This is a genomic window from Tenacibaculum sp. AWR4_210 (genome assembly GCF_056160945.1).
This window is the reverse complement of the sequence record NZ_JBSWYF010000008.1, coordinates 173,015-227,445: the sequence shown is the minus strand read 5'-3', so window position 1 is coordinate 227,445 and position 54,431 is coordinate 173,015. Positions and strand designations below refer to the sequence as shown.

The window sequence follows — 54,431 nt, the reverse complement described above, 5'->3', positions numbered from 1 at the left end:
AAAAAAAATATATAGATAGATTGGTTTAATGATTGGTTAGTTAGTTGAAAAGCATCCGCGGGGGGATGCTTTTTTGTTACCTCAATTTTCCGTTGTATTTTTTACACTAGCAATCCTCGATCTTGTTTGACTTCCTCTGCAGACTTCTGACTTCCAAAACCTTAAACAATCCCCTCCTTTTGCTCCACAACTGAACTACGACACCAATCAACGATAGTTATTGGCGAACTGACGATTACTAACCATCAACTCTAGGAGTCTCCTCTATCTTTGAAGTATCAATTCGATACATCAAAAAAAATATATAGATAGATTGGTTTAATGATTGGTTAGTTAGTTGAAAAGCATCCGCGGGGGGATGCTTTTTTGTTACCTCAATTTTCCTCTGTACTTTTTACACTAGCAATCCTCAACATTTTTTGATTTCCTCAGCAGTCTTCTGACTTTCAAAACCTTAAACACCCCTCCTTTTGCTCCACAACTGAACTACAACACCAATCAACGATAGTTATTGGCGAACTGACGATTCCTACCTATCAACACCAAGAGTCTCCTATATCTTTGAAGTATCAATTCGATACATCAAAAAAATATATAGATAGATTGGTTTAATGATTGGTTAATTAGTTAAAAAGCATCCGCGGGGGGATGCTTTTTTGTTACCTCAATTTTCCGCCGTACTTTTTACACTAGCAATCCTCAACATTTTTTGACCTCCTCAGCAGGCTTCTGACTTCCAAAACCTTAAACAATCCCCTCCTTTTGCCCCACAACTGAACTACGACACCAATCAACGATAGTTATTAGCGACTTGACGATTCCTACCCATCAACTCTAGGAGTCTCCCCTATCTTTGAAGTATCAATTCGATACAACAAAAAAATATATAGATAGATTGGTTTAATGATTGGTTAATTAGTTGAAAAGCATCCGCGGGGGGATGCTTTTTTGTTACCTCAATTTTCCGCTGTACTTTTTACACTAGCAATCCTCAACATTTTTTGATTTCCTCAGCAGGTTTCTGACTTCCAAAACCTTAAACAATCCCCTCCTTTTGCCCCACAACTGTACTACGACACCAATCAACGATAGTTACTGGCGAACTGACGATTCCTACCCATCAACACTGAGAGTATCCTCTATCTTTGAAGTATCAATTCGATACAACAAAAAAAATATATAGATAGATTGGTTTAATGATTGGTTAATTAGTTGAAAAGCATCCGCGGGGGGATGCTTTTTTATTGTCTCAATTTTTTCACGATGCTTAACTGCTTTTGTAGAATTGACGGACTCCAATCATGCCCAGCCCCTTTCACAATATACAACTCCTTATCCGGAGCCTCTATCCTTTCAAACCAAGGTTTTAGTACGTCAATTGATGTTAAAATATCAAACTCGCCTGACACAAAATACAAAGGGACCTTAAACGAGGTATTCATTTTTGAAAAGTCGATATGCATGGCCAAAGGCCGTATTCCTAGTTTCTCATGTCCAGAAAAATATAAAAAAGAATAATCATCTCCCATAAATCGGTGTTTTTGATCCTTGGGAGTATCATAATCGGGATTCATACTCCAAAAATGTGCTGTTACAGGTTGAACACTTCGACGCTCCCAATACCTTAGCAAACGTAAAAACTGTCCTAATTGCTTAGGGCTGCTATACGGTGGTGGACCTAACTCTTTCAATTTTTCTGCTACCTCCTTAGCTTGGGTTTGTTCCGTTTCTTTCAATAAGTACGTGTATGCATAATCGTAATTCTTAGGAAAAGATACCACTTGTGCACAAGCGACATAAGCACTAAATAAGCTGGGGGACTCCTGAACCATCCTCAAACCTAATAAGGAGCCCCATGAGCCTCCTAGTACAATTAGCTGTTTTTTATCTAAGTAACGCGTTATATACTTTGTCAGTTCAAGTCCATCTTTCAGCATTTGTTTAAAAACCAATGGCTCTTTCAAAAAATAATCTTCTGCTAGAGTGTCAGGAGCGTTCTTTCCGAAGGTTTTACCAGCTCCTCTTTGATCCCAATTCACTATCACAAAATCCTGATACCATTTCTTAAACAAACTATCGGAATACGGACTTAACACCGAACCGGGGCCTCCATGAAGCACCAGAATAACGGGATTAGCCCTATTTTCACCACGAATACTTATCCAATGGTCTTTTCCAGCTATGCGAACAAAACGACTCTCATCTATTGATTGATTGTTACCATAAACAGTATAAATACAGCTAATGCTAATAAAAAAGATGATAAGGCTCACTATTTTCATGTCTCTAATTTTTCTAAAGACTTCCACTAATAGCTATTGTGACACCCCACTTCACACATGAAACAAAAACCTTTTGAACTCCATAAAAAAACAACTCAACTACAGCAAAACGACAGTAATCGTATTCAAAGACTACAGCGAACAAATCCGTGCTACCTTTGACCCTATACACACGATACACAACATAAAAAATATAATTTCATAAGTAGTTTGTTTGTTTTTCCTTATGTCAGAAGTAGCTCTACAGAGCTACTTCTTTTTTTTTTGCATTTCACCAATAGGAGTTATAGCACCTTATTAACTTCATGATGCCCATGACATAAAATCACCTACAAAAAAACCGCAATAAATTGAAAATGTATCAGTTAACCCTACTTTTTTTATCATTTATTCTTCACTTTAATCAAACATAACCTCTATTTTTAATCAACTATAAAAATTTAATCATGTTAAAGAATCTATCAAACTTAGGAAGTGTCCTAGACAAAAAAGAACAACAATCAATTAACGGAGGCGGTAGATGCCAAACCTTATGCTATTCTCAACACGGGGGAGCTTGGTCAGCTAACAATCCTCACTGTTGGGACTGTCCTATTCCACACATGCTTTAAAAGCAAAAAACACTTCCAGTAAAGCTTACTTTACTGGATTTTTTATTTCTCGTAGAAGGCTAAAAGCTCATGATGATTTTTTGAAAAGATGAATAACGGTGAAATGACAAAAACTATAGATGAAATGTTATTTTATCATTTTCTTTAACATTTTAATTAAATTCCTGTTACACAACCATTTATTTCTTGTACATTGTTCCTGAAAGCACATAGCTTTTGTTTAAATAAGGGGATAAAATTCCTATTCTTTTGATCCTAAGGATAGGAATTTTAATTTCACTATTTAAAAATCAACTAATCCTCCACATCGTTATTTTTTCCCAAAGCACTAATTTTTTAATTAGGGTTATTACAATTTGAATTGTTTTATTAAAAACTAAATTTGCTGATTATGATTTTGGGAATACTTGGACTTATCGTTGCTTTTTTAATTTATGTTGATTTTACGAATCCAAAATGGATTCGAAGATTGTAGTGTCAAAAATATAAGTCCCCCGACTTTAAAAGACCTATTTAAAACGCGTAGTTCAATACGAAATTACCCGAACAAAAAGCCCTAATTTTAGTCACAACCAAAGTGAGTAATTAAGGCTTAGACACTTACGAAGCCCCCCTACTTTTTTAGCACAATTACCACCGAGAGTTCTGATAGTATTTTAACATTTCTCATCAATACCAAATCTGCTTGAGCCCTTGTAAAGTCTAGACTCATTAACACTTTATTCTTCTTTTTTTGGTTTTTTTTAAGTTTTCTTTAATACTATTTTCACCAAAGTACCGTACATTTGTCGCGCAAATATATGATTAGAATAAATGAAGGGGTTCTAAAAATATAAATGCGTAATTGTTTGATAATAACCTCTGGCTTGCCAGAGGTTTTTTTATGGATCTTACCAAGCCTTCAACCTTCATCATCCTTCATACTGTCTGTTTACTTCATTCTGGTCAATGAGCAGGAGCAGGCACTTCTGTACGGCAGTTAGTGACACCCCACTCCATAAAACTAAACAACTAACTTACAGCACAGTAAATTTCACTTTTTAGTGTTTATGAACTCTTTTCAATAGGCACTCTAATCTTACACCTGCAAAGGCATTCTTTTATCCGGAACTAACTACGGATTTCTTTTTCCTCATTCCAATAATAACTATCCGGATAAGCACGTTCTCCAAAAATCGACGTTCCCACACGGACTATCGTTGCTCCTTCTTCTATAGCTATTTCTAAATCACCACTCATGCCCATCGATAATTCGTCCATAGTCACATTCGGAATTTGCAGATGCCGAACTTCCTGTTGCACGTTTTTAAGTACTTTAAAGCATTTTCTTACCTTCTGCTCGTCGGCACTAAAGAGTCCTATGGTCATCAGTCCTTTGATTTTTATATTCTTTAACACTGCTACCTCCTTTATTAACTCAATGGCCTTTTCCGGAGCCACACCAAATTTGCTTATTTCATAAGATGTATTTACCTGAATGAGTACCTCTATACTACGATTTTCATATTCTAATCGTCGTTGTAATTTTTGTGCCAACGACAATCGATCTATAGATTGGATGCAGGAAACCCATTTGAGTACATCTTTAATTTTATTAGACTGCAAATGCCCTATAAAATGAGCTTCTTTTACTGTATTTGCCAAACTTGGCCCTTTTTCCTTGAGTTCTTGAACCTTATTTTCACCTATCAGGGTCTCTCCCAACTCCAAAACCGCTTTTATACTGGGTATATCCACTGTTTTGGTGGCTAATAGTAATCGAACTTCTGAAGGATTTCTATTCGCTCGAGCACAGGCTCGTGCTATGCGACTTCTTACTTCCGTTAAACGCAGCGCTATTTCTTGTGTGTTCTTCATAACTTTCTATTAATTATAAAATCACTACAAAGTTAGTAGTCCTAACTAAAATAATCAACAAAATTATCCCCTTTAACAGTTATTACAATCAAAGTGTAACACCCAGAAATACTACCTTAACAATAATGCGTTAATCAACTGAGACTAAAACTTATTCACAGAATAATCTCCCTTAGTAAACCCGCAAACTATTCTGTAAGAATCGCTATTTTTTCTGTGAGTACTTTTCACCTATTCCACCATAAGAAAAAACTATATCAAAGCGTTTTATATGACGGTAATTAAGTGTTTTTTTGCCATATCAATTATAGCTATAGTTGATTTTTAAGGGGATAATAAAAGTTGCTGTTCGATACACCGAACAGCACTTTATTTTTAACGATTAATAGCTGCCTTCGATCTTTAAAATCGGACTTGAACTTGGGCCGAGCTTCAAAAAACTCCCAAAGCGATCTACCTGAGTGACACACAAAAGGAAATCATAGCTTTCTCAGCCATTAGTCATCTGTATCGAAGGCTATAAGACGCTGCCATAATCCCTTCTTATACTCAGGGTCATCTTCTGCTCTAAAGAAGTCGTACAACATATAGGCGTATCCTTTATTCCCCCAATTGTTACCCCATGAATTCACAAACTTAAACGCTTTTTTCTCATCATCATACCCAACGACCAATACGGCATGGCCACAAGCGGCTGGATCGACCTTTTCATAGTCGTAAATAAAAACGTCATTTGTTTGTAGTATGTTCCCAAATTTCACATTAAACCAATCAATCGAGATCATGACCGGAGTTTTTTTATGCAGTAAGGACTTCATGAGCTTAATCATATTATACTTAGAATCAGTCAACGTATCTGGAATTTCTAAGTAGTAATAGTCTTTTATTTTAATTTTCGCTGCTTTGCGCACTTCGTCCATGGTAGGCTTTCGCTCACAGTCAACAAAAACATACGGAAAATCTTTCCAAGTGAGTACTCCTTGGGTTTTCATTAATTCCAAGCAGGCTTCAAAAGATGAAGGTTCTTTACATGAGCCTCTGACCTTCGTTTGATTGTATATATAAGAGGGACTCATCACGTGCGAAAAAGATGAATACTCGTACTTGTGTTGGATTTTTTCTTGGTAACTTTTCAAATAGTATACCGACGACCAGGCAACACAACTCCCCTGAGGTCCTTGACTTCTTACTGGCGGCATGTCCGACGATAAATCAACCAATGGCGGTAAGCTATCCGGTAAATTTTGAATCGGGTACATTTTAGTAGGCGGTATATCTTTCATTTGCGTGACACAAGTCCCCCCTACCAAATGATGATCTCCCAAATAGGGTTCTGGTCCAAAATCATCATCATTCACCTCGTCATCTGGAGGTGTAGGAGCTGTTTCAGAAAGCGGGTTCACTGCATAAAATGGGTCAGCACAACTGCTAAAAAGAACTAGACAAACAATGCTAACAAGGAATACACTTTTAGTTTTCATGGCTTCAATTTTTAATTTTAAGTTTTCACTTAAAAATATAAAAAACTGACCAAACAACTCATTAACAGTTGATTAAATTTAAAAAATAAAGTTTAGTCACCTGCGCTGTTTAAAAATGCTAAGCTCAGTTTTACAAAATGTTCTTTATAGGCTCCATCGTGCGCATAATGCCCTGCTCCAGGAACAATCCACAACTGGCTATCGGGCAAATTTTTATGCAATTCAACTACTGAGGAAATAGGAATTTGTTCTGCTCTATCACCCAAAACGAGCAAAACGCTCGCGGTAATTGCATTAACCTCTTTAGTCGTCAAACAGATTTCATAGTTGGCTAGATTTTCAATAACTGCTTTAACTTGCTCCTCTCCTCCCGCATGAAACGTCCTTATCCATTCGAAAGAGGCAATATTTTTATATTGAAACGTTGCCAATACCTCTGGATAGTCTTTTGCTCTCCAATTGGCATTCGCTCCAATTACTACCATAGATTTCAGCAAATCAGGTCGGGTACTTCCCAAACTCAGTAGAACATCACCACCAAAACTCAATCCTATTCCAGCCACACGCTGTAAATCGAGTTCATCGAGTAACAGTCCGACCTCCTCAGCAACTTCTCGTACGTTCAGTGGCTTTGTAAAACTCGCTGATCTACCATGCCCGTGAAGATCGATCAAAATTACGCTAAACTGAGATGCGTACTCACGCACAAACTCTTGCCATCCTATTGATGATTGCGTATATCCGTGGAGCATTATTAAAGGAGGACCTTCTCCGTAAATTTCATAATATATTTCCGTATCGCGAATAGGAATTCGCTTTGCAATTTTTGGGTTTAAAATTTTCATATCTTTTTTTATCAAAGAATAATTCTTACTCGTAAAACTAGGTATTTAACCCAGGTAGTAGTAGCATTTTTTCATAAAAAAAGAGAAGTATTTTAAACAAATACTTCTCTTAATACTTTTATAGATCTTGTGACATTAAACGCTCACGATATTGTGCCTTCATCATTGTTTCACGTTTAATCACTGAGGCTTTTTTAAACTCTTGACGCCCTCTGATTTCACGAATCAATTTGGTGTCTCTGTGTTTTTTACGATATCTTTTTATCGCTCTATCAATGTTCTCCCCTTCTTTAATCTTAATTATCAACATACTTATTATTTTTGGTGAAATCCGCAGACCTCGGTTTATTTTAATTCCTAATACCTCTTCTCAAAGGCCGAACATGCGCTCTTCCTCAACGAGTTACGAGTACTCTTAAATACACAAATTGAATATAGAAATTGACGTAGGAAAGTTACTACAGGCAACGCATTTTTGCTTATATGCGTTTACGAACTTGCTATCGAAAAAGTAATAGTCGGAAAATCTGTATACATAAAAATTAACGAAAATCGGTATCATTCTAGCAATGACTTGCTGTAATTCCGTTCTCGATTCCGGCCAAAGGTAGGTGAATCCTCAGTAATAATCAAAGAATATCCCTAAAAACTTGGAATTACCCTATAAATCAACCAACTACTAATATACAAAAAATGTCAATTACCGAAGCAATTGACATTTAGAAAAGTGAAACAAACAACCTATCAACTGTAGGTATAAAAACAATTGATACGATTTTTTTACGCAAAGTTATCAGGGGTACTCAATAGCTATTTTAGTGGTACTAATGCAAAAGTATCCACGTTTAAATTCCCACTTAACAACTCATTTAAATGTGATTCAATAACAAAAAGCCCTTGATTTTCTACCGAGGTTACAGTAGTTGGAAAGCTTCCGGTAGCGGTGCTGTACTCCTGTACTACCTTTACATTTTGCACGGTTCCATTCAAAACAGAAAGCGTTGATACAAATACTTCTGCATTGCTATTACTCACAGCTGCAAGCAATCCGGTATCAGTCAATTCCAAACCGTCTATAAACGAACCCGGTGCTATAATGCTCTTGTATTGGTTTCCATTATTTTTTGTGGGAATGACGTACAAATAATCAGAATTCGTATGGCTTACAATCAGCTCGTCGGTCTGTTCGTAGTATACAATTCCGTTCAATCCGAAGGTATTTGGTGGCGTAGTTGCTTTTGGTATCGAAACAAGTAAACTCGCGGAATAATCAGGGGCAACTTTATAGACATTGGCAGGACCTAATGAGCTCGTAACATAAATATTTCCTTGAACATCCACTGCTATATCATTGGCAAAACTCCCTGCATTCGGAACAATTTTACTGAGTGATATTACGCGTTCTTTCTTACCGGTTGTCAAGTTATATATGGCAATACTCGCCAGTTTACCAGCCGTATCTGGAAATGATTTTTTTGAAACACCTGCATCGGCAATTCCAACAATAAGTCTATTTCTAGCTTCGTCTGTATACACCCCAGTAGCCGCAACTAACTCAAAGCTATCAATAAATACAGAAAATTCACCAGTAATCGGGTTCAACTTTCCTATTTGTCCCTTGTAAAAAGAGCTGATCAGAAATACATTGTTTTTATGATCGTAGTCAAGTCCCTCAGGAAAATAACTGGCGTCTTTAATTTGCAAATCTGATTTGAATGTCAGCTGTTGTGGTGTTACTGGAGTTTCCATTTCTTCACTTGTACAAGCGAAACACACTAAGGCAAATGCAGCTATTGCCGCTAATTTTATACTTTTCATTTTTATTTGTTTTGATTATTTAAAAATTTTACTGTCCCGAGTATCCATTCTTTTTCTCTGCACGGAGCAAAAACATCGATATCTTCGGTGTCTTCCAACACAAAGAACTCGTGATGTACGTTGGGCGGGATGACCAAAAACTCTCCTGAACTGAGGAGTTTCTCTTTACCTCCTACCACTATCTTTACCAAACCTTTACGGATATAGCTTATTTGCTCTTGTGGATGGCTATGCTTCGGGATATGTGCCCCTTTTTTCAAATGATATATTGCCAATGTTCCGGCATTCGAAGGCACTACCTTACGCGATATTTTCTCGCCAAACACTTCGGTTTTTAAGGCACTCCACGCATATTTTTGAATCAAATTTTGGCTGGGATACACTGCCTTAAAAGCTTTGATTTCATATTTATGGTCCTTAAGGTTATCTCCTTCTAATTCTCGAGTGGGAACGTTTAAAAAATAGATCGTTCCAGCAACTTCCGTGACAGCGGTAACAAAATTTATTCCCTGCTGTTCAGAAGCTTTTATATAAGCCGATGCAAAATCGTCCGTACTTATCAACTCATGTACCCCCCTACCACTGGTGTTTTGGCCTAGGTAAAGCCTACCGGACCCACTCAAAAGAAGTCCATCAGCACCTAGGAGAGTTGACGACAGTTTTACTTCCTTAATTTTTCTGGATTCAAGGGATATTTTAATCAATGTCCCTGCAGTACTGTTAGCGGCTAACAAGTATCCATTCGGATGGATTACAATGCCTTTCAAGCCCTTCCCAAAACTTAAGCGCTTCGGAATACGTACAAATACAAAGGGACTCCCCCCTACCGGAATTTTATAAATGACTGGAGACTTAGTATCAGTCACATAGATATTACCACTGGAATCAATGGCCATATCATGCAAGCGATGTGGGCCGTGGTAATAACTTTCCAAATCGTAGTGACGCAGTAATTCTTTCGTCGCGATATTAAAAACCATCAATCTGGCTAAGCGCTGGACGCCCTTTTTTGGGGTCTTTGCAACCGGTTCCGTATCTCCTACAGAAACATAGAGTTTTCCGTTTTGTACCTTAAGAGCTGTTATCGCATTAAATGAGGGATGCTTTAAAAAAGTACGATAGGTTCCTTTCCAATCCACCAAGCCAATTTCACCTCTGGTTAGTGAGCTTACTAAAAAAGCGGCCTCCTTGTCACAATACGCCAACCCTTTAGGATGTAGCGGATCACTTGTTAAAAATTTGAGATTTCGCTGGGCAAAACTAGCAGTGGTAATAAGGCAATAGCAAACCAGTACACACCAATTTCTCATACGTCTCATACGCTATTTATGAATGTGATTTGCCGAAATCTTCAACAAAAAATACGGAGGTTTTCCCAGATCCTTACTCCCAGTAAAAGCTGGTGTTTTGTACAACTGATTCACTGCTACAAACAGTGATCCGTCAGGACCAATAGCAACATTGTCTGGCCAATCGAAACGCTTGTCTCTTACCAGAGGTTTAAGCCTTCCATTCTGCTGTAAAACATCAATTCCCCCAGCTTCGAGATTTGTTATATAATGGTTTCCTTGAGCATCGGTGGCTATACCGTCTGACAGAGGCTTTTTTCCTACCACATGAAAATAGGCTGATTTCAACTGTTGCTTAGCTTGCAAATGTTTGGTTGCGACACTGTAGAGTTTAGTTCCGTTCATGGCTCCAAAAAACAAAGTTTTCTTATCGTCACTCAACGTAATAGGATTGATGGCCACTCTTGCTGGCTTCCCTCCAAATTGAATTTGCTTACCGTCAATGATTAAATCTACATCCTCTGCGTTAAACAGTGGGTGTTGCAATCTTTTCAATTCTTTGGTCTTGGTATTTAATACCAGAATCCCCGGATTGGCGATATCAGCAAGATATACCCAACCTCCTGAAGCATCCACCGCTAAGTCCTGAATAAAACTTCCTTTAGGCGCTAATTCTTTCGGGAAATCAAACTTAAAAACCACTTTTTCTGTGGCAATATCGATGGCCCATAATCTCGTTTTTCCTAGGTGCAGCCCCATATCAATTACCCATAAAACCCCATTCTTATCAACGCGAAGTCCTAAAGGGGTATCAAAAGACTCAGGCATCGCTTTTTCCTGCTTATTTTGCATGGCTGCTGTTGGAAAGGGACGATAACGATTTTTTCCGAGTATCTCAACGAGTTGCACCTTTTCTCCTCCTAGAGGATGAACGGTCATAAAAATGCGATTCGATTTACTTACAGCAACATTTCCCGGCCGGATTGCCAGTTCTGCAACGACCTCTACTTGCTTTGTAACCTGTGCCTGTGCGCTTAGCACAACAAACACGAGAGCGTAAAAAAATTTATGTTTAATTTTCATAATAAGATATTTATAGCTGCAAAATTATAGGCCACATCTGTGACTTCTACTGAATAAAAAAGGGATATCATTGAACAAATTGGGGAGAAAAAGCAGCCTGCTATTATCATAAAAAAAGCTCCGATAAATCGGAGCTCTTACCACAGATGAAAACGGTATTTCATCGTAACATAAACAAGGGGAAATGACTATATAAATTTTAATTCCATCTTCACATCTGACGTTAGGTACCTTCCTTGTGTAAAAGAAATTTTCTGGAAACCCAAACTTTCGTAGAGTTCAATCGCCGTTTGTAATTTTGAATTGCTGTGCAGTATTACACATTTGGCTCCTTGCGATTTTGCACTAGCCAGCGCATGGGCGATGAGTAGTTTCCCAAATCCTCTTCCGCGATATTTTTCTAAAACTCCCAATTTCAATATTTCGAAACAACCGGGTTCTACTTGTTCAACGCTCACAGTTCCGACGCAAGATTCCTGGAAACACAACATGTAAATACGGCCTCCTCTCTTAATAAAAGAACTGGGATTTTGTAACAATACTTCATCTTCTTTCTCCAAAAGATTGTTTGCTAACAGCCATTCATAAGATATTTTTTTAAACGCTTCAAAATACTCCTCACAGTACTCTACTATTTTCATAAAAAGAAATTTTACTGCAAAAATACCGTAGCCTTGCAGTGGTGACTTGAACAATTCTTTGAACTTCTTGTACAAAACGAGGTTTTGGAATGACACTGTATTTAATTGTAGTATTTTAGCGTCAATGCCGAGCTATGCAAGGCTTTTTATTTACCTTTTACCATTAATTTATCCCTCCCCATGAACAGTCTAAAAAACATTTTTTTTGAACAGTTGACCCTTGACGAATGGACTCAAAGGCCCAATTCAAACTATTTCGAGCTGGTCTACGTCGTAGACGGTGCCGGCAAGCAATGCATTAACTACAACAATTTTGAATTTGAAAAAGGCAATTTATTTTTATTGCCCCCATTGAAGTGTCATACCTTTAAACTAGCTCGAAAAACGAGTTTTGTGTTCTTAAAATATCCGCAGGCGTTTTTTCTACCGCAAAACTCACAATCCGGAAACTTTGAAGCATGGTACAAAGAGCTTTCCTATATACTACTCAACTACCGACAAAAACCGGGAGATATAATTGCTGAGCCACGCGACAAAAATGCTATTCTTCAGCTCATTTCCTTAATTTCCAACGAGCAGCAACACCACGCAGAACAGCAACTGAACTTAATTCGTTCATATATGGTAAGCATTTTGCATATCGTAATGAGAAATCTGCCCTTAATCAACAAAGAAATTAGTTTTAACGACACCAAAATTCAAGATATCTTACACTATATTCAAGAGCATATTGCTCGACCGACGGCCTTAAAAACGGAAGTCATTGCAAATCACTTCCACTTATCCCCCAATTACGTCAGCGAATATTTTAAAAAAGCGGTGGGATGCAGCCTCAAAGAGCACGTAACCAAATCACGACTTAAACTCGTTGAGATTCGCTTGTTAAATTCTCAATTAACAATGAATGAAATTGCAGATGAGCTCGGGTTTTCAGATGCGAGTCATTTGGCGCGAACTTTTAAAAAAAATACGGGGATGACTCTTTTAGAATTCAAAAACCGAGGCGATTACTGCCTGTTAAAGGTTGTATAATAAACTCACGCACTTACTTGGCAGCGAGTAACCTTCTCATGAGTCGTACCCATACACTCCACGTAGATCGTTTCTGAGTGCCTGTCAAGTAATTTTCTGCTTTATCAAAAGCATCCTCGAGCAATGCATCGTGTAAAGGTCGAATAACCAGAAACCACAAAACACCTCCTTTAAAATTAACTTTCATACGTATACGATGCCTAAACAATACCCTATTGTCATCCAGTTCGCGAACTACAAAACTATGCGTTCCGATAAATCCTTTCGGCTTTCTAAACTCAAACACGATTTCTCCTTCCGGATTATACGACACTATCGTATAACGAATGGGACCATGCCCTCCCTTGGCAGCAACTTTTTTAACCGGTTTAAAACTCATACGAGGCCAACGTTCGTTCGGCCATAATAAATCGTTCAACGTCGCCAAGGAGTTGAAAACGCCCAAGGCTTTCTCTAGGGAAGTAGGCATACACCTTTCGTGCGTATTTTCTATATTCACAAGTACTTTTTAACTCAAAACTACGTCAAAATACTGCTATTTACAATCTCGAAGTTTAAAAATAAACATTTCTAAACTATTTGTTTATTTTTTAAAAACAAAGAAACTTACTCATTAAAAATCATACCTTTATACACTATTATTACAGAAAGAATACTTCAACTAACTTTCTATAATAGTAAAATAAGGGGAAGGATCAATTAAACTTTTAACAGCTTTAATCGATTCACAGAAAGAAAGAGGTTATTGGGGAATAGACTTCTTTCTTTCTTTTCTTGACAGGTCAGAAAACAAGGTAAAAACACCTAGAAAATGAACTTCCAATTTGGCCTTAAACTATCACTTTCTTTTTAATGCAAACGAAGACTTACCCAGTTTTGCCACCTTCCTTTAAACTCTTAAAAAAATGTAAAAATCGAGGTCCCAAATCATAAAATTCACCTATTTACGGTTTCCCGTAAAATCAACTCCAGGCATTGTAGTACTATTGCAGCACAAATCAAATTAAAACTATCAAATTATTCTAAAATAACTAAATTCTCAACCCTTTTAGTTTTATCTCTTATCCCCTAAACAGACACCTCCTTTTAATGACCCCCGAGTCTATTTCAAAGGAGGTGTACTTCTTCTAAGCACTGAGTTTTTTTACTTTGATTCTCTTTTTGCAACAGCTCCATCGAGTAGTTCCATTAAAGCCTGTTGTAAACCAGTATCCTCTATTTGAGTGTTCAAAGGAATTTGATTGGTAAACCTACCGAGTACCTTACCTTTAGGAGCTCCCAAAATAGCTCCGTTTACACCCACAATTCCCAATAAACACTGTGCAAACTTCTCTCCTCCACGTTGTGGTGACTGCGCAACCCCAAGGTACTTCATGATAGTAAACAGCAATCGGAATACACTTCTTTTTAAAGGTGGTAATTGCGCAATACTCACTGAGCCTGCTGTCATTCCGGGGGAAAACCAAATAAAGCTGCGCTCTTTGTTTTCATTTTTTGACATGTATCGAATCCATAATGCTCCAACAAACTTAGACACCCCAAGTGCGTTCATCGGATCGTAGTTCGGTAAAGCATTACTTTCCAAACACAGATAATTCTGAAAATTTCGGACCGTATCAAATTGAGGTTTGCGAATCATTCCGAAAATCCCTCTCGCACCTTCTCCACCGGCAAAAACGATTCGTGCCCCTTTAGAAACTAAACCTAAAGTATCCAACGTACGATACACAAAATGACCTCCTATAATATTTTGGAACACAGTTTTCTCAAAACGTTTAGACCGATAGTTCACTCCTTGATAATCTGAATCAAACACAGCAAAACCTGCTGCCAGAAAAATCATATCAAAAGGACGTTCGTTTCGCAATCTGTTTAGGGCTGTTTCCATTTTACTCGGATTCAACATATCCACCCCACTGAGGAGCGTTAATGCTCCTTCATCCTGTAACTGGGTGGCTGCTAAAATTTCTCTACGAGCCTTTTCTCCCTTGAGTTCACTGCGAACGGCCATCACCACCTCTGTTACTCCTTTCTGTAATAATTGAATTATTGTTTGCTTAGCCAAGGCGCCATTCGCTCCTGTGACAAAAGCTCTTTTACCCTTCTGTCTCATCTCTTACTGTCTAAAATAATTCAAAAATTTCTGATTTCTAAAAGCCATCCACAAGGATATCAAGGCCACTACAATTCCGATATAGGCCTTAGCCGGCAGCGCAATTATTATATTTAACAAAAACAGAAAGCGACTGTGCTGCAGTTTTTTGTTTAAAAAAGCAGTCACTAAAAAAATAAAAGAAACACTATAAGCCAGCCCTGTATAAAGCATCCAAACAGGTGGTATTCCCGGTAGCGTAATTTCTTTAGTTTTTACAACTCCATAAAAAATGAAAGGGAGCACGGCCATTAAGGCATTTACTATAAATACCATTCTCAAAACGAATGGTTTTTCTGACTTTAATTGCATAAGATTTAGATTAAAATTCTCAAACAAAATTAGTCTGTATCCATCCAGTAGAACCGTCAAATAAGTCCGTAATTACGTCAATTTAGCCCATGGCTTTTATAAGCGGTTGGAGTCATGCCATACTCCTTTTTAAAAGATCTAGAAAACACATCAACACTTGAAAAACCACAATCGAAAGCGATATCTGCTATTCTTTTTTCGTCCACTCTTAAAAGTCGGGCTGCCTTTTCCAAGCGCCTACTTTTAATATAAGCAGCAGGTGAATTAGAAAACACTTCTTTGAACTTTCGTTTAAAACTCGATAAAGACAAATTACATATGTGCGCCAGCTCTTCTATACTCAAATCCTCGTAGATGTGTGCTTTTACAATCTTCTTAAAATCATATGCCAACGGATTAAACATATCATGCAATAAACTTCTGATATTATTACTATCCATTTTGTACAACATGGACAGCAACTCTCTTACTTTAAGCACCATAAATTCTTCATCTATTAAGCTAGGCGAATCAAAATATGGCAATAAACTGTCAATATACGCTTTTACGAAGCTGTTTTTAAACAAAGGAGCGACGGCAATTGCTTGCTCATTGGAGTCCGAATTCATAAAATCAGGGAGCTCCCCTCCGTAAACGTGCCGAATTAAATCGGGGTACAAATGAACGGCTACCGCTTCATTTTTACTTACATCTGCATTTTTATGCCAATGATTGAAATAATGACCGCATTTGATCATCAATCCGTCATCGGTTTCTAAGGAATACTTTTTATCAGAACGGTACAGGGTCGCTTTCCCTTTTACCGTATATAACAAACAAGCCTCACTATTCAGCGCTTCAACAATTCTGATTGGAGGAGTAAACTCCACGCGTTCAAAAACAACTTTTCCCAATAAGTCAAAATGCTGGTGTTTGTGAATCATAATAAATAGTTTCGCTCTTTTTAATAGTCTATTTCCGTATACTTACAAATATAGTAAAAGAGAATCTCGTTAGTATTTCAACTGCTCCTTACTTCAATTTTAGCAAGTTTTAACAGATGATGTCAAGTTCCTGACTGCATTTAACAAAGCCTTTAAAAACATTAACAGTTACCCCCTCTTTTTGGTACAACTCTTGGGCATTTCTATACCTAATCTAAATTACATTAGCAATGAGAAAAATTACATTATTTTTACTTGTAAGCTCAGTTCTCGGACTGCAAGCACAGCAACTAGATGTCACAAAACTGACCTATGAAGACTATCAATCCGATTTGACTTTTTTAAATAAACTCATCTCACAAGAACATCCAGCACCGTATAAAGTAGTATCGAAATCCGCACAAGAAAAAAAGCAAAAAGACGCCTTGAAGCAGCTCAAAAAAACAACAGATTACGTGCATTTTATTCGTTGCTTGACACGCATTGGAGATGGACACTTGTCATATGAACTTCCGGAGGAATTCACCTTTAATGCCATTGAACATTCTCAATTTTTCCCGTATCCAGTATTTGTTAAAGACGGAAGAATGTTTATCAATATCAAGGGGGCTACACTACCCTACGGAACCGAAATTACAGCGATAAACAACCGTAAAATCAAAGACTTACTCACCAATATTAACGAACATGTGCACGGCGATTTTTACAATACAACGCTTACCGAAGAAAAACTGACTCAAGCCTTTCCATTGTACTTCGCCAACATATTTGACAATCGCGTAAAGTCTTTTAGCATTGATTATATTACTCGCGATACTAAAAAGCAAAAACGCTTTAAAACTCCTGCAGTTGATTACTATACGTATTACAGAAACTCTAAACTAAGCATACTCCCTATCAACAAATTAGAACTTGAACAACCCATACACCCTCATTATTATCCTGAAAAAAAATTAGCGGTACTTACTGTTAATACTTTTGATTTATCAGAAAGTCAGGCCTATGAAAAATTCAGCGACTTTTTCAAACGCGTAAACAAAGAAGCCTATAAAGAAATCGCCATTGATTTGAGAAACAACGGAGGTGGAAATCCAAGTATTGCTGCACTTTTGTATTCTTTTATCAGCAATAAAAAATTCCAAAATATTTTCAATTACCGCACGGCAGCGATAACACTTACCAAAGAAAATATGGTAAATGACTATGGAAATCCATTGAGTTACGACGACATTAAGGGCTTTGAAAACTTCCTGTATCAGCGCTTTAACAAAGACAAAGACGGAACGTATGTAGGAAACGAGCGTTTAAAAGAAGGAGTACTTGAAACCTTTCCTCCAGACAAAGACACGTTTTCAGGATCTGTCATCCTATTGGTATCGGGTAAAACTTTTTCTGCCGCAGTATACTTTGCGAAACTCTTTAAAGAACACCAACGAGGAAAAATCATCGGACAAGAGACCGGAGGGAATGAATACAATACATTTGCTGGCTACTTTGTCCATTACAAACTACCCAAAACTAAAATCATCGTACGCATTCCTAAAACCGAGTTATTTTTTGGCAAAGCTGAGACTCCCAAATCGACGCACGGAATAGCTCCTGACCTCAAACTCAGTATTCAGGACTACCTAAAATACGCTCTTAAGGAGCAAGACCCTGAAACACAATACTTACTAGAACGATAATTCAACCAGAGGAGCTTAAATGCTCCTCTTTTTTTTACCAATTTTAGCGATTATCAAGCCATTTATACAGCCCAGCTTATCAATGTTACAATTCAGCTCTTTCTTAACATGTTTGAGAAATTGAATCAGAGATTTTTCCTTAAATTGCAGGTGTCTGTGACTCAGGGGTACTACTTAGAGACTTCAGGGAAACCACTTAGTAAAAGTTAAGGAGTATCCCGTATTGAATTTTCTAAAACAAAACATAAATTTGTATACCCTACTGATTTGCAGAACACTATTGGTGCAATCATTAGTAAACAATCGAGATTAACGCTATTACCCCTACTATGCGAAAACTTTATGTACTACTACTTCTGGCAATGAGCTTAGCTTGTTCTAATTCTACAGAAACCAAGGATCCATTGGACTTATCCATGCTTGATTTTTCGGACGTAGATTTTGGATTTACGAATGAAAAAACCATCAGCATCAAATTGGATATGAGCAATCCGAAAGCCGTCCAAAAAGTATGCCGACAAATACTCGTGGAAAGTAAAGAACTCCTAGATAACACTCCCCAAAGTTATTTGTCTTTTACCTTGAGTAAACACCCGAATAAAGGTTTATTACGAATCAGAAATATTGCCAAAAGTGAATTTATATCCACTGCAAAATCCAGTCGTGATGATATTTCTTTTACCTGTCCAGAAAAGAATCCAACCTGTATTCAAGCAGATGAAAAACTGGTAGACGCACTGCACCGTATGATCGATAACGCTACGGATACCAAATGTCTTCATCTGAAGGTTTTCAAAGCCACGTTAAAAGTGCACTATTGCACCGTTCGCTGTTAAAAATTTTACGAAAAAACACGAAACTAGCAATAAACTAAATGACAAGAACTTACCTTTAATTGATGGTAATATTTTACTACTTTATGTTTAAATTTAACATCAACAGAACGTTAAGTATTTGTTAGGAATCAAAATATTTTTATACCTTTACGAAAACCAAAAACTGACTACCGTGTTCAAAAAAATAGTAATTGATGAATTTCAATTTGGTACTTTTAAATCACTACAAGGTGATTTTAACCTCCCTATTTTTACTCAAATCATTCAACTTACCACTAATAAATACGCCATAAGTTTTGGACATAGCTCCAAAAATGAAGAGCAGAACCATTCTGAAGAGTTTATCAACCACCTCATTGCTAATAATTTCGAGTTTACGGAAGCTGAACTTTAAGTTCTAAATACGTAAAGAGGCCCTAAAAAAAAACACAAACAACTCATAATCTTAGGATTAGAACTTTTGTTTTTGTATTTTCGAAGGCACCCTTCATCATATAGTTGCAAGTGTTCACTTGTGATAACTACTTTAATACAAAGTTTTACTATGATGAAAACCTCTTTAAAAATTGGGCTTAGTATGGGTATTTTCCTTATATGCATACCAAGTTTCAGCCAACAATCTTATTTTGTACATCAGAACAACGGAAGTGATACTAACAGCGGAACAACTCCATCCATGCCCTACCAATCAGTAGCCAAAGCTCTTCAACAGCTTTCTCCTGGTGATACGCTTTTTATTATGGGTTCCTATAAAAATAAGAGTTACGCTACAAATTATCAGTACCAAAGTTCTACTGACTCCCAACTCTGGCATGCTGAAAATACCATAAAGATCAACAATCTCCACGGTACTCCCACGCAGAAAATACACATCCGATCTTTTGATAAGAATGCGATACTACACGGTGATGGGGCCAATATCCTACGCATATCCAACGCCTCCTATCTACATATTGAAGGGTTGACTATTCGTGGTGAAGTCACTTCCATTCCTTTAGCGACAGCCAATAAACTTCAATTTGTTTACCTAGAGGCTGATAAAGTAGGAGATGTTAAACACCCAAAACTAAACGAATTGAAGTTTCGAAACGAAGAGTGTATTCAAAACTGTACCCCTAATCAAGTGGTCGATGGAGAAATCTACTCGGATATCAGCTCTCTTACCATCGTTCGTCCATCCTATATTGATACTCGCGGCTTATACCTGAGCCAAGCACATCACATTACCCTCATCGGAAATACTATTTCACACATGCCAGGCGGTGGCCTTCGGGTGGCAGAATGTGAAGACATCCACATTGAAAACAACGAAATTTCACATTGCTCAAAACGATCGTATTCAGGCACTCATGGATTGGTAGTTACCAAAACCGTAAGCAGCAGAACTGACAGTGATTATCGCATTAAAATACTTCGTAATACCGTTCATCACAACTATAACGAACAGTACTCATGGGCTCCCAGCAAACGCATAATTACCCCACATATCGATGAAGGAAAAGGAATATCATTACAGCGAAATGAAACTACCTACCAAGCCAATGGAGACATCAAAATTAACTGGGAACACGGGCGAATACTAGTCGCAAATAATATTGCTTACTTTAATGGATTCAGTGGTATTCACAGTAATGACGGGAATCGCATAGATATCGTGAACAACACCGCATATTTCAACTCGTATACCAAGTCTATTACCGAAAACCTAAGCTCCAGCCCTAACGGTGGCAATATTGGCATAAGTGCAGTTGGTGGGCGCGACATTAAGCTGATTAACAATATTGTTATTATTGATAAAAATTTGAGTAAATCTGCCCTTGCATCCAATCTTACTAGTAACCATAAATTGGTTGTGAAGAACAATTTAATTTTTGGTTCAGATTTACAAGGAAATACAGGCACCATTGATGAAGACGCCTCTATTGTTGCGTTGCAAGAAGAAAGTATCATGACTGATCCACTTTTTACCAATCCTAGCATGGGAAATTTTGAATTACAAAAAAATTCACCAGCAATAAATGCGGCAAGTACCGTGGAAGCTCCGAAAGTAGATTATTACAACAAATTGCGAAGTGATAACGCTCCAGATATCGGTGCGGTTGAATACTTTTCGACCTTAGCTGCCGTTGATGTTCAGAACACGACTCCTTTTTTCCCTAACCCTGTAGAAAAAAGCCTTTTTTTCGACGCTCGAATTAAAATTCCTCGCGGAACCTTGTTATTCAACATGCAAGGTCAAGACCTCACGCATCGGATTCAAATACAGGAGCACAGTATCGATTTCTCATACCTACCAACCGGATGTTATATACTCGTCATAAACAACAAAGCCTATAAAATCTTTAAACGTTCATCTAACTGATATTACTCCAAATTCCAGACTTCTTCTGAAACTGAGTAAAGGTTTTTAGCAAACTTTCGTTGAGCGGGTTTTGTAAACCAGGGTCCTCATTCAATACTGAAATCGCTGCTTGACGTGCCAAATGCAAAATAGGAGAATCTTTAACTACATCTGCAATTTTCAAATTGAGTACACCACTTTGCTGCGTTCCCATAATATTTCCAGGCCCTCTTAATTTTAAATCTACTTCCGCAATTTTAAAACCATCGGTAGTATCCACCATTGTTTGTAGCCTTGTTTTTCCATCACTCGACAGCTTGTAACTCGACAATAAAATACAATAACTCTGCTCGGCTCCACGTCCTACTCGTCCTCTTAGCTGATGCAGCTGGCTCAATCCAAATCGCTCTGCACTTTCAATTACCATTACAGAAGCATTCGGTACATTCACCCCTACCTCTATCACGGTGGTTGCCACCATTATCTGAGTATCTCCTTTCGCAAAACGTTCCATTTCATAGTCTTTATCCGCTGGTTTCATCTGACCGTGAACGATGCTAATCTGATACTTAGGTGATGGAAACTCTCGAGAGATACTTTCGTAACCGTCCATCAAATCTTTATAATCCATCGCTTCGGACTCTTGAATTAGCGGATACACGACATATACTTGCCTTCCTTTGGCTATTTCGTCTTTTAAAAATTTAAATACCCCCAATCGATGACTGTCATAACGATGCACGGTTTTGATATCCTTTCTCCCCGGAGGAAGTTCATCAATTACAGAAACATCTAAATCTCCGTATACAGACATGGCCAAAGTTCTCGGAATCGGTGTTGCCGTCATTACCAAGATATGGGGAGGTACTGGATTCCCATCGATAACTTCAGCTCCCTTTTTCCACAGTTTTGAACGTTGCGCCACTCCAAAACGATGCTGCTCATCGATAATAGCGATTCCTAGATTTTTAAAAACCACCTTGTCCTCTAAAATAGCATGGGTACCGATAAGTATTTTCAAACTGCCATCTTCTAGAGCACTGTGTATTTCACGGCGTCTTTTTGTTTTCGTTGACCCCGTTAACAAAGCGACCTCTATATCTGTATGTTCTAACAAGGCTACCATACCGTTATAGTGCTGGGTTGCCAAGATTTCTGTCGGTGCCATAATGGTCGCTTGATAACCATTGTCAATGGCCAACAGCATTGTCAGTAAAGCGACAATAGTTTTTCCGGATCCCACATCCCCTTGTAATAAGCGATTCATATGAGCTCCAGTCCCAACATCTTTTCGAATCTCTTTTAACACCCTCTTTTGAGCGTTGGTCAAATTAAACGGCAAATAATTTTCATAAAAATCTGAAAACACCGTCCCGACCTGACCGAACACGTATCCTTTTATCTTTGCTTTGCGAATCAATTTCTTTTGCAGAAGCTGCAATTGAATATAGAAGAGCTCTTCAAACTTCAAACGGTGTTGCGCCTGAGCGAGCAGCTCTTGGTTCTTCGGGAAATGTATGTTCAGCAATGCTTCTCTTTTCCCTATCAGTTGTTGTTCCGCTAGCAGGTAGGTCGGCAACGATTCTTCAATCCCGTTAAAAAACTGCTGAAAGAGGTGTTGCATCATTCCGCGCATGACCTTATGGCTGATTCCTTTGTTTGCCAATTTCTCCGTAGAGGGATATACTGGCTGCATTGCGGTTTGCAACTTACTTTTATAGGCCTGAACGGTTTCCATTTCAGGATGTGGCATACTTGCGGAATTGTTATACCAATTTAACTTTCCATACACCACATAAGGAGTATTGGGCTTCAACGAATCTTTTATCCACTTAGCTCCTTTAAACCACACCAGTTCTATACTTCCCGTAGCATCGGTAAAAGTAGCTACTAAGCGACTTCCTCGCTTCTGTTTTACGGTTTTGATCCCTGATATTTTCCCTACTATTTGTACTTCAGACGAGTTGGGTTGAAGCTGATTAATAGTATAAAACTGAGTTTTATCTATGTAGCGAAAGGGAAATAAGTGCAGCAAATCACGGCACGTACGAATACCTAATTCAGCATACAACAACTCGGCGCGAGCGACACTCACTCCTTTTATATAAGTAACGGGACTATTCAAATTCATACCGACAAAAACGATCTACTTTTGGCTGCTACTACTCAAATACTCGGTAGTTGGGAAAGCGTATTATTTACTTTAAATTAAACCTTACAAGCTGGTCAAACATCAAAAATCTACCTATTCGGTTAGACTTTTTTAAAATCCCAAAAAAGCTCAGGACTCAGAACCAACTCAAAACAAGTTAATTACCTAAAAAAACTATTCTGAGAAACTCGTATTTTTACTTGAAACGAAAATACAAAAAACCACCAAAATCAACTATCTTTGCAATCTTAAATTCGTCAGATGAGATTACATAGAAATTTAGTTTTCGCGGTTATAGATAGCTTACGCGATATTTTTAATGAAGAAGTATATGCAGATAAAGCAGTTGAGAAAGCTTTAAAGAGAGATAAACGTTGGGGGGCTCGAGACCGTAAATTTGTAGCCGAAACCATCTATGAAATAGTTCGTTGGAAGCGCTTATATTCAGAAATCGCCAATGTAAAAGCACCTTTTTCACGTCCAGATTTATGGCGAATGTTTGCCGTTTGGTGTGTATTAAAGGGGATTCAACTACCAGATTGGAACCAGATTGAACCTACACCATCGAGAAGAATCAAAGGTCGTTTTGACGAGTTATCAAAAATCAGAAAGTTTAGAGAAGCCATTCCGGATTGGATTGACGAGATTGGTTTGGAAGAATTAGGAGAAGAAGTTTGGACCAAAGAAATCGCTGCATTGAACAAGCAAGCAGAGGTTATTTTGCGTACCAACACCCTAAGAACAAGTAAGGAGGCTTTGCGTAAATCACTTGCCAAAGAAGAAATTGATACTGAATTTATAAAAGGATACAACGTAGCCTTAAAATTAGTGGAACGCGCTAATGTATTCAAAACTCAAGCGTTTAAAAATGGGCTTTTTGAAGTACAAGATGCCTCTTCGCAATTGGTTGCTGAGTACCTTCAGGTAGCTCCAGGTATGAAAGTAATCGACACTTGTGCTGGTGCTGGGGGTAAAACCTTACACTTAGCATCATTGATGGAAAACAAAGGGCAGATTATTGCCATGGATATCTATGAAAGTAAATTAAAAAAGCTGAAAGTTAGAGCGAGAAGAAATGGTGTTCACAATATCGACACCCGCGTCATTGACTCGACTAAAGTGATCAAAAAACTACACGATAAAGCAGACAGAGTATTGATTGATGCTCCTTGTTCAGGTTTGGGTGTAATTCGCAGAAATCCTGATAGCAAATGGAAGCTTCAGCCCGAATTTTTGACTAAAATTAAAGAAGTACAACAAGAGGTACTCCAAAAATATTCAAAGATGGTAAAACCTGGAGGAAAGTTAGTGTACGCTACTTGCTCTGTGTTACCTTCTGAAAATCAAGAACAAGTTAACACTTTTTTGGCCTCTGAAGCCGGAAAAGATTTTACCTTTGTCTCGGATAACAAAGTGCTAGCTCATCAATCTGGATTTGACGGGTTTTACATGGCTTTGTTAGCTAAGAAATAACCCTTAAAAGCAATTAGATGATAAAAAAATTACTTTTTTTAAGTGTAACCGCTTTGTGCTGGTCACTCAATGCACAGCAGAGTTACTACAATGACGTAGACCTGACAAAATCAGGAATTGCACTGAAAGATGCGCTTGCAACCAAAATTGCAAGTACACATACGAGAAACCTCAGTTATACACCCGGTGTATGGGAAGCGTGTAAAGCCACCGATTTAAATCCGAGTAATTCATCACAAGTACTGTTGGTTTACGGATACAGTAGTTCTGGAACGACTGCCAGAACGCGTGGTGTCAATGACAACGGAGGAAATTCGGGTGATTGGAATAGAGAGCACGTGTATCCTAAAAGTTTAGGGACCCCTAACTTAGGATCGTCAGGACCTGGTGCAGATGCGCATCATTTACGCCCTTCTGATGTGAGTTATAACAGCCAGCGCGGTAATAAAAAATTCGCAACAGGTAGTGGTAATTCAGGAAATGTTACCGGAGGTTGGTACCCTGGTGATGAATGGAAAGGCGATGTAGCCCGAATGATGATGTATATGTATTTGCGTTACGGAAATCAGTGTTTACCCAAAAACGTAGCTATTGGTACAGCCAATACCGTTGACAGTAATATGATCGATTTATTACTTAAGTGGAATGCCGAAGATCCAGTTTCTAATATCGAAGATGCCAGAAATACGTACCACGGAAATTCATCAAACACCTATGCACAAGGAAATCGCAACCCTTTTATTGACAACCCAAACCTAGCCACTCAAATTTGGGGAGGTCCGGTTGCAGAAAACAGATGGGCTACTGCCAGTACTAAAGATCACAAATTAAGTAGTGTTGAAGTGTATCCTAATCCTTCAGCAATTAAAAAAATCTTTGTAAAAATTCCTGCATCAGTTACCGTTTCCAATATTACTTTGTATTCGGTACTCGGTAAGAAAGTGCTTTCCGTTACTCCTGCTTTTGGTCAAGAAACCCTAACTCTTGATAATTTAGCAAAAGGAATATACCTTTTAACGCTTTCAAATCAACAAGCAAGTACGACAAAAAAAATAGTTATTCTATAAAACTGAAAAAGGCTCAAGATACATCTTGAGCCTTTCTTCAATCAACTATTAAAAACTAACTAATCACCAATTGTTGTGCTTAGTAATCAATTAAAAGACGACTGGGTTCTTCTTTAGTTACAGCGCTGATGGCCCTTTAACAGTTTTTTAAGAGCATTCCTTACTTTCTTCACTTACTTTAACTAAAAATCCCACACGTTATAAAAACGTGCAGGATTACTACAATGAAAACTCCTAATTGCTAGTTTTCCAATTTAATGAACTTTTTCGTTTGCACGTCAGTCGACGTTTTTACGACAACGGTGTACACACCTCCATTTAAATGCGCTATCGATATTTGTTTCGGAGTCACTTCGCTGTATGCTAACTCCATCACCTTTCTTCCATTTATGTCCGCAATAAGGATACGCAATGCTCCACTTCCCTGTATACCTTTTATTTGTAGCACATCACTTACCGGATTCGGATACAGTTCAAGATTCACAGTAGCTTTATGATCGTTAGCTGTGCTTTTGCTCGACTGTTGCAGTCCGTCTAAATACGCGCGATGACTCGTTGAAAAACCACTACCTGCGGCGACGTCCCAGTTAATTGACCAAGTCATCAAGCCTCTGAAGTTAGGATACGCAGCTTTTGTTGTATAGGTACGCCCTGCATAGGTCTTTCCTTTTATCAAATAATCCAATGCTTGCTGCACTACTGCCTCTGAAGTATAACCACTACCAGCAGCCTTGCTACTCGACGGCAAACCTATGGCCACCTGATCGGCTCGCAATCCAGGAAAGGTCAATCCTGTTTGAGCAACCTTGAACCCAGTAATCAACATTTCTGCCATAGCCACATGAAAATCTGCTGTTGCAGGTTGATAAATTTTTCCATCAGCACCAAACATAGAACCGGTATTATAATGTTGCACGTGAATGTAGTCCATATCATTACGCAACGCGTGAATTACGGGTAAGTACGCACCGTACACTCCAGCATAAGTACCATAGGCACCTTGTACATAGGCAGTTTCTGGAGCCATACTCAATACGAAATTAGAGGCGCCTACCGCTGCTTTTAATTCCTGTGTAGCCTGAATAAGGTTCTTTATTTTCGGGGTAGTCGGATTTCTAAAATCACTATCTCCTCCTGCAAGTGACAGTGAACTTCCTTCTAAATCGATGTCCATACCGTCAAAACCATAGGTCTGAATAATCGTTTTCATAGAGTTCACAAAAGCTTCCTTCTCTTCAGTTGTCCTAAGTTCTACTTTAGCATTTGCCCCTCCTATTGAAATCAGTACCTTTTTTCCCTTTGATTTTAAAAGAGCCACATCATTGATAAATTCCTGTGTATTTCCCTGGTAAATTTCAAAGGGGTTAAATTGCATGTCTGCTGTACTTCCTGCTTTAGGCTCCGCAAAAGCCACACAAATAACATCCCAAGCGTCTGAGACCTCTCGCAGTTTTGGAATGGTTGAGTTATTATTGAAATTATGCCAATAGCCTACCAGAATTTTCCCTGGTATCTGTGGAATTCCCCCCGTTGATTTCTTTCTGACAAAAACTTCTGCCGACGTCGTTTCGCTTCCTTTATTATCCGTCGCTACCGCTTTAAAAACATAACTAGCTTCTTCAGCATTTGCTAAACTATAGGTATAAGGAGCACTTGTCAATACAGCTAATTCTTTAGTACCTTGATACAGAACTACCTTTGCTACAGATTCATCATCTGCGGCACTGATAGTGATATCTATCGTACTTCCTCCATCATAAGTAGCGCCATTTTTAGGGGCTGTAATCGTCACAGTAGGAGGTTCATTACCTCCGCTACAAGCACCCAATTTCTCCCATGCATCTTGCCAATGTGCCCCTTTACCAGGTGCATAAGCCCAAGCTGCATTCGAAGAACACCAACCCGCAATCTTACATTTATAGCTATTGCCTTCATTTGCTACTTCTTGATCTTTACTATACGCTGTTCCTGCGCTGTAATTCGGGAGTCCGTTACAGCTGCTTGAACCACCTCCGGGAACCGTGAACGAGACCTCCGAAGATCTCTTTTTCGCTCCTTTATTATCTTCAGCCTCTGCTGTTAGGGAGTACGATCCGGCTGCAATATTTTTAATTTCAAAGGTATAAGGTGCCTTCGTCTTCTCTCCCAGTTTTGTCGCACCATTAAAAAGCACCACCTTTACCACTTGTCCATCGCTATCACTGGCGTCACAGTTCACTGTCACCGTTGTCCCCTGTTGTATGGTCGCATTGTTAGCCGGACTCGTAATTGCTATCTGAGGTGCCTGATTATCTGGATTAGATCCGCCACAACTCCCAAGTTTTTCCCAAACTTGAAATGTACCACTATTGGTTGTTGGGTTTTCATTTTGTGTCCACCATTTTGCTTTGTACAATTGGTTATCTTTTTTTACTGTATTCCCTTTTTGGTAAGCTGTTGATGCATCCCAATTAGCTACCCCGCTACAAGGCCCTGAAGTTTCGACAACTGTCACCTTTAGCAATCCAGAGGTTCCCGTTGAACCCTTATCATCCGTAGCGATGGCTTTTAGCGTTGTTTCCCCAACAGCAACTGGTGTCCAGCTCCATTGAAAAGGACTTTGCGTCACCTCTCCCAACTGTGTATCATTGGCCCAGAAACTTACTTTTTGTATAGTACCATCACTATCCGTAGCCTCCGCAGTCAATAGCACAGCCACGTTTTTAGTTAACGATGCATTCGATTTAGGATTGGTAATTGTGACCACCGGCGGAGCATTTGCTCCGGTGTCCTTAACGATTACAATAACACCCTCCGAGGAAGCTACTGCATTTTTATCGTCTGTGGCCTTTGCCGTTAGCGTATAGGTCCCAACAGCCAGGTTACTGATATCGAAACTATATGGACTACTCGTTTTCATCCCTATTGAAGTACCATTATTAAACAGCTCTACAGCAGTAACAGTCCCATCGACGTCCGACGCTGCTACCGTCACTGCAATATTTTGTCCGACTGGATGCGTACTGGTAGTCGCAGGACTCGTGATTTGCACTTTAGGGGCTTGATTTACCGTACCTCCACCTTGTGCAAATACCTCATTCATCTTATTTACTAAAGGTGACTTTACCTGTGACCATCGTTTTAATTTTGTACCGAAAGAGGTTACTGACCCTCCTAATTCCAAGTCACCATACACTGTCCAAACGATAGTTCCTCCTAGCTTTTCTTCATTAATAAACTGTGCTTTAATCGCAATAGACTCTTCGTCATCATAACTCAAAAAGTAATTTCCCTTAACCAAGTAAGGTACTTTTGCCTGTGCATCCCACTTTCGAGTCCAACCGCTATTGGCTTGTAGGGCTTTTTGTTTAATAAAAAAGTAATTTGGAGTTCCGTCATATACATTCTTCGGCCAATTGGTATAATCGGCACAGGTAGTTATAGGACCATCAGGTTGCACGGTCTCTGCTCTTTTTACCGTTGGTGCATTCAAATCGGCATTTCCTTTGGTAATTACTCCTCTACCGTAAAAAGGGGCACCGAAACAAATTTTAGCGGTAGGCACTCCTTTTTCTTTTAACTTATCTAAGGTTGATTTCCAATTAAAAAACGAAACTTCGGCGTTGTCATAGGCATACACTGGTGCATTATGACCAGCCTTATTTGACCATCCTCCGTTCATATCGTAAGTCATCATATTGAAATAATCCATGTCTTTTGCAAGTGCTCCCCAATTAAAGTCATTTAACTTTCTCGGGTCAGCCGACATAGCTGCTGTGATCAATTTAGTAGGGCCAATGGCCTGACGCAGTTCTTTGACTAGGAGTTCAAAATTAGCAAAATCGGCCTGTGTTCCCGTAAAATTCATCCCCGCATACGGGCCTGGGTACTCCCAGTCCAAATCGATTCCATCAAAACCGGTAGCGATTAATTTTTTACAATCGTCAATAAACTTGGCGCGCTTTACTGGATCCGCTGCCATTTCAGGAAAGTGCTTACACATACTCCATCCTCCTATTGAGGCCATTACTTTGACACCTTTTTGTTTGGCCAGCGCCAACAATCCAGGAGCTCCATTTTCCTTGTGCAATGGAACGGGTAAGTTACCGCTTAACCCCCAGGTTGGCTGTTCCCAGGTAGTTCCGTTCAAAGCCACCTTAAACCCCTGAGCTTCCGCTCTTTTCTTGGCTGCTTCATTGATGTACTGGATGGGATCTATTTCTCCAAACAAGATATGAAGGTCCCAACTTGAATATATGTCTGTGAAAAAAATATCTTTGGGTTCTTGTACACTGCCTTGTTGGTGAATACTTTTATTCCGATGATCTCCGCTGTGTAACGAGCCGTCTTTAGCGACTCCAAAGAATGAATAATTCAGAATAGTGTACTTGCTATAATCGATATTGAGATGCGTTAGTGCTCCTTGAGCTGGAACTCCAGCCTTAGCGGTTTTCCAAGCATCCCAATTGGTGATATAACCAATAACTTGTTTATTGTGGTTGGCTGTAGTTGCCGTTCCTCCCGTATTTACTTGGGTAAAACCTACGTAGGATGTAGACAAAAATGCGATAAGCATTGCCTTTAGGATAAAATTGAAGGGTTTCATAAAATTGATATTTAGTTTCCATTCAAATTGGCAATTAAGTAGAATCATTAAAAATAAAATCGACCAACAACATCAAAAAGACAATTGAAAACACTTTTTTCTACACTAGGAGATTTTCAATAGCTCAAAATATTTTTTGAATTACCGTACAATCAACGTAAATTTAAGTAACTAAACCAATCGTAATCATGACAAAAACTGAAACAAAACCCCCGTTGTACTTTTGGGTAATTGCAATTGTATCACTGTTCTGGAATGCTATGGGGGTCAATGCCTACATACAGCAAGTATATAAAACAGCCACCTTTACTTCCATGTATACCGCTGAACAGCTCAAACTGATCGAAGCTACGCCTACTTGGGCCATGGCAGCATTTGCGATTGCTGTGTTTGCTGGTTTCTTGGGCTGTGTGAGTTTGGTGCTGCGCAAAAGATTTGCTCAGCAACTATTTCTACTCTCCATGGTAGGCATCGTAGTTCAAATGTACTACAACCTCTTTGTGAGTAATAGTTTAGAAATATTCGGCCCCGTGGCAGCCATCATGCCGCTCACGGTTGTTGCCATCGGTTTATTGCTGTACTATTTTTCGAAAACAAGTATTCAAAAATCTTGGCTGCGCTAAACTTAAGAAGCTTTCGTAAAGAGATCTTTGGTTATTTTAGGCAACTCGTATTCTTTGACTACAGCAACTGTCCTAATTAAAATAATAACCAAGGCAGAAGTTATAAACTGAAGGTCTTCATGTACCTCAGCATAGCCTAATAACAAATACACTACGCCCCCTGATAAACAGGCCGAGGCGTAGATTTCTTTTTTAAAAATCAACGGAACTTTTCGCGTGAGCACATCTCTGATAACGCCTCCAAATACAGCAGAAACCATTCCCATAACTAATGCTACAAAAGGGTGCAAATCGTAATTCAACCCTTTTTGAAGTCCCAATAAGGTAAACACACTAATTCCGATAGTATCAAACAAAAACATCGTTCGACGCAGCGGGGCGATTTTGCTTCGGAAAAGGAAGGTAAAGACCACCGCTGTTAAAATTGTCCAGATGTAGTTAATATCCCCAATCCAATTAATCGGATGTGCATTGATGAGCACGTCTCGCATCATCCCACCACCAACAGCCGTTACAAAGGCTATTATGATAACACCAAATACATCAAACTCTTTTTTCATGGCAACCAGTGCGCCACTGATAGCAAAAGCAAAAGTTCCGATAATATCGATACTATAAATGATATCCATTTTAAAAGCTAAACTCTTTAAACGTTATTTGTAAAGTTCTTGACAACCTGTCGAGTACTCCTCGGTCTTTATTCGTCGCCAACACTATAGAAACCCCTTTTGATCCTGCTCGAGCCGTACGACCACTTCGGTGTGTATACACGGCATCTTGTTCTGGCAATTGATAATGAAATACAAAATCTAACTTACTTACATCGATTCCTCTCGACGAAACATCAGTAGAAATCAAGGTTTGAATACTGCCTTTTTTAAACATACGCATCACCTTATCGCGTTCTCGTTGCTGCATACCACCTTCCAAAGCTTCCACTGAAAGGCCTCGCTCTTTTAAGGCTGTAGCTATGCGCTGCGCTCCCGCCTTGGTCCTGGCATAAACGATACCGCGTTGTTTTTGATGTTTTTGCAAATAACGCGTCAAGACTGCCGTCTTCTTTGCCGATGGCGTAGTAATATAAAGATGACTGATATTTTTATTTACCTCCAAAGGTTTGCTAATTCGCACCTGCTTAGCCTCTGGTTGTAGGTACTTTTTTATAATTCCCGAAACAGCTTCAGGCATCGTCGCTGAGAAAAGCCAGGTGTGCTTAGTTTTCGGCGTATAGCGCAGAATGCGTTGTAGGTCTTCTTTGAAGCCCATACTCAACATCTCATCTGCTTCGTCCAAAACGAGTACATCGAGCTGCTTTAAATTTATTGCTCCTTGCTCTATAAGATCGATTAACCTTCCTGGTGTCGCGACAACCACATGCGTGGTACGTTGCAAATTCGCGATTTGTTTTGCTATTTTCTCTCCACCAAAAACAGCTTCCATAAAAATGCGTTCAGGCACGTACTTGGTATATTTAAATAACTGGTGTTTTACCTGCTGTGCCAACTCGCGTGTTGGAGTCAAAATTAGCGCTTGTATCTCTTTTTTATCCGTATCAATACGATTGAGCAATGGCAGTCCAAAGGCGGCTGTTTTCCCCGTCCCCGTTTGTGCCAGCCCCACCAAATCGGCAGCATTATTTAACAAATACGGAATAATTGCTTCTTGGATTTCTGTGGGCTCTTGAATCCCTAATTCAGTTAAGCCTTTTACATATGAGGCTGCGACTCCTAACTCCTTAAATTTACTCATGTTCTAACTGTTTTTTGAAGGTACCAATAATGCCAATACATCCGCTGTAACTCTGCGCGGTTTTTTAGTGGCTAAATCAATGAGGCAAAAAGTAGTTTGCGAACTTACTAACAAAACAGAATCCCTGTAAATTTCTACATGACGAACTGATTTTACACCTCCAGTTTCGCCAATCCATGTTTTTACTAGTAAATCATCGTGGACAACAGCTTGTTGCTTGTAGTTTATTTCGTGTTTCACCACAAACCAAGCATAATCCAATGCACCTTTCCCTTCGGTTAAGAGATTCCAATGCGCATCGGCAATATCCTGAATCCACTGCACATACACCACGTTATTTACGTGATTATATACGTCGATATGCTCAGGTTTCACCTGTACTTTATGCTCAAAATAATTCATGGGGCAAACTTAATTCATTGATGTTAATTATTACTTAAAAGTAACTTAATATTTGTGTCAATCTTCAAAAAATTGAGATATTGCTTCGATTAGCAAAAATCCCCCCTTGACTTGACACAGAAATTCGGAACAGAAAACATCAGTAAACTCTTACTAAAACAGGCCATTCCGGCGTCCGTTGGAATATTGGTCATGTCTTTAAATATGATTGTCGACACCATTTTTGTCGGACAGTGGATAGGCGTCATGGCCATTGCCGCCATTACGGTGGTACTACCCATTGCTTTTTTCATTTCCTCCATCGGTATGGGAATTGGAATCGGTGGTAGCTCGGTCATTTCAAGAGCTTTAGGAAAAGGAGACCGCGCAGTGGCAACGACTGTCTTTGGCAATCAAATTAGCTTAACACTCCTCCTTTCATTTTCCTTTGTATTCCTCGGAACGTTCTTTTGTTTCCCGCTCTTGCAAATATTCGGAGCTAAAGGTGCTATTAGCGCTCCTGCAACCGACTATTTCCACACCATTATATGGGGCGTTCCGCTACTGGCTTTTGCCATGATGGGTAACCCGTTGATACGCGCTATGGGGAAACCCAACTTCGCTATGTATACACTGATATTACCGGCAATATCAAACATAATATTAGATATTCTATTTATTAAAATATACCCCTTAGGAATGATGGGAGCCGGTTTAGCCACTGCTATTTCTTACGGTGTTAGCGGCGGGTTTGTCATCTTTTTCTTTATCTCTAAACACAACGAATTACGCATCACCTTCCGAGATTTGTTATTGCGAAAGCACCTCGTTCGCCAAATCGTGGCTTTGGGTGGCATTACCGTTATCCGACAAGGGACGATTAGCCTTTTAATAATCATCTTAAACTACAGCCTTTTTCGCTATGGTGGAGAAACGGCCATTGCTGTTTACGGTATTATTAACAGGGTTATGATGTTCGCTTTATTTCCTGTATTAGGGGTAACTCAAGGGTTTCTTCCTATCGCCGGTTACAACTACGGAGCGCAGGATGCTCAAAGAGTGAAGGAAACGATAAATACTTCCATACGATTTGGTACCGTCATAGCCAGTATCATATTTATAGGGATTATGTTGTTTCCGAACCAGCTAGTAAGCGTATTTACCGATGATCAAAACCTGTTAAAAGCCACACCAGAGGCGCTTATTATCGCCTTTTTGGCTACGCCTGTCATCACCACGCAGCTCATTGGAGCAGCCTATTTTCAGGCAGTAGGAAAGGCTTTTCCGGCCCTAGTACTCACCTTGTTAAAACAGGGCGTATTCTTAATTCCGCTGGTGTATTTATTACCTAAATATTACGGTGTTATGGGAGTATGGATTTCTTTTCCCATCGCCGATATTTTAGCTACGGGAATTACCTATGCCTATCTAAAAAGAGAAATAAAAATGCACCTGCACTTTTAAACGGTTTTACAAAAGTGACTCTCCATTTAAATTGGTGGTCAGTACATCACTCATATAGTCAAAAAACGGACGTAGCGCCACAAACGAAGCGGCTACTTCATCAGAAAACGTTGAAGAAAGTACTTCTTGATCACTAAAGCGACGAACCGCAACAAAGCCTTTTTTTCGAATCAAATCGATATCTGGATGGGTTTTATCAAATCCTTTAGGAGCCGTTTTCAGCTCATTACCTTCTAAAACACCCCCGAAATGTTGCACAAAAGAACTGCTTGCCAAAATGGTACGCAACTCTTCCGCATCAATTTCCAATTCTTTACGTATGCGTAATAAATCGTCCTTGTTAGGTTCCCAAAATCCACCAGCCAACATGGTTTCTCCAGGACTTACATGTAAGTAATAGCCTCCTCGAAGGGCGGCACCCAATCTCGAAAACGAACCTGCAAAATGTGTTTTGTAAGGCGTTTTATCTTTACTAAAACGCACATCTCTATAAATTCTAAACAGTTTCTGCTTTTCAATTTCATCGTGCTGTTCAAGTCCCAGCTTTACAGTATTGAAAAAATCTTTTGCTGCTGCCAACGCTTCTGTATACGCTGGTTTTTGATCGGCAAACCACTCTCGATTATTATTTTCTCTTAACTCTTTTAAAAACTGAAAACTCGTTGAATTAAATTGCATAGACTCCTTTATAATTTGGCTTAAAGGTACAAAAAAACTCTATCGAAAAGCTTCGATAGAGTTTTGAGTATGATCGTTTTTTTTCTACTTCTTAAACATTAAATCGGAAGTGCATTACATCACCATCTTTAACGATGTATTCCTTACCTTCTACGCGCATCTTTCCAGCTTCTTTTACTTTTGCTTCCGATCCAAAAGAAACGTAATCATCATAAGCGATAACTTCTGCTCTAATAAATCCTTTTTCGAAATCCGTATGAATTACTCCTGCTGCCTGAGGTGCAGTTGCTCCTACCAAAACAGTCCAAGCACGAACTTCTTTTACACCTGCAGTAAAATAGGTTTGTAAATTTAACAACGAATAAGCCGAACGAATTAATCGAGACACTCCTGGCTCCTCTAATCCTATATCTCCAAGGAACATCTGGCGCTCTTCGTAATCTTCTAATTCTGCGATGTCTGCTTCAGTAGCTACAGCTAATACAATAATTTCAGCATCTTCATCTTTCACTGCTTCACGCACTTTAGCTACGTATTCATTTCCGTCTTTAGCTGAGGCTTCGTCTACATTACACACGTACAATACAGGCTTTGCTGTAATGAACTGCATTGAACTTACCAACTCTTCTTCTTTTTCAGTGAATTCTAAAGTACGTACAGACTTTCCTTCTAACAAGGCTTTTTGGATGGTTTCTAAAACTTCCAACTCTTTTTGAGCCTCTTTATTTCCTGTCTTTGCCGCTCTCTTCACTTTATCCAAACGCTTTTCCACAGCCTCCAGATCTTTAAGTTGCAACTCAATATCAATGGTTTCCTTATCACGGATAGGGTCAACAGAACCATCAACATGCACAATATTGTCATTTTCAAAACAACGAAGTACGTGCAAAATAGCATCAGTTTCACGAATATTAGCTAAGAACTGGTTTCCTAATCCTTCTCCTTTACTCGCTCCTCGCACCAATCCTGCGATATCTACGATTTCAACAGTAGCAGGTACTACTTTTTCAGGATTTACCAACTCCTCTAACTTCTCAATTCTCGGATCTGGTACGTTTACCACTCCTAAATTCGGTTCAATAGTACAAAATGGAAAATTCGCACTCTGTGCCTTTGCATTCGATAAACAATTAAATAACGTTGATTTTCCAACATTAGGTAATCCTACAATTCCTGCTTTCATTATTTTCTAAGTATTGATCTTTTTTTGCGATTGCAAATATAGTATTATTTATAGGACTTTAAACGCCGATTACAACGAGAAAATCACACTAATTTTAACAAATTATTATGAATTAATTATTTTTTTACTACTTTTAGCCTAGAATAACTGATGTACAATGAGGAACTTATCGGATGAAATACTATGGAAATCACTTAAAGAGGGCGACATTTCGGCCTTTTCAGTGCTTTTTGAGAAGTTTTATCCAAGTTTACACAACTACGGTTTAAAAATTTCTAAAGACCAAGATTTAACGGAAGATGCCTTACAGGATTTTTTTGTGTACATCTATGAGCACAAAGAAAACTTGAGTGACCTTAACACTATTGCACCTTATTTATTTTCTTCCTTTAGACGTTTTATCATCAAAAAAATAAACCGCAACCAAAAATACGCTATTGTCCGTAACTTGGACAAAGATATGGTTGACATCAATTTTACACCAGAAGAGTTCATAACCTACCAAGAATCAACTACTTTTAGGGATAAAAACCTAGCCAAACTCATTAACCAACTACCCAAAAGACAACGTGAAGTTATCTATCTAAAGTTTCACTGTGACCTCAAAGCCAAGGAAATTGCTGAAACGATGGATATCAATTATCAAAGTGTCATTAACACGCTCCACAAGGCGATAAAAAACTTACGTGAAGAAATGGCTATTTTACAATTATTAAATTCATAAATTTGCGTAAGAAAAAAGAGTATATTTGCAATATATTTTTCTTATATCTGTAAATACCTTAGCTTACAAAGTTTTGATGACCAAAAAAACCTATAATAGTATTCATGATTTTTTAAATGACGATTCTTTTAAGAATTGGGCATTTAACAGTCAATTGTCGGATGTTTCATTTTGGGATTTTTGGCTCAAAAACAATCCTTTAAAGAGAGATATCGCCTACGAAGCCAGAGACATATTACTCGGTATCAATTTTAAAAAAGATACCGTTGGCGAAGAAAAATTACAAGTTGAATGGACTAAGCTCGAAGCAAAGCTAAAGACTGTTCAAAAGAAAGAAGCCAAGAAGAAAAAGGGGATTTTCCAAAATCCAAGTATTATGAAGTTCGCAGTTGCCGCTTCTATACTGCTAGCAATATCGTTTGGAGTACTAACCTATACCGGGCTTAACAATGCACTCGTTACTCATGAAACGGCTTTTGGTGAAACCCTAAACATCAAATTACCCGACGGGACTGAAGTCGCTTTGAATTCAAATTCTGAAATCACCTATCACAAAAACGACGTTCGAAATATATGGATGAAAGGAGAAGCTTTTTTTAAGGTGAACAAACTCCCTAGTAAAGAAGCTAAGTTTTTCGTCAACACCAAAGACCTTACCGTCGAAGTTTACGGAACAGAATTTAATGTCAATACACGCAGAGAAAAAACGAAAGTCTATTTAGACGAGGGAAATATTTGGTTGACACTCAATAATGGAAATTCAAAAAAAATGTTTCCAGGGGACTATATCGAATACTCTTCAGATGAAAAGAAAATTCTCATTGATAAGCACATTGTAAGTAAAGAGCAACACCTGTCGTGGACGCAAGGAACGCTGTTGTTTAATAACCTTACCTTACACCAAGCTTTAGAGAAAATATCGGACACCTACGGAGTAAATTTTGATTTTAAGGTTCCTACTAGTAAAGACATTCGTATCACGGGTGCTGTGCCTACATCAAATTTAACAATTTGCTTAAATGCGATAAAAAAATCTGCAAACATCAACATTAAAAAAGAAAATGGTAAATTAGTGGTTTATAAGAACTAAACACTAATCCCAATTTAATGATAAAGCAGTTCGTAGGTCTACGTATTCTTCTCGTTTTCATTACCTGCACTTGCTGCTTATTCCAGTCGTATGCTCAACAACAGCAGTTGGTAAAACTCATAGACGCACTCGATATTATCAGTGAAAAGCACCGAGTGTATTTTACCTACAATCCACTTAGCGTAAAAGGTGTCCAAATTGATATCCGCCCTTTCCGAAAACTCGACTTAAACAAATCGGTCGACTTACTCAAAAAAGTTACCCCATTTTCCGTTGATTACCTCGGAAACAACTATTACGTTATTTACACCCCTAAAAAAGTAGGGATTACCACAGGCATCCTAACAAAAAAAATCAATCGCGGCATCGACCATACTCCTCACAATCCTATAAAGATGCGCGGAATTGTATTGGACGAATTTTACCAGCCCATCAGAAAGGTAAATATCATTGAAAAAAACACGCAAAACGGAACCATTAGCTTACCCGATGGTAGTTTTGTATTGCATTTACAAAAAAACAATCCCATTCAGTTTACGCACATCGGTTTTGAGCCAGTTACCATAGCTCCTAACGATCGTTTTGTCCAAGTCATGATGACCTCTGGAATTCAACTAAACGAAGTACTAATTGTGGGGTCGAGAAATAATAAACGACGTACAGTAGACTCTCCGGTAGCAACGGACGTCATCGATATTGCAACGGTAAAAGCCAAGAGTGAGTTTATCAACATCAACCAATTTCTTCAAAACGAAATCCCTTCGTTTAACGCGACCAAACAATCAGGATCGGACGGTGCTGACCATATAGTTCCGGCCACCTATCGCGGTCTTGGCCCCGACCAAACTCTTGTACTGATTAACGGAAAACGCAGACATCAAGCCTCGTTGATTAACTTGTACGGAACACGAGGTAGAGGTAATTCCGGAACCGATTTAAACGCCATACCAGCCATGGCTATCAAACGCATAGAAGTTCTCAAAGACGGAGCTTCGGCTCAATACGGTTCCGATGCGATTGCAGGTGTTATCAATGTCGTCCTAAAAGACCGTGCTGCAGACAATCAGATTGAAACATTTTTTGGATTTAACAACGCCGGAAACAACTCAAATCCCCAACGACAAGGAGTAGATGGATTGACCTATAAAACCGGGATGCACTACGGAACACCATTGAGTACAGATGGCTTTGTAAGCGTATCGGCTGAATTTACTTCTAGAGACCATACCTTTCGACAAGGAACCTCTGTCAGGAACAACTACGGAGATGCCCGCATGATGAACAGTAACGTCTTTGTCAATGCAGAAGCCAAAGTTTCGGAACAGATGAAATTCTATGCCAATGCTGGATATCACTTTAAAAACACGCAAGCTTATGCTTTTACAAGACGCGCATCAAGTGAACGAAATGTAGAAGCTATATACCCAAATGGTTTTAACCCACTGATTACCTCTAATATTACAGATCAATCACTAACCGCTGGGTTAAAAGGAAGTTATAAATCTTGGAATGTAGACTTCAGCAATACTTATGGTAAGAACTACTTTCATTATTATATCAAAGAAACGCTCAATGCTACCCTGCTTCAAAACTCTCCTAAAGAATTTGACGCCGGGGGTCATAGCTTGAGTCAAAACACAACGAATATCGATCTCAATCGAAACTTTTCATCGTTGTTCAACGGCTTTAACCTCGCTTTAGGTCTTGAAAACAGAATTGAGCATTACGAAATTTTTGCAGGAGAACCGGCTTCGTATTTGAGTTATGACACCAATGGAAATCCAATTACCAATCAAACACCAAGCTCTTTGATACCTACGCATAACGGTATCATTAGACCTGGAGGTTCGCAAGGATTTCCAGGGTACTCCCCAAACAATGAAGTAGCCAGAAGCCGAACTAGTTTTGGACTTTACATCGATAGTGAATTTGACTTTACCTCTAACTGGTTGCTCGCCACCGCACTGCGTTTTGAGCACTATAGTGATTTTGGTAGTACGGTGAATACTAAACTCGCGACCAGACTAAAAATTAACCCTTGTACCACATTACGAGCTTCTTTTAGTACCGGATTCAGGGCGCCATCCTTAGCACAAATTTACTACAACTTACAATTCACAAACTACATAGACAACAAACCTGTAGAGTCAGTACTCATCGCTAATAACAATCCCCTCACCCAATTTTTTGGCATAAAGCGATTGAAGGAAGAAAAGGCTGTCAATTACAGTCTTGGTATACAACATAAATTTGATAACACGCTTCAACTTTCACTGGATTCATACTATATATTCATCAAAGACAGAATTATACTCAGTGGTAATTTTGACGCTACGGCGATTACACCTAACGTGCAAAACGTGCAATTTTTTGCCAACGGGGTAAATACGGCTAGTTACGGATTGGATTTTCGACTCAATTGGCATAAAAGTTTCGACAAAAACACACTTAACATGAGCTTTTTAGGAAACTTGAACAAGATGGAGATTACCCAAATTAACACCAAAGGACTAGACTCTGAAACCTTTTTTGGTATCAGAGAACGTTATTTCTTAAAAGCCTCTGCCCCCAATTACAAATTAATTTTAAATGGTACTTGGGACACTCCAAAATATACCATCAGTGCTAATATTACCAATTACAGTAGTGTAAAACTCATCGATTGGCAAATCAACAAACCCTTAGACAATTTTAACTTCTCTCCATTGATGCGTTACCGTGCTTCACTGGACGCTTACAAGCCTAAATTCACGTTGGATCTGCACGGAACTCTAAAATTTTCTGACCGTTATCAATTGCAATTAGGAGCCACAAATTTATTCAACACCTACCCCACGGAACAAGGTGAAAACACAGACAGTGGCGGACGTTGGGATGCTGTACAAATGGGGAGTAACGGATCGTTTTACTACAGTAAATTTTTAATAAACTTTTAACTTTTTCAAAAAAAACAGGGTATAAAAAAAAGTTTTAAACCTTAATAAAAACGTAAGGCAATTGTTAATATAATACAAATCAAACAATTTTCTTCCAAAATTATTAACTAAAACTTTATTTATGAAACAAATTTTCACCCTACTTCTAGCCTTGTGCTTTTGTAGTTTTGGTTGGTCTCAAATGAAGATTACCGGAACTGTAAAAGATGCGAATAACGAAGTACTCCCAGGAGCAAACATCTTGGAAAAAGGGACACAAAACGGAACCAACTCAGACTTTAATGGTAAATTTAGCTTAACCGTTAAAGAAGGCGCTATCCTAGTGATTAGCTTTTCTGGTTTTGAGACTCAAGAAATTGCTGTCGATGGCAAAAAGATCTTTAACATCACCTTAAAAGAAGGACTTCAGCTAGACGAAGTTGTCGTTACTGGATCGAGAACTCCTGCCAGAAGTAATACCTCTAGCCCCTTACCAGTTGATATTGTAGGAGTGAAAGAATTACAAGCCACTGGTCAGACTACTTTTGACAAGGCTCTGCAATATAAAATTCCATCTTTCAACACGGTAAACACACCTGTTAATGATGCTACTTCCTTATTAGACCCTTATGAAATCAGAAATATGGGACCTAGTAGAACCTTAATTCTCATTAACGGAAAGAGAAAAAACCTAAGTGCGCTGCTCTACACGCAAACCTCTCCAGGTCGCGGTGAAACAGGAGCTGACATATCAGGAATCCCAACAGACGCTATTAAAACCATTCAAATTCTACGTGATGGAGCCTCTGCTCAATACGGATCTGACGCCATTGCCGGGGTAATGAATATCATTTTAAAGGACGACTACAAGAACGGATCTGCTACTTTTCGCTCGGGAATCACGGGTGAAGGTGATGGAGAAATGTTAGGAGTAAGTGTCAATAACGGTACACAAATTGGTGATGACAAAGGATTTATCAACTACACAGTTGACTTTTCTAAAACAGCTTTAGCAAACAGACCGGGTACTGTTGATGCAGAAGGAGAATTTGCTGACTTTGGTGGAACTCGTCCGGGAGAAACTTTAGCCGACATCAGATCTTTTCTAAGCCGACGTCCAGATGCCGGAAACATCAATGGATCACCAGAAACAACCGCTGCTAAATTCTTAGTTAACGGTGCTTTAGATTTCAAAAAAGAAAGCGAACTGTATTTTAACGCTGCCTACGTATACAAAAAGGTAAACAGTTTTGCCAACTATCGTACTCCGTATTGGAGAGATATTCAAGACTATCCTTATTTAGCGAACTTATTCCCAGGAAGCCATCCTAGTAACCCTGGAGGCTACGACGGGTATGTTCCAACTTTTGAAGGTGACCTCAACGATTACAATGCCACGTTAGGCTTTAAATCTAAATTAAACGGATGGAATGTAGATGTAAGTGCCACTTTTGGTGGTAACATGCAAACCTACTCGGTAAACAATTCACATAATCCCTCAAGCATCCCCACGACAGCTACTTGGACTGATGCCAACAACAACGGAGTCGTAGATCCAGGTGAGTTGTCGAGTCAGGGGAACAAATACCGTGAAAACAGCCCTATTAGCTTTGACCCAGGAGGAACATCATTTAGTCATATTGTAGGAAACATCGATATCTCTAAAGTACTTTCAGACCACGTATCTATCGCATTTGGTAGTGAGTTTAGAACAGAAAATTTTGAAATTATTGAAGGAGCCCTAGCTTCTTACGAAGGAAACGGTGCAGACTCATTTGCTGGTAACCGACCAGAAAATTCAGGTAAATTTAATCGTTACAACCTCGGTGGATATTTTGACCTAGCCTGGGATATCAACAAAGATTTCCTAATCAACGGAACGGTACGTGCTGAAAACTATTCTGATTTTGGAAGTACTTTTGTTTGGAAAGCGAGTTCGCGTTACAAATTTGCAGATGATAAATATACCTTAAGAGGATCTGTATCAACAGGATTCAGAGCCCCTACGTTACATCAAATATACACCCAAAAAACGCAGTTTAGCTTTGTTCCTGGTTCAGGAATCCAACGCGGTGGTTTTGTAAACAACGTATCTCCACAGGCACGTTTACTCGGAATCCCTAAGTTAAAGGCCGAAGAATCGACAAACTTTACAGTAGGTATTGGTGGTAAGCCCTTTAAAAACTTCTCTTTTACAATTGATTACTACCACATTGCTGTAGACGATCGTATTGTGTTGAGTACCGAAATTGGGAGAACCTCTGGAGGCGGAACGGCTCTAGATCAAATTTTAAATGCCAACAACTTAAGTGATTTAAGTTTCTTTGTAAATGCAATTGATACCAAAACAGCTGGTTTAGATTTTGTATTTAGCTATAAAAACTGGGAAATTGGGCCAGGAAAAGTTGGGCTAAACTTATCTGGTAACTACACCATTACCAATGAACGTGACGGTGCGGTTAAAAACCCAAAAATCGTTGCTGATGCTGGTCAATCTGTAGTAAACGCAACTCAAGAAGCGTTGTTTTTTACCTCTCGACCAAGAACAAAATGGATTTTAGGTGCAACTTATGATATCGGTAAATTCGGTTTCTCATTAAACAACACCTATTTTGGTAAAACTACCTTTAAGCAACAAGGGTTAGACAGCAACCTAAGAACCGAATTCACTCCAAAAATCGTAACAGATTTAGGAGTTAACTACAACATAGATAAAAATTGGACAGTTTCGTTCAATGCCAATAACATACTAAACGTATTACCAGAATGGAGCTTTAAAGCAGAAAATGCTGCTGGACAAGCCATCTTAAACGATCCTGCTCAGGTAAAAACCCAGTCGAACTTGATTACGTTTAACCAACGTTATTCACAAATGACCTATGATGGGTACCACTTTAGTCAATTGGGATCTATGTTTAACCTTTCGGTGAACTACAGATTTTAGAATTTAATTGTTTTCATTATATATTTTCTGAAATATATACACAACCTCAGAGCTTTGATTCCCCTTCTCTGAGGTTTTTCTTTGCTTGTATTTTCCTCGTAAAACAGCAATAGCCTCCCTAGTACTTATGAATAGTACCCGCTACTATTCCAATACCCTCATAGCTTACCAACTTCAAGTGACCTCCAGGAGCTCCATCACGCTAACTATAAGCATTGTAATTGGTTGATATATCCAAGTAGTGCTACCTGAATAGCAAGCACAAGAAGTTGCCTCTCACCTACTGGTAACGGCATTAAAATAGAGAACAAAAAGGTATTAGCAAACTTGTATATGCGACTGCAGTTACAACCGACTCGTGTGCTATAGATCCGGAAAGCGATCTCCGCTGCTACTAAAACAATTCGGGCTTAGCGCCTTTTACATCCTTGTAAAAATCGTGAAATACTTTAAAATCAGCCTCCATATCATCGGTCGGGTAAAACGGCTCTGATACAGCCATTTGTTTGCGACCAAAATCCAAGGTAAACATGATTATAGGAACACCTGCTCCTTTGGCGATGTAGTAAAATCCTGTTTTCCACTTATCTACTTTTTGACGTGTTCCTTCGGGCGATAATGCCAGACGAAATTCCTCATTTTTATTAAACACATCGACGATGGCATCTACTTTATTAGAACTTTTGGTTCGATCGACAGGAGAACCACCTAACCAACGAAAAATAAAACCGAATGGCGGTTTAAACAAGGCCTTCTTCCCGATAAAATTGATCTTCACACCCCAAGTATTACGACCCAAAATCGCAATAGGAAAATCCTTCCAACTGGTGTGAGGGGCACCAATTACAACATACTTCTTTAAATCCTTTGGAAATTCTCCAACGAGCTTCCACCCTAAAATTTTGGTATAAATAAACTTAGAAATCATTTCTTACAAATAAACTTCAATGATACGGTTTTCAGTAATAATAACAAATATTTTTAGCATAACTTGCCCTATATTTGCGTAACTACTAAATTAACTATTTTTAATGAACACCACAATTATCGTACTTATCACTGCGATTACTGCTCTTGTATTAGGATATATTATAGGGCAACTCTCTGGAAAACTATCCTTAAAAAAAGCAACTGATGATCTTGACAATCAACTGCGAAATTTACAAGCGCAACTCGATAAAGAGCTATTGATCAATCAAGAAAAAGAGCGCAGCTTCCAAGAACAGAAAAAGGAGTTTAGCCAACGCCTCGAAGCCTTTAACAAAGAAAATCAAGCTTTGAGGAGAGAAAAAGAGTTTGGAGCTATTACTCTAGCTCAAAAAACGGAAGAGCTCAAAAATTTACAAATAAAGCTCAATGAGAATAAAGAAGAGGTAAACCAACTTCAAGAAAAGTTTAGTAAGGAATTCGAGAATTTGGCAAATAAGATACTCGATGAAAAATCGACCAAGTTTACAGAACAAAACAAAGAAAACCTTAAAAACATACTGAATCCGCTACAGGATAAAATTCAGACCTTTGAAAAAAAGGTCGAAGACAGTCAAAAAGAGAGTATTTCAATGCACTCTGCCCTCAAAGAGCAATTGCTAGGCTTAAAAGAACTGAATGCTCAAATGAGTAAAGAGACGCTAAACCTCACGAAAGCGTTAAAAGGAGACAGCAAAACCCAAGGAAACTGGGGAGAATTGGTATTAGAACGCGTACTTGAAAAATCTGGACTGGAAAAAGATCGCGAATATTTTGTTCAGCAATCGTTCACCAATGACGAAGGCAAGCGAATTCTTCCCGACGTCGTAATCCACCTTCCTGATAATAAAAAAATGGTCGTGGATTCAAAAGTTTCACTAACGGCCTATGAGCAATACGTAAACAGCGATAACGATCAAGATAAAGAACGCTTTGTAAAAGAACATCTGAATTCCTTAAAGCGTCACGTCGAGCAACTTTCTGAAAAGAAATACGAAGACATTTACAAAATCACCTCACCCGATTTTGTCCTGTTATTCGTTCCTATTGAACCGGCTTTTGCCGTTGCCTTAAACCAAGACAACACACTCTACAACAAAGCTTTTGAGCGAAATATCGTTATCGTTACTCCAACTACCTTGCTCGCTACTTTGCGAACCATCGATACGATGTGGAACAACGAAAAACAACAGCGAAATGCTCTTGAAATTGCGCGTCAAGCAGGTGCTCTTTACGACAAATTTGAAGGACTCTTAAAAGACCTGATCAATATCGGTAAAAAGATAGATGCCACTAAAACAGACTACAGTGCGGCCATGAACAAACTCGTGGAAGGTCGTGGTAACCTCATTACCAGTGTTGAAAAACTAAAAAAGATGGGAGCCAAAGCAAAAAAGGCACTGCCTGAAAAGATCATTCAACGTGCAAACGAAGAAGAATAAGCTAAAAATACCACAGCTACCAAGCCCGATATCTATCGGGCTTTTTTTATGCAAATATCACAAAACTTCCCATTTATTACATCCATCACTTTGTAGCTGTTCTTTTCCTATACTTTTATAAGTAATACGGGGTCATTAGTAGCCGAAATTACACTTAGTGCCCCCTCACTCAAACAGCAGTTTTTTCATGCCAAAAGAATACTCTAATTCAAACGTCTACCAACAAGCAAAACTTCGAATTCACGAAGTTTTCAAAAAGTTCCCCAAGGTTTACCTCGCTTTCAGCGGTGGAAAAGACAGTACTGTCATGCTTGATATAGCCATCAGAATTGCTAAAAAACTAGGCAGAGTTCCCTTAGATGTACTCTTTATTGACTTGGAAGCTCAATACCAATGTACCATTCAGCACATTGAAGCGGTTGCCCTCAACGATCCGGCTATACGATTACATTGGGTTTGCCTGCCCTTAAACTTGCGCAATTCAGTCAGTGTTTTCCAACCGCACTGGCGATGCTGGGATCCTGAGGAGAAAAATAACTGGGTCCGACCAATGCCAAAACATAAAGCGGTGATTAGCTCGATAGATCACTATCCTTTTTTCAAATTTGGTATGGAGTTCGAAGATTTTGTTTACAAATGGGGACAGTGGTTCGCCGGCAAGAAATCCTGTTCTTGCTTATTAGGGATTCGAGCCAACGAAAGCCTTCACCGATTCATCTCCGTAAAACGCCCCGGATGGAAAGGAAAAAACTGGCTCAGTCGAAGTAGTGATTACTTAATTTTCTCCTACCCCATTTACGATTGGACTACAGAAGACATATGGAAATATACCGGAAAGTTTGACATTCCTTACAACGCTTTGTACGATGCACTGTATCGCTGTGGACTTTCCTTACACCTCATGCGTGTGTGTCAGCCCTACGGTGACAGTCAGCGTTTAGGCCTAAAATTTTATCAATTAATAGAACCTGAAACATGGAATAAGCTACTGCTCAGAGTTGCAGGAGCAAATTTTGGCGCCATGTACAGTAAAACGGCCTTATTGGGCCGCAGAAAAGTGCAGCTTCCTCCAAATACTACATGGAAAAAATACTGTAGTATACTACTGCATTCGATGCCTGAGATCTCAAAAAAACACTACCACCAAAAAATTACCATATTCTTGCAATGGTGGAGTACTCGAGGGTTTCCAATCCAATTGATTCCAGATCAAGCTAATCTACAGTTAGAAAACACCGGAAAAATTCCATCCTGGAGACGCATCTGTAAATGTCTTATCAAAAATGATTGGTGGTGCACCAGTCTCGGTTTTAACCAAACGAAAACAACCTATGAAAAACTCTACAAAAAACCTGAATCAAAATAAAGTTATCCAGCTACTCAAAACGGTTCACGAACTAACCTCTATATCAAACCTAGAGCGCTGTCGCTTGGAGGCGCAAATTAAAAATTTCTGTACACCGCTGAATACAGAACCCATTGCTGCTGTCTTATGGGTTCCCTATCAGCAAATAAAGGCCAACAATTACAACCCCAACAAAATGGCTTCGGTAGAAAAAAAACTCTTACTACAGTCCATGCTACAACACGGATTGACAGCTCCCTTAGTGGTCACTAAAAATACAGATGGTTACTTTCAACTCATCGATGGCTACCACCGATTTCAATTGATTAAGAAGAACAAAACACTGTTGGAACGTTTACAGAAATGTGTCCCCGTCGTTCAATTAGATATCGATTTAAGTGAACAAATCGTAGCTAGTATTCGACACAATAGAGCCCGCGGTAAACATCAAATAACCGAAATGAGTTATGCTGTTCAAACCTTGTATGCCAACGGTTGGACTACGGAAAAAATCATGAGTGCACTCGGTATGGATGCTGATGAAGTACTGCGCCTAAGTCAGTTCAGTGGTCTCGGTGAGCTCTTTAAAAATAAAGCGTTTTCAAAATCTTGGAAGTAACTTTACCCTAAATATGCTCTAGCATAAAAAAAGGTTTGAACACAGACGTGTTCAAACCTTTTTCAACTATATTTTACAGTATACTTCTTACATTACAAAAAGTCTTCTGTGATGCATTAAATCGTATACTTTCTCTCCTACGGCTTCTAAAGCTTCGTCATTATCAGCATTGTTAATGGCCTCGTCAATCAAATCAACGATACTTTGCATATCCTCTTCAACAAGTCCCCTCGTAGTAACTGCAGCAGTCCCTACGCGAATTCCTGATGTGATAAATGGTGATTGCGTATCAAACGGAACCATGTTTTTATTTACCGTAATTTCAGCTTTACCTAAGGCTAATTCAGCATCCTTTCCAGTAATTCCTTTATTTCTCAAATCGATCAACATCATGTGATTGTCCGTACCATTTGAAATGATGTGATATCCTTTGGCTACAAATGCAGCTGCCATCGCACGTGCATTTTCGCGAACTTGAATTTGGTACTCTAAAAACTCATCGGTCAAAGCCTCTCCAAACGCAACAGCTTTGGCTGCGATTACGTGCTCTAAAGGTCCTCCTTGATTTCCAGGGAACACCGCAGAGTTTAACAAAGTCGACATCTTCTTAGGCTTACCACTCTTTAAAGTTAAACCGAATGGATTGTCGAAATCTTGTCCCATCATAATCATTCCTCCTCTTGGACCTCTCAAGGTTTTGTGGGTTGTAGTTGTAACAATATGACAATGAGGTAACGGATCTGATAAAATCCCCTTAGCTATCAATCCCGCTGGGTGCGAAATATCGGCCATCAAAATAGCTCCAACGCTATCTGCAATTTCTCTAAATCGAGCGAAATCAATATCACGAGAATACGCAGAAGCTCCAGCAATGATCAACTTAGGTTGGTGTTCTTTCGCCTGAGCTTCGAGATGATCGTAATCGATTAATCCCGTCTCTTTTTTCACGCCGTAAAATACAGGATTGTACAATTTCCCTGAAAAATTAACTGGTGATCCATGGGTTAAATGTCCTCCATGAGAAAGGTCAAACCCTAAAATCGTATCACCTGGCTTTAAACAAGCAGCAAAAACCGCCGTATTCGCCTGACTTCCAGAGTGAGGCTGCACATTTACGTACGCCGCTCCAAATAATTCCTTCGCTCTATCGATAGCTATTTGCTCTACAATATCAACTACTTCACAGCCTCCGTAATACCTTTTTCCAGGATATCCTTCAGCGTATTTGTTCGTTAATACAGACCCTTGTGCTTCCATTACTTGTTCACTTACAAAGTTCTCAGAAGCAATCAACTCTAAACCGTTTAGCTGTCTCTTTTTTTCCTCAGCTATCAGGTCAAATATCTGGTGATCTTTTTGCATTGTTGTGTTTTGTTAAAAATTGTTGCCAAATGTAATGATTTTATCAGGATTTTTGTTGCTTAATTCCAGTATTTTCATCATCGCAACACCTATTAATACTATATTAATCAAATCTGAGATTATTTTTCTTTTTTTTAAATTAGGGACTAGTCTAACTTGAAAAAAATATGTAGGTTTGATAAAAAATAAAACAATACAATTACATGGAAATAACTGCCAATAATCCAAATAGAAAATCCTGGTTAACCGTCTCGGAAAACTCTGATTTCCCTATTCAAAACATTCCTTTTGGTGTGTTCTTAACCAAGGATGACATCATTACCATTGGAACGCGAATCGGAGATTATGCCATTGACTTGGGGGCGTTACACCAATTAGGGTACTTTGAGGGAATCCCTTTAACAGACGATATATTTTTACAAGATACTTTAAATGATTTCATCGCTGACGGACGTAAAACTTGGCGTTTGGTTCGCAATAGAATCGCCGATATTTTTGACGTTAAAAACGGAAAATTACGCGACAATGCAAGCCATAAAGACAAGATCATTTTCCGCATGGACGAAATTGAAATGCAATTACCTGTTAGCGTAGGTGACTACACCGATTTTTACGCGAGCAAGGAGCACGCTACCAATGTAGGTTCTTTATTTAGAGACCCTGAAAATGCCTTGTTACCGAACTGGCTTCACATCCCTATCGGATACCACGGTAGAAGCTCTTCAATCGTTCCTTCAGGAACCCCTATTCGTCGTCCTATTGGACAATCAAGACCTGCAGAAGGGAGCACTACTCCTGGTTTTGGGCCTTCTAAACTTTTGGACTTCGAATTAGAGATGGCATTTATCACAACGGTAGCCAACGATTTAGGAGACCGCATTCCTATCGAAGAAGCTGAAGACTACATCTTTGGATTAGTATTATTTAACGACTGGTCTGCCCGTGATATTCAAGCTTGGGAATACGTGCCATTAGGACCGTTTTTAGGAAAGAATTTCGCCTCTACAATATCTCCTTGGATCGTTACCTTGGACGCTCTTGAGCCATTTAGAGTAGACAATCCAAAACAAGTACACGAACCTTTACCGTACTTACGCAAAGAAGGAAATAAAGACAGTTACGATATCAACTTGCAAATGGCTATTCAGCCAGAAGGTGTTGAAGAAACAGTGGTTTGTAATTCTAACTTTAAGTACATGTACTGGACTATGGTACAACAATTAACCCACCACACCGTAAACGGATGTCCTGTAAACTCTGGAGACATGATGGGAAGTGGTACTATCTCTGGACCTACTAAAGACAGTTTTGGTTCAATGTTAGAACTTACTTGGAGAGGTCAAAATCCACTTACAATGAAAGATGGAAGTACACGTAAATTCATCAATGATAACGATACTGTTATTATGCGCGGTTACGCTCAAAACGACAAGGTTCGCATTGGATTTGGTGAGTGTACAGGAAAAATATTACCTGCTATCGAAGACTAAGAAAACTTCGAGCGAGTCAACAACTAAAAAAAGCTGCACAGTAGATACTGTGCAGCTTTTTTTTAGTTGCTTTTATTTTTTACTCTTCCTCTGGTGGTGGATGTCCGTGAATTTGTTCGTACACCTCATCAAAATTCGAACGTAAATAGGTATTTAATTTCTTGCGATAGTCATCTTGTAACCAATCGATAAAATTGTGTGTGCTCTTACAAATACACTTTGAATACCTGTAAATACGGTCATCGATATCTCCTCCGAGTTTCTTTGCTAAAATCAAGGCATCGAAAACATCTTCACTGTTTTCTACACACAACTTTGCATGGTGCTCAATAGATTTCTCAAGTACCTTTTTAGAAGATTGCCCAGCCTGAATGGTTTGTACATACACTTTTTTTACATCGAAGTACAAATCTTCTGAATTGGCAAATTCCTTTTTAATCTCAGCAGGTAACTCGTATTTAAACTCGCTTTCAATTTCTTCATCGGTCAATAAATTATCCAAATAGAAATTAGGCGCTCTAAACATTTTTTGCCAATCCAAATCGGCACCCCAAGGTCCGAAACGATGGAAATTATTCCCTAAGTCGATCACGTTAAAATCAGACTTTCCTGGTAAGATACGCGATCCACGTCCGATCATCTGATAATATAAGGTTAACGATTTAGTAGCTCTGTTCAGAATAATAGAACTCACAGAAGGCTCATCAAAACCGGTAGTCAAAATACTTACTGAAGTAATGATGGCATTTGGAGTTTCGTGGAACCATTTAAGAATGAGGTCACGCTCTTTTTTAGTATTGGTATTGTCTAAGTGCGCAATCGGATATCCCGCTCTCTTAAACGTATCAAAAACGTGTAACGAAGTATTAATACCATTGTTAAAAATCAACGTTTTCGTTCCCTTAGCACGCTCTTCATACGCCTGCAATAACTTAGAAAGCATGTCAGAATTCGTATACAGATCTTCCGATGACTTCACGGTATAATCACCGTTGGCACCTACTTCTAAGGACGTTAATCCTACATTGTATGAAAATACTCTCGCTTTTGCCAAGTATTCGTTTTCTATCAAGGCCGCAATACTCTCTCCTACGATTAGCTCATCGTAGTTGTTCTTCATAGGTAACTTGATGTTCGAACTCAATGGCGTTGCAGTTACCCCCAAAATAAACGAATTGCTAAAGAATTTGAAGAGCTTTGTAAACGAGTTGTAGTGGGCCTCATCAATAATCACTAAACCTACGTCAGAAATATCCAACATATCGTCGTTTAATCGATTATTTAAGGTTTCTACCATGGCTACAAAACAATCAAAATCTCCTTGATCATCTAACGAAGCCTTACTGTCTACAATTTTATTCTCTACACCAAACTCACTCAGCATCTTCGCCGTTTGCTTACACAGCTCAATACGGTGTGTCATTATCAAAACTTTTTTCTGATAATGCTTGAGGTACTGCCTTGTTATTTCCGAGAAAATTACAGTCTTTCCTCCACCAGTTGGCAACTGGTATAACAAGTGATAATTATTAGGGGCATTTTCAAAACTCTTAAAAATTTTGTGTAACGCTTCCTTTTGGTAATCATATAAATTTTTACCTTTTTTTTGTTGGGTCGTCGTCGTTTCTTTACTCAATTTTGTGCTATTTTGAAGTGTGCAAAAATACGACGAATTAAAGGAAATTCCTTGTTTTTTGCGTTCTTTTTTAAAAGTTTTTTAAATGGATGTTAGCAATTTCGTAATGAGAGGCATGCGCCACAACGGTACCGTTTTTAATAACCAACAACTGTGGTGATTGATGCAAAACTTGAAAGGTGTACCCGACTTCATCAGAAATATTGCGATAGCTCAGCAAATCGAGATAATACACTTTGAAGTCCTTTAAGTCTTCGTCAAAACTCTTTACAAAGCGCTGGATAACCATACTACTAATACCACAACGCGTGGAATGCTTAAAGATGGCAATAGGCTCTTTTTTTGACTGCTGCTGTATTTGTTTTAACTGCTCTAAATTAGTCAAAGGAATCCAGTTTATATAACTCTGTACCTCTTCTCCCTTGCTTTCTGTCGATTTTCCAAATAACTTATTAAGTAGTCCCATGTTTAAAATTTAATGCTCAGTCGTTAAATATACGCTTACCTTTCATTTGGAAGCTAGTAAAGCATCCCTCCTACTCGAACTGCTCATTCGCGTTGAACAACTGAAATTCGAAACCAAATTTGCAAAAAAGTCATTAAAAAACACACAAAACAGACAAAAAGACAGTAAAAACACCACTAAAAGCGTCATTTTGACACCAAAAGCAATACTATTTGAAATGGTATTGAATTTGACAGTTTATAAGCAAAAAAACAACGATTATGAATTTTAATAACTTTACCATAAAATCTCAAGAAACCTTACAGCAAGCCCAACAGCTTGCACAAGGTTTGGGTCACAGCCAAATTGAGAACGAACATATATTTAAAGCACTCTTTTTAGTTGATGAAAATGTGTTGCCCTTTCTTTTAAAGAAACACCAAATCAATCTCGACTTACTTCAAAACATCCTAGACAAGCAACTCGAAAGCATGCCTAAAGTAAGCGGTGCCGATATTATGTTATCGAGAGAAGCCGGAAAAACGCTAAACGAAGCTTCCTTGATCGCAAAAAAAATGAACGATGAATACGTTTCCATCGAACACTTGATTTTAGCAATTTTTAAGTCGAAAAGCCAAATAGCTCAAGTACTTAAAGATCAAGGATTGGCTGAAAAATCATTAAAAGCCGCTATTGAAGAACTGCGCAAAGGAGATCGCGTTACTTCACAAAGTGCAGAAGACACCTACAACTCGCTTAATAAATACGCGAAGAACCTCAATCAGCTTGCGCAGGACGGAAAACTAGATCCTGTCATCGGACGTGATGAAGAGATTCGAAGACTCTTGCAAATACTGTCGAGAAGAACTAAAAACAACCCCATTTTAGTAGGAGAACCGGGAACTGGAAA

At 38.8% G+C, this 54,431-nt stretch carries 43 protein-coding genes (1 of these 43 cut by a window edge); 19 read left to right on the top strand and 24 right to left on the bottom strand.

Annotation, left to right across the window (positions count from 1 at the left end; translation table 11 throughout):
- Window positions 1-1,241: 1,241 nt before the first annotated feature.
- On the bottom strand, window positions 1,242-2,282 hold the full coding sequence (locus tag ACXAG7_RS15755) for an alpha/beta fold hydrolase (RefSeq protein WP_476667413.1): 1,041 nt from the start codon (window positions 2,280-2,282) through the stop codon (window positions 1,242-1,244).
- Between the two features lie 446 nt (window positions 2,283-2,728).
- On the opposite strand from ACXAG7_RS15755, the gene ACXAG7_RS15750 reads away from it, so the two are divergent.
- Window positions 2,729-2,893 carry a hypothetical protein gene (locus ACXAG7_RS15750; protein ID WP_408044180.1) on the top strand — a complete coding sequence of 55 codons (165 nt, stop codon included), beginning with the start codon at window positions 2,729-2,731 and terminating at the stop codon, window positions 2,891-2,893.
- A 1,110-nt stretch (window positions 2,894-4,003) separates the two neighbouring features.
- Here the strand turns inward: ACXAG7_RS15750 and ACXAG7_RS15745 are convergent.
- From ACXAG7_RS15745 to ACXAG7_RS15710, 8 genes are all read right to left on the bottom strand, one after another.
- Window positions 4,004-4,750: a YggS family pyridoxal phosphate-dependent enzyme gene (locus tag ACXAG7_RS15745; protein ID WP_476667412.1), complete on the bottom strand. Its 747-nt coding sequence runs from the start codon at window positions 4,748-4,750 to the stop codon at window positions 4,004-4,006.
- Window positions 4,751-5,247: 497 nt separating this feature from the next.
- Window positions 5,248-6,231: a C1 family peptidase gene (locus ACXAG7_RS15740; RefSeq protein WP_476667411.1), complete on the bottom strand. Its 984-nt coding sequence runs from the start codon at window positions 6,229-6,231 to the stop codon at window positions 5,248-5,250.
- Between the two features lie 92 nt (window positions 6,232-6,323).
- Complete coding sequence (locus ACXAG7_RS15735; protein ID WP_476667410.1) at window positions 6,324-7,076, bottom strand: alpha/beta fold hydrolase; 753 nt, start codon at window positions 7,074-7,076, stop codon at window positions 6,324-6,326.
- A gap of 118 nt (window positions 7,077-7,194) precedes the next feature.
- Window positions 7,195-7,386, bottom strand: a complete 192-nt coding sequence (rpsU, locus tag ACXAG7_RS15730) for a 30S ribosomal protein S21 (RefSeq protein ID WP_408044184.1) — start codon at window positions 7,384-7,386, stop codon at window positions 7,195-7,197.
- A gap of 500 nt (window positions 7,387-7,886) precedes the next feature.
- Window positions 7,887-8,894, bottom strand: coding sequence for a hypothetical protein (locus ACXAG7_RS15725; RefSeq protein WP_476667409.1), 1,008 nt, complete (start codon window positions 8,892-8,894; stop codon window positions 7,887-7,889).
- Between the two features lie 2 nt (window positions 8,895-8,896).
- Complete coding sequence (locus ACXAG7_RS15720) at window positions 8,897-10,204, bottom strand: cupin domain-containing protein (protein ID WP_476667408.1); 1,308 nt, start codon at window positions 10,202-10,204, stop codon at window positions 8,897-8,899.
- Between the two features lie 12 nt (window positions 10,205-10,216).
- On the bottom strand, window positions 10,217-11,266 hold the full coding sequence (locus ACXAG7_RS15715) for an L-dopachrome tautomerase-related protein (RefSeq protein ID WP_476667407.1): 1,050 nt from the start codon (window positions 11,264-11,266) through the stop codon (window positions 10,217-10,219).
- A 188-nt stretch (window positions 11,267-11,454) separates the two neighbouring features.
- The gene (locus ACXAG7_RS15710) at window positions 11,455-11,907 is read right to left on the bottom strand and encodes a GNAT family N-acetyltransferase (protein ID WP_408044269.1); all 453 of its coding nucleotides are present in this window, start codon (window positions 11,905-11,907) and stop codon (window positions 11,455-11,457) included.
- A 180-nt stretch (window positions 11,908-12,087) separates the two neighbouring features.
- Here ACXAG7_RS15710 and ACXAG7_RS15705 point away from each other — a divergent pair, with 180 nt between their 5' ends.
- Window positions 12,088-12,939, top strand: coding sequence for an AraC family transcriptional regulator (locus ACXAG7_RS15705; protein WP_408044270.1), 852 nt, complete (start codon window positions 12,088-12,090; stop codon window positions 12,937-12,939).
- Between the two features lie 13 nt (window positions 12,940-12,952).
- Here ACXAG7_RS15705 and ACXAG7_RS15700 read toward each other — a convergent pair whose 3' ends face one another.
- The 4 genes from ACXAG7_RS15700 to ACXAG7_RS15685 all read right to left on the bottom strand — a co-directional run bounded on the left by ACXAG7_RS15700 (window position 12,953) and on the right by ACXAG7_RS15685 (window position 16,326).
- Window positions 12,953-13,438 carry an SRPBCC family protein gene (locus ACXAG7_RS15700; RefSeq protein ID WP_408044271.1) on the bottom strand — a complete coding sequence of 162 codons (486 nt, stop codon included), beginning with the start codon at window positions 13,436-13,438 and terminating at the stop codon, window positions 12,953-12,955.
- A gap of 645 nt (window positions 13,439-14,083) precedes the next feature.
- Entirely contained in the window at window positions 14,084-15,052 is a 969-nt protein-coding gene (locus tag ACXAG7_RS15695) for a KR domain-containing protein (protein WP_476667406.1), read from the bottom strand.
- 3 nt (window positions 15,053-15,055) lie between these two features.
- Window positions 15,056-15,403, bottom strand: a complete 348-nt coding sequence (locus ACXAG7_RS15690) for a hypothetical protein (protein WP_476667405.1) — start codon at window positions 15,401-15,403, stop codon at window positions 15,056-15,058.
- Window positions 15,404-15,480: 77 nt separating this feature from the next.
- A complete protein-coding gene (locus ACXAG7_RS15685; protein WP_408044274.1) occupies window positions 15,481-16,326 on the bottom strand; it encodes a helix-turn-helix domain-containing protein in 846 nt (281 codons plus the stop codon).
- 230 nt (window positions 16,327-16,556) lie between these two features.
- Between ACXAG7_RS15685 and ACXAG7_RS15680 the strand changes: the two genes are divergently transcribed.
- The 4 genes from ACXAG7_RS15680 to ACXAG7_RS15665 all read left to right on the top strand — a co-directional run bounded on the left by ACXAG7_RS15680 (window position 16,557) and on the right by ACXAG7_RS15665 (window position 21,209).
- Window positions 16,557-18,011 carry a S41 family peptidase gene (locus tag ACXAG7_RS15680; protein WP_476667404.1) on the top strand — a complete coding sequence of 485 codons (1,455 nt, stop codon included), beginning with the start codon at window positions 16,557-16,559 and terminating at the stop codon, window positions 18,009-18,011.
- 329 nt (window positions 18,012-18,340) lie between these two features.
- Window positions 18,341-18,847: a hypothetical protein gene (locus ACXAG7_RS15675; RefSeq protein WP_476667403.1), complete on the top strand. Its 507-nt coding sequence runs from the start codon at window positions 18,341-18,343 to the stop codon at window positions 18,845-18,847.
- Window positions 18,848-19,019: 172 nt separating this feature from the next.
- A complete protein-coding gene (locus ACXAG7_RS15670) occupies window positions 19,020-19,241 on the top strand; it encodes a hypothetical protein (protein ID WP_408044277.1) in 222 nt (73 codons plus the stop codon).
- Window positions 19,242-19,391: 150 nt separating this feature from the next.
- Window positions 19,392-21,209, top strand: coding sequence for a right-handed parallel beta-helix repeat-containing protein (locus ACXAG7_RS15665; protein WP_476667402.1), 1,818 nt, complete (start codon window positions 19,392-19,394; stop codon window positions 21,207-21,209).
- On the opposite strand, the gene recG is transcribed toward ACXAG7_RS15665, so the two are convergent.
- The gene (recG, locus tag ACXAG7_RS15660; protein ID WP_476667401.1) at window positions 21,202-23,319 is read right to left on the bottom strand and encodes an ATP-dependent DNA helicase RecG; all 2,118 of its coding nucleotides are present in this window, start codon (window positions 23,317-23,319) and stop codon (window positions 21,202-21,204) included. The genes ACXAG7_RS15665 and recG overlap by 8 nt on opposite strands.
- 282 nt (window positions 23,320-23,601) lie before the next feature.
- Here recG and ACXAG7_RS15655 point away from each other — a divergent pair, with 282 nt between their 5' ends.
- Together ACXAG7_RS15655 and ACXAG7_RS15650 are read left to right on the top strand one after the other, a co-directional pair.
- Complete coding sequence (locus ACXAG7_RS15655; RefSeq protein ID WP_408044280.1) at window positions 23,602-24,813, top strand: RsmB/NOP family class I SAM-dependent RNA methyltransferase; 1,212 nt, start codon at window positions 23,602-23,604, stop codon at window positions 24,811-24,813.
- Between the two features lie 17 nt (window positions 24,814-24,830).
- Window positions 24,831-25,880, top strand: coding sequence for an endonuclease (locus ACXAG7_RS15650; protein ID WP_408044281.1), 1,050 nt, complete (start codon window positions 24,831-24,833; stop codon window positions 25,878-25,880).
- Between the two features lie 241 nt (window positions 25,881-26,121).
- Here ACXAG7_RS15650 and ACXAG7_RS15645 read toward each other — a convergent pair whose 3' ends face one another.
- Window positions 26,122-30,465, bottom strand: coding sequence for a glycosyl hydrolase family 18 protein (locus tag ACXAG7_RS15645; RefSeq protein ID WP_476667400.1), 4,344 nt, complete (start codon window positions 30,463-30,465; stop codon window positions 26,122-26,124).
- Between the two features lie 188 nt (window positions 30,466-30,653).
- On the opposite strand from ACXAG7_RS15645, the gene ACXAG7_RS15640 reads away from it, so the two are divergent.
- Window positions 30,654-31,088 (top strand): hypothetical protein, encoded by a 435-nt coding sequence (locus ACXAG7_RS15640; RefSeq protein WP_408044283.1) that lies wholly within the window; start codon window positions 30,654-30,656, stop codon window positions 31,086-31,088.
- Window positions 31,089-31,090: 2 nt separating this feature from the next.
- Here ACXAG7_RS15640 and ACXAG7_RS15635 read toward each other — a convergent pair whose 3' ends face one another.
- From ACXAG7_RS15635 to ACXAG7_RS15625, 3 genes are read right to left on the bottom strand one after another with little or no spacing between them, the layout of a single operon-like run.
- Window positions 31,091-31,717: a trimeric intracellular cation channel family protein gene (locus ACXAG7_RS15635; RefSeq protein ID WP_408044284.1), complete on the bottom strand. Its 627-nt coding sequence runs from the start codon at window positions 31,715-31,717 to the stop codon at window positions 31,091-31,093.
- Between the two features lies 1 nt (window position 31,718).
- A complete protein-coding gene (locus ACXAG7_RS15630) occupies window positions 31,719-32,837 on the bottom strand; it encodes a DEAD/DEAH box helicase (RefSeq protein WP_476667399.1) in 1,119 nt (372 codons plus the stop codon).
- A gap of 3 nt (window positions 32,838-32,840) precedes the next feature.
- Entirely contained in the window at window positions 32,841-33,239 is a 399-nt protein-coding gene (locus tag ACXAG7_RS15625; protein ID WP_408044286.1) for an acyl-CoA thioesterase, read from the bottom strand.
- 111 nt (window positions 33,240-33,350) lie between these two features.
- On the opposite strand from ACXAG7_RS15625, the gene ACXAG7_RS15620 reads away from it, so the two are divergent.
- Window positions 33,351-34,682 carry an MATE family efflux transporter gene (locus ACXAG7_RS15620; protein WP_408044287.1) on the top strand — a complete coding sequence of 444 codons (1,332 nt, stop codon included), beginning with the start codon at window positions 33,351-33,353 and terminating at the stop codon, window positions 34,680-34,682.
- A 6-nt stretch (window positions 34,683-34,688) separates the two neighbouring features.
- Here the strand turns inward: ACXAG7_RS15620 and ACXAG7_RS15615 are convergent, their stop codons facing one another.
- The gene (locus ACXAG7_RS15615) at window positions 34,689-35,360 is read right to left on the bottom strand and encodes a DUF2461 domain-containing protein (RefSeq protein ID WP_476667398.1); all 672 of its coding nucleotides are present in this window, start codon (window positions 35,358-35,360) and stop codon (window positions 34,689-34,691) included.
- 91 nt (window positions 35,361-35,451) lie between these two features.
- Window positions 35,452-36,543 (bottom strand): redox-regulated ATPase YchF, encoded by a 1,092-nt coding sequence (gene ychF / locus ACXAG7_RS15610; protein ID WP_408044289.1) that lies wholly within the window; start codon window positions 36,541-36,543, stop codon window positions 35,452-35,454.
- A 157-nt stretch (window positions 36,544-36,700) separates the two neighbouring features.
- Between ychF and ACXAG7_RS15605 the strand changes: the two genes are divergently transcribed.
- The 4 genes from ACXAG7_RS15605 to ACXAG7_RS15590 all read left to right on the top strand — a co-directional run bounded on the left by ACXAG7_RS15605 (window position 36,701) and on the right by ACXAG7_RS15590 (window position 44,216).
- Complete coding sequence (locus ACXAG7_RS15605) at window positions 36,701-37,267, top strand: RNA polymerase sigma factor (protein WP_408044290.1); 567 nt, start codon at window positions 36,701-36,703, stop codon at window positions 37,265-37,267.
- Window positions 37,268-37,343: 76 nt separating this feature from the next.
- Window positions 37,344-38,357, top strand: a complete 1,014-nt coding sequence (locus tag ACXAG7_RS15600) for a FecR family protein (protein ID WP_408044291.1) — start codon at window positions 37,344-37,346, stop codon at window positions 38,355-38,357.
- Window positions 38,358-38,374: 17 nt separating this feature from the next.
- The gene (locus ACXAG7_RS15595) at window positions 38,375-41,293 is read left to right on the top strand and encodes a TonB-dependent receptor (RefSeq protein ID WP_476667397.1); all 2,919 of its coding nucleotides are present in this window, start codon (window positions 38,375-38,377) and stop codon (window positions 41,291-41,293) included.
- 121 nt (window positions 41,294-41,414) lie between these two features.
- Window positions 41,415-44,216 (top strand): TonB-dependent receptor, encoded by a 2,802-nt coding sequence (locus ACXAG7_RS15590; protein WP_476667396.1) that lies wholly within the window; start codon window positions 41,415-41,417, stop codon window positions 44,214-44,216.
- Between the two features lie 394 nt (window positions 44,217-44,610).
- Here ACXAG7_RS15590 and ACXAG7_RS15585 read toward each other — a convergent pair whose 3' ends face one another.
- Window positions 44,611-45,144, bottom strand: a complete 534-nt coding sequence (locus tag ACXAG7_RS15585; RefSeq protein ID WP_408044294.1) for a 1-acyl-sn-glycerol-3-phosphate acyltransferase — start codon at window positions 45,142-45,144, stop codon at window positions 44,611-44,613.
- Window positions 45,145-45,247: 103 nt separating this feature from the next.
- On the opposite strand from ACXAG7_RS15585, the gene ACXAG7_RS15580 reads away from it, so the two are divergent.
- The 3 genes from ACXAG7_RS15580 to ACXAG7_RS15570 all read left to right on the top strand — a co-directional run bounded on the left by ACXAG7_RS15580 (window position 45,248) and on the right by ACXAG7_RS15570 (window position 48,588).
- On the top strand, window positions 45,248-46,624 hold the full coding sequence (locus tag ACXAG7_RS15580) for a DNA recombination protein RmuC (protein WP_408044295.1): 1,377 nt from the start codon (window positions 45,248-45,250) through the stop codon (window positions 46,622-46,624).
- Between the two features lie 187 nt (window positions 46,625-46,811).
- On the top strand, window positions 46,812-47,990 hold the full coding sequence (locus tag ACXAG7_RS15575) for a DUF3440 domain-containing protein (protein WP_476667395.1): 1,179 nt from the start codon (window positions 46,812-46,814) through the stop codon (window positions 47,988-47,990).
- Window positions 47,956-48,588 (top strand): ParB N-terminal domain-containing protein, encoded by a 633-nt coding sequence (locus ACXAG7_RS15570; RefSeq protein ID WP_408044297.1) that lies wholly within the window; start codon window positions 47,956-47,958, stop codon window positions 48,586-48,588. Before ACXAG7_RS15575 ends, ACXAG7_RS15570 begins: the two co-directional genes overlap by 35 nt.
- Window positions 48,589-48,675: 87 nt before the next feature.
- On the opposite strand, the gene glyA is transcribed toward ACXAG7_RS15570, so the two are convergent.
- Window positions 48,676-49,950, bottom strand: coding sequence for a serine hydroxymethyltransferase (glyA, locus tag ACXAG7_RS15565; protein ID WP_408044298.1), 1,275 nt, complete (start codon window positions 49,948-49,950; stop codon window positions 48,676-48,678).
- Between the two features lie 203 nt (window positions 49,951-50,153).
- Between glyA and fahA the strand changes: the two genes are divergently transcribed.
- Entirely contained in the window at window positions 50,154-51,440 is a 1,287-nt protein-coding gene (gene fahA, locus ACXAG7_RS15560) for a fumarylacetoacetase (RefSeq protein WP_408044299.1), read from the top strand.
- A gap of 79 nt (window positions 51,441-51,519) precedes the next feature.
- Here fahA and ACXAG7_RS15555 read toward each other — a convergent pair whose 3' ends face one another.
- Window positions 51,520-53,076, bottom strand: coding sequence for a DEAD/DEAH box helicase (locus tag ACXAG7_RS15555; protein WP_408044300.1), 1,557 nt, complete (start codon window positions 53,074-53,076; stop codon window positions 51,520-51,522).
- 70 nt (window positions 53,077-53,146) lie between these two features.
- Entirely contained in the window at window positions 53,147-53,542 is a 396-nt protein-coding gene (gene ytxJ, locus ACXAG7_RS15550) for a bacillithiol system redox-active protein YtxJ (RefSeq protein WP_408044301.1), read from the bottom strand.
- A 260-nt stretch (window positions 53,543-53,802) separates the two neighbouring features.
- On the opposite strand from ytxJ, the gene clpB reads away from it, so the two are divergent.
- Window positions 53,803-54,431, top strand: the 5' portion of a protein-coding gene (gene clpB / locus ACXAG7_RS15545; protein ID WP_476667394.1) for an ATP-dependent chaperone ClpB. Its footprint extends 1,975 nt past the window's final position; the window shows 629 of its 2,604 coding nt (coding positions 1-629); it begins with the start codon at window positions 53,803-53,805; its stop codon lies beyond the right edge, outside the window.

What these genes read in the sequence shown, in the direction of transcription:
- fahA (WP_408044299.1), top strand. Translation starts at nt 50,154, where the DNA reads ATGGAAATAACTGCCAATAATCCAAATAGAAAATCCTGGTTAACCGTC.
- ACXAG7_RS15720 (WP_476667408.1), bottom strand. Translation starts at nt 10,204, where the DNA reads ATGAGAAATTGGTGTGTACTGGTTTGCTATTGCCTTATTACCACTGCT.
- ACXAG7_RS15645 (WP_476667400.1), bottom strand. Translation starts at nt 30,465, where the DNA reads ATGAAACCCTTCAATTTTATCCTAAAGGCAATGCTTATCGCATTTTTG.
- ACXAG7_RS15745 (WP_476667412.1), bottom strand. Translation starts at nt 4,750, where the DNA reads ATGAAGAACACACAAGAAATAGCGCTGCGTTTAACGGAAGTAAGAAGT.
- ACXAG7_RS15605 (WP_408044290.1), top strand. Translation starts at nt 36,701, where the DNA reads ATGAGGAACTTATCGGATGAAATACTATGGAAATCACTTAAAGAGGGC.
- rpsU (WP_408044184.1), bottom strand. Translation starts at nt 7,386, where the DNA reads ATGTTGATAATTAAGATTAAAGAAGGGGAGAACATTGATAGAGCGATA.
- ACXAG7_RS15615 (WP_476667398.1), bottom strand. Translation starts at nt 35,360, where the DNA reads ATGCAATTTAATTCAACGAGTTTTCAGTTTTTAAAAGAGTTAAGAGAA.
- ACXAG7_RS15680 (WP_476667404.1), top strand. Translation starts at nt 16,557, where the DNA reads ATGAGAAAAATTACATTATTTTTACTTGTAAGCTCAGTTCTCGGACTG.
- ACXAG7_RS15740 (WP_476667411.1), bottom strand. Translation starts at nt 6,231, where the DNA reads ATGAAAACTAAAAGTGTATTCCTTGTTAGCATTGTTTGTCTAGTTCTT.
- ACXAG7_RS15710 (WP_408044269.1), bottom strand. Translation starts at nt 11,907, where the DNA reads ATGAAAATAGTAGAGTACTGTGAGGAGTATTTTGAAGCGTTTAAAAAA.
- ytxJ (WP_408044301.1), bottom strand. Translation starts at nt 53,542, where the DNA reads ATGGGACTACTTAATAAGTTATTTGGAAAATCGACAGAAAGCAAGGGA.
- ACXAG7_RS15630 (WP_476667399.1), bottom strand. Translation starts at nt 32,837, where the DNA reads ATGAGTAAATTTAAGGAGTTAGGAGTCGCAGCCTCATATGTAAAAGGC.
- ACXAG7_RS15695 (WP_476667406.1), bottom strand. Translation starts at nt 15,052, where the DNA reads ATGAGACAGAAGGGTAAAAGAGCTTTTGTCACAGGAGCGAATGGCGCC.
- ACXAG7_RS15595 (WP_476667397.1), top strand. Translation starts at nt 38,375, where the DNA reads ATGATAAAGCAGTTCGTAGGTCTACGTATTCTTCTCGTTTTCATTACC.
- ACXAG7_RS15625 (WP_408044286.1), bottom strand. Translation starts at nt 33,239, where the DNA reads ATGAATTATTTTGAGCATAAAGTACAGGTGAAACCTGAGCATATCGAC.
- ACXAG7_RS15640 (WP_408044283.1), top strand. Translation starts at nt 30,654, where the DNA reads ATGACAAAAACTGAAACAAAACCCCCGTTGTACTTTTGGGTAATTGCA.
- ACXAG7_RS15725 (WP_476667409.1), bottom strand. Translation starts at nt 8,894, where the DNA reads ATGAAAAGTATAAAATTAGCGGCAATAGCTGCATTTGCCTTAGTGTGT.
- ACXAG7_RS15570 (WP_408044297.1), top strand. Translation starts at nt 47,956, where the DNA reads ATGAAAAACTCTACAAAAAACCTGAATCAAAATAAAGTTATCCAGCTA.
- ACXAG7_RS15665 (WP_476667402.1), top strand. Translation starts at nt 19,392, where the DNA reads ATGATGAAAACCTCTTTAAAAATTGGGCTTAGTATGGGTATTTTCCTT.
- ACXAG7_RS15590 (WP_476667396.1), top strand. Translation starts at nt 41,415, where the DNA reads ATGAAACAAATTTTCACCCTACTTCTAGCCTTGTGCTTTTGTAGTTTT.
- ACXAG7_RS15650 (WP_408044281.1), top strand. Translation starts at nt 24,831, where the DNA reads ATGATAAAAAAATTACTTTTTTTAAGTGTAACCGCTTTGTGCTGGTCA.
- ACXAG7_RS15675 (WP_476667403.1), top strand. Translation starts at nt 18,341, where the DNA reads ATGCGAAAACTTTATGTACTACTACTTCTGGCAATGAGCTTAGCTTGT.
- ACXAG7_RS15735 (WP_476667410.1), bottom strand. Translation starts at nt 7,076, where the DNA reads ATGAAAATTTTAAACCCAAAAATTGCAAAGCGAATTCCTATTCGCGAT.
- ACXAG7_RS15600 (WP_408044291.1), top strand. Translation starts at nt 37,344, where the DNA reads ATGACCAAAAAAACCTATAATAGTATTCATGATTTTTTAAATGACGAT.
- ACXAG7_RS15655 (WP_408044280.1), top strand. Translation starts at nt 23,602, where the DNA reads ATGAGATTACATAGAAATTTAGTTTTCGCGGTTATAGATAGCTTACGC.
- recG (WP_476667401.1), bottom strand. Translation starts at nt 23,319, where the DNA reads ATGAATTTGAATAGTCCCGTTACTTATATAAAAGGAGTGAGTGTCGCT.
- glyA (WP_408044298.1), bottom strand. Translation starts at nt 49,950, where the DNA reads ATGCAAAAAGATCACCAGATATTTGACCTGATAGCTGAGGAAAAAAAG.
- ychF (WP_408044289.1), bottom strand. Translation starts at nt 36,543, where the DNA reads ATGAAAGCAGGAATTGTAGGATTACCTAATGTTGGAAAATCAACGTTA.
- ACXAG7_RS15575 (WP_476667395.1), top strand. Translation starts at nt 46,812, where the DNA reads ATGCCAAAAGAATACTCTAATTCAAACGTCTACCAACAAGCAAAACTT.
- ACXAG7_RS15755 (WP_476667413.1), bottom strand. Translation starts at nt 2,282, where the DNA reads ATGAAAATAGTGAGCCTTATCATCTTTTTTATTAGCATTAGCTGTATT.
- ACXAG7_RS15685 (WP_408044274.1), bottom strand. Translation starts at nt 16,326, where the DNA reads ATGATTCACAAACACCAGCATTTTGACTTATTGGGAAAAGTTGTTTTT.
- ACXAG7_RS15585 (WP_408044294.1), bottom strand. Translation starts at nt 45,144, where the DNA reads ATGATTTCTAAGTTTATTTATACCAAAATTTTAGGGTGGAAGCTCGTT.
- ACXAG7_RS15580 (WP_408044295.1), top strand. Translation starts at nt 45,248, where the DNA reads ATGAACACCACAATTATCGTACTTATCACTGCGATTACTGCTCTTGTA.
- ACXAG7_RS15635 (WP_408044284.1), bottom strand. Translation starts at nt 31,717, where the DNA reads ATGGATATCATTTATAGTATCGATATTATCGGAACTTTTGCTTTTGCT.
- ACXAG7_RS15690 (WP_476667405.1), bottom strand. Translation starts at nt 15,403, where the DNA reads ATGCAATTAAAGTCAGAAAAACCATTCGTTTTGAGAATGGTATTTATA.
- ACXAG7_RS15715 (WP_476667407.1), bottom strand. Translation starts at nt 11,266, where the DNA reads ATGAAAATTAAACATAAATTTTTTTACGCTCTCGTGTTTGTTGTGCTA.
- ACXAG7_RS15750 (WP_408044180.1), top strand. Translation starts at nt 2,729, where the DNA reads ATGTTAAAGAATCTATCAAACTTAGGAAGTGTCCTAGACAAAAAAGAA.
- ACXAG7_RS15705 (WP_408044270.1), top strand. Translation starts at nt 12,088, where the DNA reads ATGAACAGTCTAAAAAACATTTTTTTTGAACAGTTGACCCTTGACGAA.